Source organism: Micromonospora sp. CPCC 206061 (genome assembly GCF_036906915.1).
Taxonomy (GTDB): domain Bacteria; phylum Actinomycetota; class Actinomycetes; order Mycobacteriales; family Micromonosporaceae; genus Phytohabitans.
Genome location: NZ_JBAKHX010000001.1, coordinates 172,010 through 229,126 on the forward strand (window position 1 = coordinate 172,010; position 57,117 = coordinate 229,126).

The window sequence follows — 57,117 nt, forward strand, 5'->3', positions numbered from 1 at the left end:
GTCGTCGAGGCCGCCAAGCAGGTCCGGAAAGGGTGAAGAAAATGAAGGCGATCGTCTACAACGAATACGGAAACGCGGACGTGCTGCGATACGCAGATGTGGACACCCCTTCGATCGGCCCCGAAGACGTACTCGTACGAGTACACGCCTCGTCCATCAACTTCGCCGACCACACCGTCATGCTGCACGGCTTCCCGAAGGTCGCACGCCTCGCCACCGGCATCCGGCGGCCCAGGGTAAACATCCTCGGGCGCGACATCGCCGGCACCGTGGCCGCGGTCGGCGCCCAGGTCACCGAGCTGGCGGTGGGCGACCGGGTGTTCGGCGAGGTCAACCAGCGTGGCTTCGCCGAGTACGCCGCGGCGCGGGCGGCGCACCTGGGCCGGATACCGGACGGGGTGAGCTTCGAGCAGGCGGCCACGCTGCCGGTCGCCGCCACCACCGCCCTCCAAGCGCTGCGCCTCGGCGGCGCCGGGCCGGAGCGCACCGTGCTCGTCAACGGGGCGTCCGGCGGGGTCGGGACGTTCACGGTACAGCTCGCCAAGGCTCTCGGCGCGCACGTCACCGGCGTGTGCAGCACCCGCAACGCCGACCTGGTGCGCTCCATCGGCGCCGACGAGGTCGTCGACTACACCCGCGACGACATCACCAAGGGCGCGGCCCGCTTCGACGTCATCGTCGACCTGGCCGGCGGGTACTCGCTCGGAGGGATGCGCCGGCTGCTCAACCCCGGTGGCGTCTTCGTGGCGTCCAGCGGCACCGGCGGGCGCGTGCTCGGCTCGCTGCCCCGACTGGCGGCCATCGCCGCGATCGCGCCGTTCCACCGGCAGCGCAAGGTGCGGGTCGCCGTCACCAAGCGCAGCATCGCCGACCTGGAGCACCTCGCGGGGCTGGTCGCGGACGGCACGCTGGCACCAGTCATCGAGCGCACGTACCCCCTGACCGAGACCGCCGACGCCATCCGCCACCTAGAAGCCAACCACGCAAAGGGCAAACTAGTCCTAACCATCTAACCCCACCGCCCCGCGCGCCGCGGCCGCCTTGGCTGCCGCCTTGGCTGCCGCCTTGGCCCGCCGCCCTGGCCGCCCCCTCGCCGCCCGCCGGCCGCCCCTCTCCCCGCCGATCAAGGGCAAACGCACGTGGTTCGATCTCTTTTCCACGTGCGTTTGCCCTTGATCAACGCAATCTTCCCTGATCGGCGCCCGCCGCGAGCGGGTGCCGACGCACGTGGTTCGATCTCCCTCCACCCGCGGCCCTGGACGCCTCCCCGCCGCCGATTGGCGTCACGGTCGCTCGCCGAGCTGTGCCCACAGACGACGCTCCACCGGCGTCGGTGGCACGTGCCGGGCCAGACGCTCGGGCGAGGCGGGCGGCGGCTCGTCGACTCGCGGCAGGTCGGGGTCGGGGTTGGGCACGGGCCTTCTGGGCAGCTCGTGGCCGACTCCGAAGTAAGCCGCACCCACGTGCGAGCAGCCCGCGACGAACTCTCGGGCGATCATCCGCAACCACCGCATCCACATACCGTGCCGCCTCACTATCGCGTGGCGCTTGAGTGCGGCTGAAGTCAGGTGGCGCGGCGCGCCAGCACGATCTCCCGGACCTCCAGCGCGGGCACCCCTCCGCGCTGCTGCGCCAGGTCCGTGCGGCCGGCCAGGATCGCTCGGCGGGCGGTGGCCGAGCGGAGGACAGCCTGGTGACGCACCACGTCGCCGGGTTGGGCAGCGGCGCCGAAACGGGCGCCGCGTACGGCGGCAAGCAGCACCTCGGCCGGGCCGTCGGCCTCGAGGTCGGCCAACCAGAGCAGGGCCGCCGTCTGGATCAGGGCTTCCAGCAAGAGCACCGCCGGGTACGGGCCAATGCCGGCGGCGTAGCACGGCTCACGGGCGCTGATCACGGACACCGCCTCCAGCTCGATACCGGGTCGCACGCTCACCACCCGATCCACCAACCGCATCGGGTACCCGTGGGGCAGCAACCGGAGCAGGTCATCCATCGTGGACCGCCCGCACGTCCACGACGCAGTGCCCGACCCGCGCGCCGATGCTGTCCAGCGCCACCACGCGCGCCCTGATCACACCCGGGGATGGGGACTGCTCAGGCACCCGTTTCACGTCGAGGAGCGCCACGTCGCCCGGCCGCAGTGGCGCCGCGAACCGGGCCTCCACGACCGCCACCAGCGTGACGGGCCCACCCAGCAGCCCCGCGACCGCCTGCCTGGCCGACTCCACCAGAAACACCCCCGGATAGATGGGTTCGCCCGGAAAGTGTCCAACAAGGTACGGATCGTCGGCCACGATCCGCTTGACGGCGGTCGCCGCGGCCCCGCCGTCGCGCACCGCCAACGAGTCGACCGCCCGCAGAAACGTCGTCACCAGCGCACCGGGATCTCCTCGTAGCCAGCCAGCCGCATCCCCTGCTGCCACCGCAGCTCTCCGGCGGGCACGGCGAGCCGCAACGACGGGAAGCGGGCGCACAGCGCCCAGAACACGATCTGCAGCTCGGCTCGGGCGAGCGCCGCCGCGAGGCAGAAGTGGATGCCATGGCCGAACGTCAGGTGCTGGTTGGCCGCGCGGGCCGGATCGAACGCGTCCGGGTCGGCGAACACGTCGCCGTCCCGGTTGGCCGCCCCGATCGCCACCAGCACGGTGCTACCGGCCGGCACCAGTACACCGCCGAGCCGCACGTCGGCGACGGCGATCCGTAGCTGCGCACCGTCACCCGGCGGCGCGTACCGCAGCAGCTCCTCCACCACCGGGTCCACCGTGGACGGGTCCTGGCACAGCGCGGCGTACCGGGACGGCGAGCTGAGCAGCGCCACGGCGCCGTTGCCGATCTGATTGCCGGTGCTTTCGTGCCCGGCGAACAGCAGCAGCAGCGCCTGCGACACCAGCTCGGAGTCGCTGAGCCGGCCGCCCTCGTCGCGCGCGGCGATGAGCGCGCTGAGCAGGTCGTCACCGGGCCGCGCCCGCTTGACGGTGATCAGCCCGCCCAGGTATCCGCGAAACTCGTCGCGGGCCGCGCGGATCTGCTCCGGCGGGTACGCGGTGAGCCCCGACATCCGCGTGGACCAGTCGGCCAGCCGGTCCCGGTCCACATCGGGCACGCCGAGCAGCTCGGCGATGACGAGGATCGGCAGCGGCTTGGCGAGGGCGGCCCGCAGGTCAGCCGGCGGCCCGGCGTCCGCCATCGCGTCGAGAAGCTCGGTGGTCAGCTCGGCGATGCGCGGCCGCAGCCCTTCGACGCGGCGTGCGGTGAACGCCTTGCTCACCAGCCGCCGCAGCCGGGTGTGCTCGGGCGGGTCGGCGCTCATCATGCTGTCGTCACGGGCCATCGGCACCGGGGCCGCGGCGCCGGGCCGGTTGCGGTTGGCGGAAAAGCGCTCGTCCGACAGCACCAGCCTGGCCTGTTCGTGCCGGGTCACCAGGTATGCCTGGCCGCCGGTCGGCATGGTCACCAGCGCGGGAGACGCGGTGGACCGCAGCATCGTGAACTCGTCCGGCGGCTGTACCGGGTCCACCCGGTCGAACGGATACCGCAACACACTCACTGGTACGCCGCCTTCACCTCGAAGACCCCGTAATGTGGACGCTCGCCACTGCGATCCTGGTACGGGCGGAGCGGCGAGGTCCGGCCCCGATGGTTGGGGCCGGACTCCCACGCCTGAAACGCGGCCAGGCTCTCCCACTCGCTCCAGACCACATAGGACCGGGGGTCGGCGACGTCCTGGAGAAGCTCGTTGCGTGTCAGGCCGGGCGTGCCCTTCATCTGCGGGCTGACCTCGTGATAGCCGCGCTCGACCGCGTCCGGGTCGCCGTCGGGAGCGCGGTAGAAGATGAGCACCCGGGCGGCGCTCATTCCGCTACCGCCAGCGGCTTGGCGAGGTCGACGGCCATCGTCATGGTGGTCATCGAGCCGCCAGTGCGATACGGGTGCAACCGCCGGCGGTGCTCCAGGTGCTGGTCGCTGCGCTCGAACACCCGAAAGCTCGGCTCGTCGACCCAGTCGCTGATGATGTAGTACACGGACTCTTCGTCGTTGCTGCGCAGCAGCCACTGCCCGAGGTTGGCCGGGTCACCCGTCACGGCGTTCCCCACGCCGCGCCAGGCCTCCTCGAAGGCCGCCTCCTGGCCGGGGGCGATCTGCGCGCGCAGCAGCACCCGGAAGACGGGCTTGGTGTCGCTCACGTCTTACTCCTTCCGATGTCAGACCACGGTGGACACCAGCGCGGCGTTGCACAGCAGGGCGAGCACGGCCAGCGCGGTGCGGACGAGGTTCCAGTTGCGCCAGCGCATCCGAGGGTCGACCGCCGCCCAGTCGGCGGGCGGGCGCTGCGGGTCGAGCCGGCTGACCCACTTGTTGATGGGCACGTTCTTGGTGATGGAGACCGCGACGGCGGCAACCAGCAGTGCCGCGCCAGCGGCGGCGAGGCCACGCGCCGCCGCATTGGGTGCGGTGGCGGCTAGCGCCACGTCGGCGGCCAGCCCGGTCAGCAGCGCGATCGGCATGAACGGATCGAACCGCGTGACGAGGAACTGGTGTACCGGGATATAGTCCTTTGTAGACAGGGCGAGCAGCAGTGGCGCGCCGCCCAGCGCGGAGATCATCAGACCGCCGGCGGCCAGCCCGCTGCCCATGAGGGCCAGCGGCAGCAGTACCCGGATCATGCCGCCTCCGCCTCCAGCACCCGCTTGATGTTCGCCATCTCGACGGCGGTCTGCTGGTTGAGGAAGCGCTCCGCGCCCCGGTCGTCGACCGGGGCGGCCGGCGTCACCGCGAACTCCTGCACCCAGCGCAGCTCGACTCCGTCGGCCACCTCGCGGTAGGTCCACGTCAGGTTCATGTACTCAAGCAGCGGCCCCGCTTCGACCCGCCGGGCGCGCACGGTGCGGCTGTCCGCGTCGGGCGTGCGCTCGGAGACCCAGGTGTGCTGCTCGCCGTGCTCGTCCGGGTGCGTGGTGAGCCGGAACCGCACGGTGCCGCCGTCGTCGCGCAGGATCTCCGCTTTGGCGTACTCGGTGAACAGGCTCGGCCAGTTGGCGACGTCGTTGGTGCGCCGCCAGACCAGGTCCATGGGCGCGGCGATGACCACCGCGTTGTCGGTGCGGCCGGGCATGTCAGGCCGCCGCGGCGAGCTGCTGGTTGATGTAGTCAACGACGTCACGCGGGGTCTTCATCCTCTCCACGGCCTCGTCCGGCACCGGGATCCGGTAGGTCTCCTGGAGGCGGGCCGCGACCTCCAGCACCGCCAGCGAGTCGAAGGCCAGGTCGCTGAACGTACGGTCGAAGATCTCGCCCTCCAGTTCGGCGGTCTGCTCGTTTCCGACGCAGGCCCGCATGATGTCGCGCAGCTCCTCGTTGGTCAGCAGGTTCATCGGGTTGCTCCCTCCATGGTGGATACCGAGTGCAGGACGACGGCCGCGTTGAACCCGCCGTAGCCGCGGGCGACCACCAGCGCGCAGCGCACCGGTGCTCGCCGCGGCTGATCCAGGACCAGGTCCAGTGGATGGCCGTCGGGGGGTCGCACGTTGACGGTCGGCGGGATGAGGCTGTCACGCATCGCCAGCACGGCGCTGACGGTGTCCAGGGCGCCGGCACCCGCGTACAGGCGGCCGGTCATCGTCTTGGGGGCGGTCACCGGCACCGCGTGCGCGCCGAACACGGCCGACAGCGCCTCGGTTTCGTGCCGGTCCAGCGCTGGGACGCCGTACGCGTCGGCGAAGACCGCGTCCACCTCGCCCGGCTCGATGCCGGCGTCAGCGAGCGCGAACTCGATTGCCCGCCGCAGGGTCGGCGGGCGGCGGGTGTGCGGTGGCGGGTCGAAGGTGGCCGCGTACCCGCTGATCCGAGCGTAGACGCGAGGGGCGCCCCGGGCGCGCGCGGCCTCCGCGTCCTCGACGACAAGGATCGCGCCGCCCTCCCCCGGCACGTACCCGCGGGCGCGGGCGTCGAAGGGCAGGTACGCGTCGTGTGGGCGGGTGCCGCCGCTCATCCGCTGGTTGGCCATCTGCGCCACGAGCCCGGCCGGGGAAAGGGAGGCGTCTGTGCCGCCGCTCAGCACCAGCCGGGCGCCGCCGCGGCGAAGCTGCCGCCGTGCGCTACCGAGCGCGTCCAGGCCGCCCGCCTGCTCGGTGGCCACCACGCCGCAGGCGCCTCGCAGACCGTACCGGATGGACAGTTGCCCAGTCGTGGCCGCGTAGAACCACGCCACCGACATGAACGCGCCGACGCTGCGCGGGCCTTCGCGCCACAGCTTCTCCAGCTCGCGCTGCCCGAACTCGGCGCCGCCGGACGAGTCCGCGGTCACCACCGCCAGCTCGTACTCGGGCAGCGCCGCCAGGTCATCAGCGGTGAGTCCGGCGTCCGCCAGGGCGTCGTCCGCGGCGGCGAGCGCGAAGTGCGTCATCCGGTCGGTCTGCGCCCGCACCCGCGGCGGCACGCCGGCCGCGTCGAAGCCGCGCACCTCGCCGGCCAGCTTCACGGTGTATCCGCTAGGGTCGAAGCGGCTGATCCGGTCGATGCCGAGCCGGCCCGCGAGCGTGGCTTCCCAGTACGCGGGCACGCCCACGCCCACGGGGCTGACGACCCCGATCCCGGTGATGACGGCCTCGCTCATGGGCGCCCGCCGTCACGGTCGAGCATCACGGCCGTCTGGAAGCCGCCGAAGCCGCTGCCCACGCTCAGCACCGTGTCGACCCGCATCTCCCGTGCCTCGTTGGGCACGTAATCCAGGTCGCACTCGGGGTCGGCGGAGGTGTAGTTGGCGGTCGGCGGCACCACACCGTGCTCGATGGACAGCGCACAGGTGAGTAGCTCGATCGCACCGATCCCGCCGAGCGAGTGGCCGATCATCGACTTGATGCTGCTCATCGGTACCCGATAGGCGTGGTCGCCCAGCGCCGACTTGACCGCGGCGGTCTCGTGCCGGTCGTTCTGCCGCGTGCCGGAGCCGTGCGCGTTGACGTAGTCGATGCGTTCGGGCGCGAGCCGGCTCTGCCGCAGCGCCACCCGGATCGCCTCGCCCAGCTCACGCCCGTCCGGCTTGAGCCCGGTCATGTGGAACGCGTTGGCGCGGCTGCCGTACCCGGCGATTCCACAGTAGACGTGGGCGCCGCGGCGGCGGGCCCGCTCGCGCTCCTCCAGGATCAGCACCGCGGCGCCCTCGCCGAGCACGAGGCCGTCGCGGTCGGCGGAGAACGGCCGGCAGGCGTGCTCCGGGTCGTCGTTGCGGGTGGACGTGGCGTGCAACGCGTCGAAGCAGGCCACGGTGATCGGCGAGATCGGCGCGTCGGTGGCGCCGGCCACCACGATGTCGGCCGAGCCTTCCTCGATGAGCTGGCTGGCGTACCCGACCGCGTCCAGTCCGGACGTGCAGCCGGTGGACACGACCGCGACCGGTCCTTCGGCGCCGCAGTCGAGCGCGACCTCCTGCGCCATCGTGCTCGGCACCATCGTCTGATACAGGTAGGGCACCGCGTAGCTCTCGTCGCACAGCCACCGCTGCCCGCCGTCGCTCGTCACGACGTACTCCTGCTCCATGAGGATCGTGTTGCCGACCGCGTTGCCGATGCTGACGGCGGTGCGGCTGACCGGCAGATCAGCCACCTCAAGGCCGCTGTCGGCCAGCGCCTCCCGGGCGGCGACGACGGCGAACTGGGCCGCCCGGTCCATCCGCCGGATCTCCTGTGGCGTCAGGCCGGCCGCGCGGGCGTCGAAGTCACACTCGGCCGCGACCCGGCAGCGGAAGGCTGACGCGTCGAACAGCGAGATGGTGCGGCTGGCCGGCTTTCCCGCGACGAGGAACTCCCAGTACGGCTTGACGCCGACGCCACCGGGCGCGACCACGCCGAGCCCGGTGACGACCGCGCTACGCGGCGCCATTGAGGCCGCCGACCTTGGGATCCTCGCCCGGACCGGTGGTGGGCTCGGTGTCGACGTGCCCGAGCGCCGGGTCCGGTGCGAGCGGGCTGGAGTGGAACACCACGAACGCCGGCTCGGTGCCGCGGTTCTCGATGCGGTGCCGCGTGTTCATGGGCACCATCACCGCCTCACCGGCCACGACGTCGAGATGCTGGTCGCCGCTCGTGACAAGCCGCACGCTGCCGCTGACGACGTAGAGGAACTCCTCGGAGTATGGGTGGTAATGCTCGGAGACGCGCTCCCCGGGCGCAAGCGTGCCCACGCCCATGAAGCCCGACTTCGCGCCGACCGTGAGTGGGCTGAGTACCACACGCAGGTCGCCGCCGCGCTTGCGATTGGCCGCCACCTCGCCGGCCTTGATCTTCCTCACCGTGGCGTCCATAGTGCTCAGTCCGCCGTCCATGAGTAGAAGGGCGTGGCCATCGAGTCCTTCGGCTCGCGCCACGAGGGGTGGTAGGGGCGCATGTAGGCCGCCAGCTTCGTGTTGACGTCCTGGAACAGCGGGTGGCTGCGGTTGCGGTACAGCGGCTCTGTGATCTGCTCGCCGGACTCGATGAGATGGAAGTACAGCTCGTGGAAGTGGAACAGGGTGCGGCGGCGTACACCGATGAGGTGCGGCAGTTCGGTCGCGTCGGACTCGGCGAAGAGACCGCCGACCGCTTCGGCGTCCTCGGGACGCATGCGAGCGACGATGAGCGTACGGGACATGCCGGAATACTGTGCGTACGCGTTCAAGGACCGCTGGAGTACCAGTGGTCGGTGCCGGCTCCACCGGTTCTGGACGGGACGGCCGGACACTGAGTAAACCCACTACGTCCTGTCCCGGAGGCAACATTGCGTGTCCTCATTTCGCCGCACGCCGTCATGACCCACCTGATGCCGATGGTGCCCCTCGGCTGGGCGCTGCGCGCCGCCGGCCACGACGTGCTCGTGGCCCTTCCCCAGAACATGTGCGCGGACGCCGGCAAGGTCGGCCTCAACACCGTCGCCATCGGACCCGACTACGACGACGTCCAGTTCCTGCGCGACCGGCTGCCCGGCGACGCGCTGCCGATCGAAGTGTGGGGCCGACCGGACGAGGAGTTCTGGGGCATCGCCGGGGTCAGCCACACCCGCATGATGCGGGGGATGCTGGATGAGTACCTGGCTTTCGCCCGGCAGTGGCAGCCCGACCTGATCGTGACCGACCCGATGTTGCTGGCCGGGCGGATGGTGGGTGCCGCGCTCGGCATCCCGGTCGCGGTGCACCGCTGGGGCATCGACCCGCTGACCCGCGGCTTCGAGCAGTGGGCGCGCCGGCAGTCCCGGTCTGACTGCCGGCAGCTCGGCCTCCCGGAGCTGCCCGGCCCCGACCTGATCCTCGACCCGTGCCCGCCCAGCCTCCAGATACCCGGCATCCCGCCGGGCCGGCCACTGCGCTACGAGCCCTACAACGGGCTCGGCTCGATTCCGAAATGGGCCCTGACCCCGCCCACCAGGTCGCGCGTGGTGATCTCGATGGGCACGCACATGCCGGCGCTCAACGGCCAGACGCTGATCGACCGATTGGTCAGGGCGGTCGCCGGGCTGGATGACGTGGAGGTCGTACTCGCGGTGCCGAGCTGCGCGCCGGAGCTGCTCGACCTGCTCGGCGACAAGCTGGTGCACGTGGGCACGATCCCGCTCAACCTGATCCTGCCCGGCAGCGCCGCGGTGGCGTTCCACGGCGGCACGGGCACGGCCCTGACGGCGTCCCGGCTCGGCGTCCCGCAACTGGTCGTTCCCCAGTACGCCGACCAGTTCCCGTACGCCGAGCGGGTGACCGCGGTCGGCAACGGCGCTGCGATCGACACCGCCGAGGGGCAGCGCGACATCGGCGTGATCCGGGAGGCGTTCCGCACCCTGGTCGAGTCGCCGGCGCCGAAGGCGGCCGCGCGACGGGTAGCCGAGGAGGTCGCCGGGATGATCCCGGCCAGCCAGATCGTCACCGAGCTGGAGCGGATGGTCCGCGTCCGGGAGAGGAGCGCGGCGTGAACGTCACCGAACCGTCCACATTCGCCTTCGATGGCGTGCGCCAGGTCAACGCGTTCGTGGTGTCCGGCAGCGTGCGTGTCGTCGGAACGGAGGAGCGCCGCGCCAAGGTGGAGGTCGCCGAGATCGCACACGGGCCGATGCACGTGGAGCGGCACCGCAATGGCTTGCTCGACATCCGGCATCGCCGGCGCACCTGGAAGCAGGTCGTCGGCGGCGTGCTCCGCCCCCGCCGCCAGCCCCGCGTCGAGCTGTCCATCGCGGTACCCCGGGACGTCCCCGTGAACCTCTGGGTGGTGTCCGCCGCCGTCGTCGTGTCAGGCCTGCGCGGGTCGCTGGAGGTCCACGGTGGACACGGCGAGATCTCGCTGGCCGACGTCTCCGGCTTCATCGACGCGAGGACCGTATCGGGCGCCATCGAGGCCGTCTGGAACTCCGGCAACGTGCGGATCAAGTCGCACTCCGGCGATGTGACCCTCGCCGAGTGCGCGGGGCACTCGGTGCAGGTGACCACGCACTCCGGCGGCGTCACCGTCGACAACCGGCCGCCCTCGCGCGGTGACGTGTCGGTCACCACACACAGCGGCGACGTCCTGCTGGCCCTGCCCGAGCCCGCCGACGTGATGGTCAACGTCAGGTCGACCAGTGGCCGCATCGAGAGCCAGTTCCCCGAGATCGAGCCGATGGGCCCGCGCGGGGCGCGCGCGGCGCGGGGCACCCTTGGCACCGGGGCGTCCTCGATTGCCGCCACGACGGTCACCGGTGACGTTTCGCTCGTGCGGCGGGGCGCCACGGTCGCCCGGACCCCCTCATGACCTCTTCCGTGCTGTTGCTGGGGTTGCTCGGCGAGCGGCCCCAGCACGAGTACGAGCTGATGCAGTCGCTGGAGAACCGGTTCGGCGGCCGGTACAGCCCGTCGCCCGGCACCGTGTATCCGCGGCTGCGCAGGATGGTCGACGACGGGCTGGTCGTCGTGCGCCAGGCGTGCGGCCGCGCCGTGTACGAGCTGACCGACGCCGGCCGCGCGGAGCTGGACCGGCGGCGTGCCGAGCTGGACCGGGTCGAAGCCAGCGCCGGCGGCTCGCTGCGCGGCCTGACCGACGTGATCCGCGACGACGTGCGGGCGGCCGTGGCCGCCCTGCACCGTGAACTCCGTGCCGGTGGCGAAGCTCAGCCCGGCTCGTAGATCCGATCTTCCTCAAGAGATGAACGGTCGGCGCACCCGGGGTGGTCGAGCACGGACGCGGCGTCCAGGTCGGCCGCCCCGGCGCGCATCGTCGCCGCGAAGGACTCCGCCGCGGTCGCCGTCACCGGCAGGCCCACGCCCAGGCGCGCCGCATCGTCGACGGCGAAGCGCAGATCCTTGTGCATCAACCGGGTGCGAAACGCGGGCGGGTCGTAGGCGCGGCGGCGCATCAGGTCGGCGCGGAACGCCATCGGCAGCGAGCTGAACCCGCTCTCCGCGATCGCCTCCAGCAGCTGGTCGCGGTCGAGCCCGGCCGCCACGCCGTAGCGCACCGCCTCGGCCAGCGTCGCCACCTGGGCGCCGAGCAGCAGGTTGAAGGCCAGCTTCATCGTCGCCGCCATGCCGGCCGGGCCGACGTGCAGGACCTGTTGGCCGAGCACGTCGAGCAGCGGGCGCACGGCATCGACGTCGTTGGCGTCGCCCGCCGCTAGTACGCGCAGGTTCCCGGCCCGCGCGAGCGCGGCGTTGCCGAGCACGCAGGCCTCGACGCGGCGCGCGCCGGTGGCGGCGACCCGTTCGGCGCACTCCCGAGCGAACGCCGGGGACACAGTGGACGTGTCCACCACGATTACGCCGTCGCCGAGCCACCCGCCGAGCTGCTCGAACAACACCTGGCGTACCGCTGGCTCGTCACTCAGGCTGAGCAGCAGCGTCCGCGCGCCGGTCGCGGCGTCCGTGGGTGAGACCGCGCCGCGGGCGCCGGCCACGACGAGCGGCTCGGCCTTGGCTGCGGTCCGGTTGTATACGGACACGTGGTACCCGGCGCGCAGCAGCCGGCTGGCCATGGCGGCTCCCATGCCGCCGAGTCCCAGCACGGCCACGGTCTCGGTCGGTCCCATCAGATTCCCCCGTCGACGGTGACGACGCTGCCGGTGACGTAGCCGGCCAGCGGGCTGGCGAGGAAGAGCACCACGCCGGCGATCTCGGCGGGCGTGGCGAGCCTGTCGAACGCGGTCGCGGCGCGCAGCCGGTCGTAGATCTGCTCCGGAAGTCCGGCAAGTGGCTCGGTCTCCACGACGCCGGGCGCGACCGCGTTGACGCGTACACCCATCGGGCCGAGCTCCTTGGCGAGCGCCCGGGTGAACCCGACGACACCGGCCTTGGCGGCGCCGTAGTGCGTGCGGGTCGCGAGGCCGCGCAGCGCTACGGCCGCGCCGACGTTGACGACACTGGCGCCTCTGCCGAGCAGCGGCAGCACGGCCTGGGTGACCCGGTACGCCGCGGCGAGGTTGGTGTCGAGCACATCCTGCCACTCCGATGTGGTCACCTCGTCGAAGAGGGCCGCCGCGTCGATGCCGGCATTGTTGACGAGGATGTCAACCCGGCCGAGCGCTTGGCACTCCTCGCCGAAGCCAACGGCGGACGAGGGGTCGGCGAGGTCGGCGCGCACCGTGCGGTGCCCCTCGCCGTGCTCCTTGAGCAGCCGCTCGGTCTCGGCGGCCGCCGCCTCGTCCGCCCGGTACCCGGCGAGCACGGTCGCGCCCGCGCCGGCCAGGGTGAGCGAGACGGCCCGCCCGATGCCGCGCGTCCCGCCCGTGACGACGGCTGTGCGCCCGGCGAGAGTTCTCACGACAGGACCCGTCGCTCGAACAGGCGCAGTCCGCCGAACAGCAGCGCGGCCAGGACCGCCACGCCGGCGCCCAGGTGGGCCCACGCGGGCATGTGCGGCAGTTGCGGCGTCAGCGCGTGTCGCAGCCCTTCGGAGGCGTACACGAGCGGGTTGACGAGCACACCGACCTGTAGCCAGGGCACCGCCTGCAGGCTCTGCCACGGGTAGTACACGCAGCCGAGGAAGCTGAGCGGCACGACCAGCACCCCGTACATCATGCCGATCTGTCCGGGCCGGACGATCGAGCCGAGCAGCAGCCCGAGCGCGCCGGAGGTGAGGCAGATGACGAGCGTGACCGCCGCCAGCAGCGCCCAGTTGTCGACGTGGACGCTGACCGGGGTGGCCGGTACGAAGTACACCAACGGGTAGACCACCAGCGCGGCGATGAGGCTCTGCACGGCGCCGAAGAGCACCTTTTCGAACCCGACCGCCCACACGGGAAGTGGCGCGGTCACCCGGTCCTCGATCTCTCGCGTCGCTCCGAAATCGACGGACAGCGGCATCGCCACCGAGGAGACACCGGTGAAGAACGCGCAGGTGGCGACCACACCCGGGATCATGACGGTGGCGAAGCTGCCGCCGTCCGGACCGCTGAACGCCTGGTTGATCTTCGGGAAGACGTACGCGAACACGAAGACGAACAGCAGCGGCTGCATGATGGTCTGCATGACGAACCCGACGAAGTCGCGGGTCAGCACGCGCACGTCGCGGATCAGCAGGCCGCGGAAGGAGCCGAGGTAGCTGGCCAGTCCGATCCGCGGCAGCGTCACGGGCGCCGCCGTCTCGGCGGCACGCCGGGTGATGACGTCACTCACGAAGATCCCTCCCAGTCAGCTGGATGAAGACGTTTTCCAGGGACGGCGCGGTGATGGACACGTCCCGCAGGCCGTGGCGCATGGCGGCCTCCACCAGGCGGCCGACGGTGTCGCCGCCGCGGGCCAGCACGCGCACCTTGCCGTCGACCGGTTCGGCGCTGTGCACGCCGGGCAGAGCGCGGAGCGCGGTCGCCAGCCCTTCGGCGTCGCGCTCGACGGCGACGGCGACGATGGTGTCGGCGTGCAGGCCGCTCTTGAGCGCCTCGGGTGAGTCGACGACGAGCACGCGGCCGTGGTCGATGATGGCCACCCGGTCGCAGAGCTCGTCGGCCTCCTCCATGTAGTGCGTGGTGAGCAGCACGGTCACGCCTGTGGCCCGCAGGTCGCGGATGAGCTGCCACAGCGCCAGTCGGCTCTGCGGGTCTAGGCCGGCGGTCGGCTCGTCGAGGAAGAGCACCGCCGGACGGTGCGCCACCGCTCGGGCGAGCTGCACCCGCTGGGCGAGGCCTCCGGAGAGCGTGCGCGGCAGGGCCTTCGCCCGCTCGGTGAGGGTGAACTGTGCGAGCAGTTCGTCGGTGCGCCGCCGCGCGTCCGAGGCGCGCATGTTGAAGAACCGGCAGTGCAGGTACACGTTCTCGTACACCGAGCAGCTGCGGTCGAGCGTGTTGAACTGGTTCACCACGCCGATCGCGCGCTTGACGCGCACCGGCTCCGCGGCCACATCGACGCCCGCGACGGTGATCCGGCCCGACGTCGGCCGGATGCGGGTGGTGCACATACCCATCGTGGTGGTCTTTCCCGCACCGTTCGGGCCCAGTAGCCCGAACACCTCGCCGGGCACGACCGTCAGGTCGATGGCGTCGGCGGCGGTGACCTCCGGCGTACGGGGACGCGGCCCCGGATAGACCTTCGTTGCCTTCTCTATGGTGACGACCGGGGTCACACGGGCCTCCTGCTCAGGTCGCCGGCGCCCGGTCGGCTGACGACCGGAGCGTCGAGATACGAGTCGATCGCGCGCTGGTAGTAGGTCGGCCCGAAGCCGAACTGGTTGATCCGCGGCACGAGCCGCCGCAGCTTGTCCACTGAGATCGGATAGTCGGTCGCGACCAGCACGTACCGCCACCGGGCGGCCACGTCGAGCCGGTGCTCCAGGTAGGCGACGATCTGCTCGACCGGCACCGAGACGCCGGTGGCCACGTTGACGACGTCGCGCCGCGCGGCCGTGCCGAGCAGGGTGTCGACGATCTCCACCGCGTCGGTGACAGCGATGAGGTCGCGGTGGGCGCCGCGGTGCAGCCGCGCCTCGCCGAAGCCGATCTGGCTGGCCAGCGTGGGCACGAGCTGGTGCGGCGGCTGGCCCGGACCGACCAGGTGCGCCATGCGCACCACGAGATAGTCCAGGCCCGGGGTCGCTTCGAGTTGGGCTTCCACAGTGGCCTTGTGCCGCCCGTAGGGCGAGCGCATGGCGGGCCGGTCGTCCTCCCGGCCCTGGCAGTGCGAGGCGCCGTACATCTCCGCGGACGCGGTCGAGAAGTACAGCAGTCGGCGGCCGGTGCGCAGGCACTGCGTCACGGTGGTCCGCAACAGCGCCAGCTCCCGCGCGTACTCCTCGGGGGCGACGCACTGGGTACTGGAGACACCGGCCGCGAACGCGACGGTGTCATGGTGGCGGTCGGCGATCGCCTCCAGGTGTGAGGCGATGAAGCCGCTACCGACGATGTCCATGCCATGCACGGTGTCAGCCGCCGCTCGAAGGGCGCTGGTGCCGCCCTTGAACCCCGCTCAGCCCAGGTGGACGCGCAGGTGCTCGGCCACCCGTGGTGCCTCGTCGAGGGCGCCCGCATACCCGGTGTGCCCGTCGGGGCGTACCAGGATCAGGTGGCCCTCACCGGCGGCGAGCCCCAGGCGTTGCCGGACCGGCGCGGCGGCCGGGACGACGAGCGTGGTGGCGCCGATCCGCCCGCCGGCCACGGCCGCCGCGGCGGCCGCCGCGGCCGGGCCCGAGCCGTCAGCGAACGCCAGCGCGACCCAAGATCCGCGCCGCAAGGCCGCGAACAGGCCGGGCCCCGTCTCATCAGGACGGACATTTGGTATCCGCTCGCCGCGCGCCCGTCCCCCGGACAGCGGGGAGTCGGGGTAGGCCAGGTCGAGCTGGCTGCGCTTGTTGCGGCGGATGCCGGCCACCACCAGGTCCGGGTCGGGCGGCTCGTGCTGGCCGCCCCAGTACGAGCGTTCGGTGTGCGCCAGCAGCCGGTGGGACACCGGCATCCGTTCCGCCTCATACGTGTCGAGCAGCCGTTCCGGTGCCTTGTCGCGTACCACGGCCGCGAGCTTCCAGCCGAGGTTGACCGCGTCTTGGATGCCGGTGTTCATGCCCTGGGCGCTGACCGGCATGACCGTGCGGGCGGCGTCACCGGCGAGCAGGAACCGGCCCGAGCGCAGCCGGTCGGCGACGCTGTTGTGCAGGCGGATCCGCCAGTTGAAGCAGGCGTCGAGCAGGTCCAGGGCCGGTTCGCCGCTGCCGGCGCGGAACAGCGCCCGCAGTTCGTCGACCGTGGGGGCGTCCACGTGGGACGGATCGGGGTCGGTGGTGCTCATGAACAGGCGGCGCCGGCCGTCGGGCAGCGGCAGGCTGCCGAGCGTGCCCAGCGGCCCGAACCACAGGTGGCCGGTGGTGGGGCCGCCCAGCTCCGGGGCGCACCGGGCGTCGACCTGGACGAGCTGGGTGCCGGGGAACCGCTTGGTGTGCCAGCCGAACCCGAACGGCTCGCGGAGGTTGGCGTGCGAGCCCTGCGCCAGCACCACCCACTGGGCGCGCACCTCGCGGGTGCCGCCGGTGCCGGCCAGCGTGACTGCGGCGGTGTCCGGTGCCGGGTGGCGGGCCGCCGTGGCCGCCCACCCGCGCTCGACCCGCACGCCGAGCCCGGCGAGCGCCTGTGTGAGCAGTCGCTCGGTCTCGGGCTGACCGATCAGCAGCGGCAGCGGGTACGGCGAGTCGGGTTCGCTGACGTCCAGCTCGACCGTCTCCCGGCCGAAGACGTGGTAGACGCGGTGGCGGAACGAGACGCCGGCCCGCTGGTATTCCGCCACCGGCAAGCCCATCGTGTCGAAGAGCTCCAGCGTGCGCTGCCACACCGTGCACGCGCGGCTGCCGGGGCGCGGCTCGGGGCGGCGGTCGACGACCCGGCAGGTCACGCCGCGGCGAGCCAGCTCGACCGCGCAGGCCAGCCCGACCGGCCCGGCGCCGACCACGAGGACGTCGGTCTCTTCGACGGCGGCGCTCACAACGCCACCCCGGTCCGCAGTGGACGCAGGCCGGCCAGCTTGGGGAAGAGCCGGTCCCAGGCCGCGCCGTCGCCCTGCCAGTGCACGGTGCGCGGCTGCGGCACCGGCAGGCCCGCCATGTAGAGCCCGTCGGCGAGCAGGGCCACCTCCCCGCCGAGCGCCGCGACGTCCGGCAGTGCGGCGTCGCGGGCCCACAGCAGCGCGAACCGGTGCCCGGGGTTACGGTCGCGCAGCACGTCACGCAGCTCCACGAGCTGCTCGTGGGTGAACGTGTCGTAGGGATCGCGCCGCACGTACAGCACCGCCCGCGCGGATCGGGTCGTGGTGCGCCAACGCCCCAGCAGGTGGTCGGCGCGGGCGCGCAGCTGCGGGTAATCCTCCGCTACCAGTTCGGGGCGCATGAGACCGTCCGGACCGGACCTGAAGATGTGCCGCACCCGAAGCCCGCTGGGCTCGTCCCGCACATACCTGCGGTCCTCGGTCACCACGAGGCCGTCGCGCTGGAAGAAGTCGGCGAAGTCGGTGCGCAACACGTGCGCCAGGGCGGCGTGGTCGCTGATGTACCAGTCGAACACGTGCGCCTGCTGCCGCCCGGTGAGCCGGCGCAGCTGGGCTGTCACCTCACAGTCGAATCCCAGCCCGATGTAGTTGTCGAACACGACGCCTCCCCACGGCCCTGACGGACGGGCACCGTCACCGTGCGCCGCGCCACTGTGGACTCGCTCGAATGCCGATGGAGGCGGCACCAGCGATCCTCGACCCCGGTGCCGGAGCATTCGCCGCCATGGGCAGCACACTCTTTCGCCGCGTCCGCGTCTTCGACGGAACCCAGCGCCTGGACGCCACTGACGTGCTGGTGCGTGACGGCCGGATCGCCGAGGTCGGCGGTCGCGCGGTCCGGGCCGCCGGCCAGCGGTCCGAAGTGGTCGACGGGCAGGGGCGGCAGACGCTGCTGCCCGGCCTCATCGACGCGCACACGCACATCGTCGAGGGCGCGCTGGCTCGCGCGCTGCGGTTCGGCGTGACCACCGAGCTGGACATGGCGAACCCGCCGGTGCTGATTCGCGCCGCCAAGACGGAGTACGAGGACCCCTCCACGCCGCCGACGGCCGACGTGCGCTCCGCGGGGGCGGCGGCGACGGTACCCGGAGGGCACGGCACCCAGTTCTTCCCGGGCGTGCCGACGCTGCGCTCCCCCGGCGAGGCGGCCGGTTTCGTGGCTGACCGGGTCGCCGAGGGCTCGGACTACCTGAAAATCCACTACGCGGACGGCGTGCCACGCGGCCGCGGCCCGGTGCCGGTGCTCGACCCGCCCACCGTGGCGGCACTCGCCACCGCCGCCCACGAGCGTGGTCTGCTGGCGGTGGCACACGTCGGCACCCTCGCCGCGGCCGTCGAGGCGCTGACCGCTGGCGTGGACGGTCTGGCGCACGTGTTCGCCGACGCGCAGCCCGCCGACCCCGACACCGGGCCGATCGCCGAGTTCGCGGCGCTGGCCGCCGAGCGGCAGGCGTTCCTCGTCCCCACGCTCACGATGATCGACATGTACGCCGGCGGCACCGGGATCTGCGATCTGGCCGACGATCCGGCGCTTGCTCCCCTGCTGTCCGACGAGGACAGGCAGCTGCTGGGCCGGCAGCGTTCCGGCGCCAACCCGGCCCTGCCCCTGTACCCGGAGAGCGCCGCGACAGGGGTACGCGCCGCGGTCGCGGCCGGCGTGCCGATCCTCGCCGGCACCGACATGGTCTTCGCCCTGCACGGGGCCGCGCTGCACCGGGAACTCGAACTGCTCGTCGCCGCCGGCCTCAGCACCGCGCAGGCCCTGACCGCCGCGACCGCCACCCCGGCGCGGGCGTTCGGGCTCGACGACCGGGGCCGCATCGCGCCAGGGCTGCGCGCCGACCTGCTGCTCGTCGACGGCGACCCGCTCGCCGACATCCGGTGCACCCGGGCGATCGCCGGCGTGTGGCAGCGCGGCGCGCAGGTGTCCGCCCGACCGGTACTCGCACGGTGAAGGAGGCCCTGATGATCCGAGTACTGATCGCGACCAGCGCCGGCACCTCGCACGTCGGCAAGGTCGCGCCCGTCGCCACCGAGCTCGTGCGGCGCGGCGCCGAGGTGGCCTGGTACGCCGGCGACCGGTACCGCGACGCGGTGCTCGCCACCGGTGCCCGGTACCTGCCCGGCTCCGGCGAGGCGCTGCCCGAGATGGACGCCATCGAGGAGCGCCACCCCGAGTTGGTGGGGATGCCCGAGCACAAGCGCGGGTCGTGGTGGCTGGAGCATGTGATGGTCGGCCCAGCCGGCGCACAGTACACCGAATTGTCCAAGGCCCTGCGGGAGTTCCCCGCCGACGTCGTGCTCGCCGACTCCACAGTGCTCGGTGCCGGGCTGCTGCACGAGATCGAGCAGCCGTTGTGGGCCACGCTGAGCGTCGCGCCGATGGCCATCCCTGACCCGGACGTGCCGCCGTACGGGCCTGGCTGGCAGCCCGGCTCCGGCCCGCTGTACCGGCTGCGCAACGCGCTCGCGAGCCGGATCGGTGAGGGCCTGATGATGCGCGACCCGCTGCGTCGGATGAACGCGATCCGGGCGGAGCTCGGCCTCGTGCCGGTGCGCTCGCCGTTCGCCGCCAACGCCACCCCGTACCTGTACCTCCAGGCCACCACGCCCAGCTTCGAGTACCCGCGCCGGGAGCTGCCGCCCCAGGTGCGCTTCGTCGGCCCGCTGCTGCCCGACCCGCCTCCCGACTTCACCCCGCCCGCCTGGTGGTCCGAACTGGACCGACGCCGCGCTGTGCTGGTCAGCCAGGGCACGGTCGCCACGTCGACCGGGGGCATGGTGGAGCCGGCGGTGCGGGCGCTGGCCGGCACCGACCTGCTGGTCGTGGTCACCGGCCGGGGCACCGCACACCTCGGCGCGCTCGGCGACAACGTGCGCACCGCCGAGTACCTGCCGCACGACGCGCTGATGCCGAAGATGGCCGCGGTCGTCACCAGCGGCGGGTACGGCACCGTGCAGCTCGCGCTGAAGCACGGGATACCGCTGGTGACCGCCGGCGCCACCGAGGACAAACCCGAGGTGTGCGCCCGGGTCGCGTGGTCCGGCGCCGGGGTGTTCCTGCGCGGCGGGCGCCCGAGTCCACAGCGGATCGCGGCGGCGGTGCGGCAGGTCCTCGACGACCCCTCGTACCGGCGGCGGGCCCGCGCGCTGGCCGACGACTTCGCGCGACACGACGCGCCCGCCGAGATCGCCCGGCTGCTGGCGGACCTGGTCGCGGAGCACCGGCAAAACTCGCCCGCGGCAGGGTGAGGGATGCGCCTCTACCTGCTGCGCACCGGGACGATCCGTGCGATCGAAGCTCCGGTGCCCGCGTACCTGCTCGTGGACGGCGACGGCGCGACCCTTGTGGACACCGGCTACCCGATCGACCTCGGAGCGGACCCGGACGGCTTCGTGACGGTCTCGCCAGCCGAAAACCTGCTGACGCAGCTCGAACGGCTCGACGTCCGGCCCGCCGACGTGCACCGCGTCATCTGCACCCACCTCGACCCCGACCACGCCGGCAACCATGACCGCTTCCCCGACGCCGAGTTCGTCGTGCAGCGGCGGCACCTCGACGCCGCCCGGGCCGGCGACGTCGACCGGATCGAGCTGATCCGGGACCGCTGGGACGCGCCCGGCCTGCGATACCGCCTCGTCGACGGTGACGTCGAGCTGTCACCGTGCCTGCGCCTGTTGGCCACCGACGGCCACGTCCCCGGCCACCAGTCCGTGCTGGTGCGGCTGCCGAACACCGGCGCGGTGCTGCTGGCCGGCGACGCCGTGCCGATGGCTGGCTGCGCCGACGCCGAGCGCCGTCCTATCACACCATTCGATGTGGACGGGCCGGCGGTGCGGCGCAGCACGGCCAGGCTGGCGGCGATCGCGGCGGAGACCGGCGCGCTCGTGGTGTACGGGCACGACGCCGCACAGTGGGCCACCCTGCGCACGTTCCCCAACTGCTACGACTAGCGACTGATACGACTAGGAGCGCCGATGCGGTTTCCCTTCGACACCAGCAGGCTGTACGAGCCGCCCACCGAGTTCGCCTGGCTGGTGCGGCACCGCCCGGTCGCGCCCATCGTGCTGCCCACGGGCGACCCGGCCTGGCTGGTCTGCGGGTACGAGGAGGTACGGGTGGCGCTGAGCGACCCGCGCTTCAGCCGCGCCGCCGCGACCGCCCCGGACGCGCCGCGGATGCGGCCGCTGCCGCCGGACCGCCGTGGCATCCTGGCCATGGACCCGCCCGCGCACACCCGGCTGCGCCGGCTGGTGGCGCGGGCGTTCGCGGCGCGCCGCGTGCGGGAGATGCGCGGCGACCTCGAGCACGTCGCCGCGGACCTGCTCGACCGGCTCAGCGCCGCCGGGCCGCCAGCAGATCTGGTACCGGGATTCGCGCTCCCCCTACCCATCACGGTGATCTGCGCGCTGCTGGGCGTGCCGCCGGCCGACCGGGCAACGTTCAGCGGCTGGACCGACACCATGCTCACGCTGACCGGGTCCACAGCCGACGAGGTGGGCGCCGCCCGCGCGGCGATGAACGGGTACCTCGCCGACCTGGTCGCCAAGAAGCGCCGCAACCCGCCGGCCGCCAACCCCGACCTGATGGACGAGCTGATCGCCGCCCGCGACGAGGAGGACCGGCTCAGCGAGGAAGAGCTCATCATCTTCGCCAGCACGCTGCTGATCGCCGGCTACCACACCACGTCAGCGGCGATCGTCAACAGCGTCGTGGTGCTGATGCGGCACCCGGAGCAGTACCGCAGGCTGGTGCGGGAACCCGCGCGCGTCCCGTCCACGGTGGACGAGCTGCTGCGGTACTCGGCCGCGGCCACCAACGGCGGCAACCTGCGCGTTGCCGTCGAGCCGGTGACGCTTGGCGGAGTCGACATCAAGCCGGGTGAGGCCGTGCTGCCGGCGATCATCGCGGCCAACCGCGACCCCGCCGTGTTCGCCGACCCCGACCGCTTCGACCCGGACCGCGCCGACAACCCGCACCTGGCGTTCGGCGGCGGCGTCCACTACTGCCTGGGCGCCAACCTGGCCCGCCTGGAGCTGGAGGTCGCCCTGACCGCCCTGACGACCCGGTTCTCCGCCCTACGCCTGGCGGTGGACGAGGCGGAGCTGTCCTGGGACGACCGAGCCGTGATCAAACGCCTCGACCGCCTCCCGGTAGCCTGGTGACTAGGGCTGTCCCCTCCTCTCGCCGATCAAGGCCAAACGCACGTGGTTCGATCTCTTTTCCACGTGCATATGGCCGCGATCGACGCGCTTCTCCTTGATCGCCGCACGGCCCGGGCTTGAACCGACGCCCGCCCCGGCGCATCGCGCCCGCTGGCCACGCCGCGCACCCGCCCGCTCAAAGTCGCCGAGTTGAGGTCGCTATTCGTCCCAACTCGGCAACATCTCGCCGTCAAGGGCCCGGCGTCAGATCAACCGTCCCGGCCGAAGCCGCGTCACGGCCGGGCGTTTCGACCCGCGCGTCGTCGTCCTCGTGACCGCCGCGCCGCTGTCCCGGAAATCGCAGTGTCCGCCCGCTCGAAGACGGCACATTCCGCGAATCGCGTGCTCGGCCACGCGCAATCGCCGGCGCCAAGGGTCGACGGCGCTCCAGGACCTACCCAAGGCGCTCAACGCCAGCCACCCACGCCTAGACCTGCGAGCGCACACCCTCCTGCGTGTTCAAGGACGGGTGCGTGCGCCCACCGACCACGGGATCGGCCCAACGCCGCGCGCGGCGGACCCCAGCTGACGGCTCGATCAAGGAAACCCGCAGGGATCAAGGGCAAACGCACGTGGAAAAGAGATCGAACCACGTGCGTTTGGCCTTGATCGACGGAAGGGGGCGGGCGCGGACGGGCCTGGGGGCGGAGCGGGGGCGGAGCGGGGACGGAGCGGGGGTTAGATGCCGCCGTCCACGTCCAGGGTTTCGCCGGTCAGGTATGCGGAGAGGTCGCTGGCCAGGAAGACGACCGCGCCGGCCACCTCGTCGGGGGTGCCGAGGCGGCCGAGCGCGGTCAGCTGGCGGTACCGTGCCTCGATCTGGGCACGCTGCTCGGCCGGCATCCGGCGCTCCACGTCGGTGTCGATGACGCCGGGCGCCACCACGTTGACACGGATCCCACGCGGTCCCAGTTCCTTGGCCAGCGACCGGGTCAACCCCACGAGGCCCGCCTTCGCTGCCGTGTAGTGACTGCGCAACGGCACGCCTGCCCGCGCACCCCGCGATCCGATGTGGACGATCGAGGCGCCCGGGCCGAGCAGCGGCAGGCACTTCTGGGTGACCAGGAATGCGCCGGTGAGGTTGGTGTCGAGCACCCGGTGCCACTCCTCCAGCGGCAGCTCCGCGAACGACACGTGGCTGATGACCCCGGCGTTGTTGACTACCGTGTGCAGCGTCCCGACGCGTTCCCGGCACTCGTGCACGAGCTGGTCGACCTCCACCGGGTCGGCGACGTCGGCGCGGATCAGGTGGTGCTCGCCGCCGATCTCCTTCAACTCTGTCGCCAGCGTGTCCACAGCCTCACCGGGCGTGCGATAGCAGGCGACGACCGTGGCGCCGGCGCGCGCCAGGCCAAGCGTGATGGCCCGTCCGATGCCGCGGGCACCGCCGGTGACGAGCGCGTTCTTGCCATTCAGCAGAGCGTCCATACCGGACACCGTCACACCGCCGGGTCTAGGAGGCATCCAGGACCGATCGTGCTTGTGTGGACCGGACTACCAGCGAGGTCCTACCGGGCGGGCGCACCCTCGATGCATGACCGTACTAGCTGGCACTCGCCGCTCGCGCGGGTCACACGCCCCGAAGCCTCCCTGTAGCCACCAGTCGCTACGGTCGCTGCAATGCTGGCCCGCGCTGCGCGCGGGCGGCTCGGGCGCTGAAATCCGCCCTGTAGCCGCCAGTCGCTGCGGTCGCTTCGCTCCCTGCGCTTGGTGGCGGCTGCGGGCGGCGCGCCCTCACGGCTCCCTCCACTTGGTGGCGGCTGCGGGAGGCGGCGCATGACCCTGCGCACCGCTGTCGTCACCGGGGCCTCTGCCGGCATCGGGGAGGCGTTCGCGGAGGCGCTCGCCCGCAACGGCGTGGGGCTGGTGCTGGTGGCGCGGCGCCAGGAGCTACTGGAACGGGTCGCCAACCGGCTGCGTGACCGCTATGGCGTACACGTCGAAGTGCTTGCCGCGGACCTGAGCGAACCGGCGGGCCGCGCCGTGGTCACAGCACGATTGTCCGATTCGGATCATCCGGTCGATCTTCTGGTCAACAACGCCGGTGCGGGCTCCGGACGGCCGAACCTGCTGGCCGATCAGCCACCGGACCACCTCGACGACACCATCGCGTTGAACGTGACCGCGCTCGTGCAGCTCACCAGGGCGGCCGTTTCCGCCATGCGGGAGCGGCGGTCCGGCGCCGTGCTCAACGTCGCGTCGGTCGCGGCGTTCCTGCCGCAGCCGCAGGGCGCCGTGTACGCCGCGACGAAGGCGTTCGTCACGTCGTTCACCGAGACCGTGCACTGCGAGATGCGCCAGTTCGGGGTGCGGGTGGTCGCGGTGTGCCCGGGGTTCACGCGGCGCGGCGACGCCGCGGAGCGGGGTGGGATGCGGTCGTCGCCGATGCCGGCCTTCCTGTGGCTGGACCGGGAAGCGGTGGTGCGGGACGCCCTGGCGGCGCTGGCGGCTGGCCGGGTGGTCAGCGTGCCGAGCGCGCGGTACCGGCTGCTGCTGGGCGCGGCCCGGCTGCTGCCCCGCCGGGCGCTGCGCCGCGGCTTCGAAAGGCTCTGGGCGGCGCCCCGCTGAGCGTAGGCTGGCTCGCGTGGATCAAGAAGATCGCATCGCCCTGTTCCTGGACTACGAGAATCTCGCGTTGGGGGCTCGCGACCGCGGCGGCATGACCTTCGATTTCCGGCCCATCGCCGACGCCCTGGCGGAGCGGGGGCGGGTGGTGGTGCGCCGGGCGTACGCCGACTGGTCGTTCTTCGACGAGGACCGCCGGATGCTCACCCGGTCGCACGTCGAGCTGATCGAGATGCCCCAGCGGATGGGCGCCTCGCGCAAGAACGCGGCCGACATCAAGATGGCCGTCGACGCGGTGGAGTTGGCCTTCGAGCGCGAATACATCTCGACGTTCGTCATCTGTACGGGTGACAGCGACTTCACCCCGCTGGTCCACAAGCTGCGCGAGCTCAACAAGCGCGTCATCGGGGTCGGTGTCGAGAACTCCACGTCCGCGCTGCTTCCGCCCGCGTGTGACGAGTTTCTCTATTACGACCGGCTGGAGGGCGTCGACATTCCGGCCGCGCGTGGCCGGCGCGCCCGGCCGGCACGGCCGCCCGAGCCAGACCCGCGGCGGGTGGAGCAGGAGCCAGAGCCGCAGCCGGACGCTGCAGAGCCGGCCCGCGACGTCGATTCCCTGGCCGTCCTGGTCGCCCAGACGGTGGCGGGCCTGCAGGGCAGCTCCAGCGGTGCGGTGACCGCCTCGACGCTTAAGCGGACCCTGCTCCGGAAGGACCCGACGTTCAGCGAGTCCGACTACGGGTTTCGGACCTTCGGGGAGCTGCTGCGGCACCTCGCCGAGCACAACGTGATCGAGTTGGCTGAGGGGCCCGCCAAGGGCGACCCAGAGGCGTCACTGCCCGAACACGGCGATCGGGAGGCGGCGTTCGCGCTGTTACGCTCCGTGGTGCTCGACCTGACCAGCGGAAAGGGCGCACTGGCGCTGTCCGGTCTCAAGAACCAGGTACGCAGGGCGCGGCCGGACTTCAGCGAGAAGAAGCTCGGCTACCGCAGCTTCCTCCAGTTCTGCAAGGCGGCCGCCACGAGCGGGTCGGTCCGCCTGGAGTGGAGCCCCGAGGCCGACGACTATCTGGTCACGGCATAAGCTGGCCGCTGACCCAAGGAGTTCCGATGCCGCTTACCCCGGCCGATGTGCACAACGTCGCCTTCAAGAAGCCTCCGATTGGCAAGCGGGGGTTCGACGAGGAAGAGGTCGACGCCTTCCTCGACGAGGTCGAGCGCGAGCTCGCCCGCCTGATCGAGGAGAACAACCAGCTGCGCGCGCAGGTCGAGCGCGGCGGCTCCTACGGCGGCCTGTCCGCCGGCTCAGACGACGAGCCGCGTATGGTCGCGGAGCTCAGCCGGATGAAGTCGCAGCTCGACCGGCTCCAGCGCGACGCGGCAGCGGCCGACCAGGCCGCGCGGGCCATGCAGGCCGAGCTCGACCAGGTGCGCGGCATGGGCGGCCCGGCCGGCGGTGCCGGCGGCGACAGTGACCAGGCCGTACGCGTGCTGATGATGGCCCAGCGCACGGCCGACGACCACGTCGTCGACGCACGGCGCGAGGCCGAAGGGCTGCTGTCCGACGCCCGGGCCAGGGCCGCCGAGGTCACCGGCGACGCGCGCGCCAAGGCCGACGCGCTGGAGCGCGACGCGCGCCAACGGCACCAGGAGGCGATGGGCGGCCTCGACGCGAAGCGCACCGCGACGCTGAAGCACATCGAGGAGCTCGAAAACTTCGAGCGCGAGTACCGCACCCGGCTGATGGCCTACCTGGAGAGCCAGTTGCGCGACCACGGCGCCCCCGGCCAGGCGGCCCAGGAGCAGCTCACCTCTTAGGGCAGGTGGGCCACCTGAGCGGCATACACCAATCCGGAACCGAAGCCGATCAGCAGCGCGCTCGCGCCGTGCGCCACCTCGCCCGACTCCATCAGCGCGTCGATCGCGAGCGGTATCGACGCGGCTGAGGTGTTTCCGCTGTATCGGATGTCGCGGGCGACCGCGACCTCGGGCGGCAGAGCCAGCTTGGCCGCGATGGCGTCGGTGATGAGCTCGTTGGCCTGGTGCGGCACGAACGCGCCGAGCTGATCGATCCGCAGCCCGGCCCGCTCGACCGCGGTGCGCGCCACCTCGCCGAGCTGACCGGTGGCCCAGCGAAACACCCGCCACCCCGACATGCCCAGCACCGGCCATGGGGTGGCCGGATCGCGCAGGTCCCGCGTCCAGTACCCGGTCATGCCGACGGCGGTGCGGCGGGACCCGTCACTGCCCCAGACGACCGGGCCGATCCGCGGCGTGTCGGACGGGCCCACCACCACGGCGCCCGCACCGTCGGCGAACAGGAACGCGGTCGCCGGGTCGCCGTGGTCGAGGATGTCGGTCACCCGCTCCGCGCCCAGCAGCAGCACGTACTCCGCGGAGCCGGCGCGGACCAGGTCGCTGGCCAGCGCAAGGCCGTAGCAGAAGCCCGCGCACGCGGCGCTGATGTCGAGCGCGCCGGCCGGCTCGACGCCGAGCTGGTGTGCCACCTCGGTGGCCAGCGCCGGCATCTGAGTCAGGTGCGTCGTGGTGGCGGCGATGACGCAACCGACGTCGCCCGCGCTCACGCCCGCGGCGGCAAGGGCCTTGCCGGCCGCTTCCAGCGACATCGCGGTCAGCGTCTCGTCCGGTCCCGCGTACCGTCGACTGTGGATGCCCGAGCGGCGCTCGATCCACTCCGCCGTTACGCCGATCCGCGCGGCGATCTCGTCGTTGCCGACCACGCGCCGCGGGCGGTACGCGCCGACACCCAGTATCCGGCTACCCCTGCTCGTCACCTCTCGACCGTCGCAGCGCGGGCTCGGGTGCGGGTCGAAGACCGGTCCACCGGCGGCTCGATCCGGGTTCGAGCGGCGCGTGTGAACCTGCGATCAGCGACCGTCGACAGTGGGAGGTGGGCCGATGCTGGCCAGCATCGCTGGTGCCGTCGCGGTGATCTGCACCGGCGTGGTGTGTGGCGTCTTCGTGGCTGTCGCGGTCAGCGTGGTGCCGACGCTGGCCAGCCTGCCGCCGGAGCGCTACGTGGAGATACACCAGCGGCTCGGCCAGGGCTACCACCCGCTGATGCCGATCGTCGTGCTCGGCGGGCTCGTCGCCAACCTGGCGGCGATCCCGCTGGCCGCCGGAGCGGCGCCGCGCACCGCGTACGCCACGGCCGTCGTGGCGCTGCTCGGCGTGCAGGTCGTCTCGCACCTGCGAAACGAGCGCATCAACCGGCGTGTACGTGCCGTGCGGCCACTGGCGGTACCGGTCGGGTGGCCGGACCCGCGCCCGGCGTGGCGCGGCTGGCACCTGGTGCGCACCCTGTTCGCCGTCCTGGCACTGGCCGCCGACGCGGTCGGCCTGGCTCTGCTCACCACGCACGGCTAGTTCCTGGGAGGATCCGATGACCTTCGCGGCAATCACGTATCCGGTGGCCTTCGGCCACGAGGAGGAGATCGCGGACATCTTCTCCCGGCGCAACTTCAAGCGCGCCAACTCGCCGATCCTGCGCAACGCGGCCGGCGAGCGGGTGGGCATGCTGATGGGCACCGGGCTGTTCATCCGGCACGACCGGATGGCGCGCCTCATCCAGTTCCGCGGCGACGTCGACGACGTGGCCCGGCACATGGCGATGCAGGAGGGCGTGCAGGAGGCGGAACGGCGGCTGGCGCCGCTGCTGCGGGAGCCCCGCGACACCACGACGGTGGAGGGGTTCCTGGCGTACTTCTCGCGCAGCCTCATGCGCTGTGTCACCCAGTCCATCGTGGACGACCAGCCGATCGCCGGCCTGTACGCCACGTCGGCCACGCTGGCCGAGCACGACGGCGGGGACGACGTCGACGTGCTGCTCAAGGAGCTGGTCGGCGAGCAGTGGGCGGCCGCCGGCGGCCCGATCGTGGCCACCGCCGCCTTCCGCCACAGCCGCACCGTGCTGCGGATCGTCCAGTACGAGGACGGCGCGTGGGAGCAGGCGCTCGCCACGCTCGCCGCCGACCCCGACGTGGTGGCCGGCGAACGGCGGCTCGCCGCGCACCTCGTGTCGACGCCCGCACCGGCCGACGGTGCGACCTTCGCGGCGGCGCTGCGCACCAGCGGCATGCGCTGCCTGTCTCAGCTCTCGATCGCGGGGATGCGGTTCGCCAAATGAACGGAACGCTCCCAGCACGGCTCCACCCGGACACCAGCACGCACCGTGAAGGTGGGTGCACACCCAATACGGAGGTGACAAGCATGACCAGCGTGGTCAACGAGCGCTTCGAGCAGATCCGGAAGACGGTCGACTCGACGCCGGCGAAGAAGCTTACCGAGACGCTGATCGGCCAGGGTCTCACCAGCGCGGAGATCCTGGAGGCCATGTTCGCGATGTACCGCGAGAGCTTCTCGCCGGAACGCGCGCTGGGCGAGCACGGCAAGTTCGAGTTCTGCATCAGCACACCCGACGGGCCGATCAGCTACGCCCTCTCGGTCGACGACGGCACGTGCGCCATCGGGCCCGGCACGTCGCCGGACGCGACGTCGGTCATCAGCATGTCACTGTCGGACTTCCTGCGCCTGTCGCTGGGCAAGGCCAACGGCGCGATGCTGGCGATGACCGGACGCATCAAGGTGAAGGGTGACACGGTCGCGGCGATGTCCATCCGGGACTGGTTCCCGACCGAGTAGCACGCGGTAGTGATACGTCGGCGACACTGTGCGGAGGCGGGCGGCGTGGGACGCCCGCCTCCTTCGTGTCTACCGGTCGAGCAGGCTCGCCAGGGCGGCCGCGGCGCCGTCGGCGCTCTCGCCCTGCCAGGCGACGAACCCGTCGGGGCGCACGAGAATCGCCCCTCCCAGCGGGCTTCCGTGGTGCACGCGCACGCCGTCCACCGAGGGCGCCGCGGCGCCCTCGACCAGAAGCGTGAAGCCGTTGGGGTCGACGAGGTCCAACGTGGACCGCCCGTCCTCCAGCCACGCGTGCGGTAGTCGCGTACCCGGACCGCCGTCGCCGGTCACGTCGAACACCCCAGCGTCCGTCCCGGCGCCGTACCGGTAACCGAACATCACCACCGGGTCGGGGACGATGCCGGCGGCGATCCGCGAGTCGACCGCCCGCACCAGCCGGGGCCTGTCCTGCGACCGCCGCACCGCCTGCTCGACCGTGCGGCGGGCCACCGGCAGCCGCTCGGACTCGTAGCTGTCGAGCAGTGCCGGCCCGGCGTCGCCGCGCAGCACGGCGGCGAGCTTCCAGCACAGGTTGTGCGCGTCCTGGATGCCGGTATTGGAGCCGAACGCGCCGGTCGGCGGCATCACGTGCGCCGCGTCGCCAGCCAGGAACGCCCGGCCCACCCGCATCCGCTCGGCCACCGTGCCGGACGCCTCCCACGGCAGCACCGCGATCACCTCCGGGTCAAGGTCGGGCACGCCCGCGGCCGCCCGGATCAGCTCGACGTGCCGCTCACGCGGCCAGTCGAGCACGTCCTCGTCTTCCGGGTCGACCGGCACGTGCAGCAGCCACCGCTCGGCGTTGTCTACCGGCACGAGCGCGCCCATCACGTCGTCGTTCACCACGTATCCGAGCACGAACCGCCGCCCGCGCAACGGCTCGCGCAGGTCAGCGCGGAAGTACATGCTCAGGTAGTGCGCGAGCGTGCCGTGGCCGGTCCTGCCGATGCCGAGCGTGGTGCGGATCGGGCTGGCGACGCCGTCGGCGGCGATGAGGTACCGGGCGCGCACCGCGCGGTCGGCACCGTCGACGCGGAGGGTGGCGTACACCGCGTCGTCGTCCTGGTCCCATGAGGACAGTGCGGTGCCGAAGCGCACGTCGGCGCCGTGCCGCCGGGCCGCGTCGCGCAGGATCGGCTCCAGCTCGTCCTGGTCGCACAGGCACCACCGGGCCGGACTGAGCGCGCTCCAGTCGGCGCGCAGGCCGAGCAGGTACGGCTGGTCCAGCTCGGCGATCTGCTCACCGGCCAGGCTGGTCATCGCGAGCACGCCGTCGTTGTCGACCAGCGCCCGCGCCGACGGCGTGTCCCGCATCGCCTCCTCGATCGCCGGGTCGCAGCCGCGCAGGATCTCCACGGTGCGCGGGTTGACGCCGCGGGCGCGCGGATGCACCGACGTCGCCGGGTGGCGCTCGACGAGCGTGACGTCGACACCGGCCCGGGCCAGGAACAGCGCGCTCGACAGGCCTACCAGGCCGCCGCCGACCACGAGCACATCGGTCTTTTCCACAGCCGACACCCCTTTCACGCGGCCCCGCCGCTACGCGATGAGACCGCCTGAGCCGGCGGGAGCATGCTCAGCAGGCGCTGCGCCCGCTGGGCTGCCGCGTCGAGGCGGCGGTATGCCTGTTCCAGCGCGGCGGCCATCTCCAGGTCGGCCACCCGCAGCTCGTCGAGGCGGTGGTCTTCGTCGGCCAGCCGCGCGGCGAACCGGCCGATAGGCCAGTGCGGCACGGCGTTGAGGCGGGCGCCCGCGGTGCGTACCGCCAGCGGCACCCGCCCGCACTGCTCCACGATGGCGTACGCCGCTGCCGGGTCGGCCATCACCCGGGCCGGCTCGACGATGCTGGCCAGCAGCGCCACCGCCTCGCCGTCGCGCAGCTCCACCAGCCGCACGGCACGGGCACCGGCCACGCCGGACAGTTCCTGCCGGCTGGTGACGATCGCACCCGACTCCGCGCCGACCGGCAGCAGCGGCGCCACCTGCGCGATGCTGGCGGCATCGTCCACGACGACCAGTACCCGCCGGCCCGCGCACCAGGCTCGGAAGAGCTCGCTGCGGCCCGCCAGGTCGGTGGGCTGCTCCGCCGCCGGCACACCGATGCAGGCCAGCATCCGCGCCAGCGCGTCGCTCGCGGAGGCCGGCTCGGCCTCGCTGCCGGACAGCGGCACGAAGAACTGCCCGTCCGGGAAGCGGGCCCGCAGCCGGTGGGCGGCGCGCACCGCGAGCGTGGTCTTGCCCATCCCGGCAGCGCCGTCGATCGCCACCACGCTGGCCTCGGCGCCGCCGGAGACCTCGAAGTGCGCCTGGATGCGCGCCAGCTCGTCGACCCGTCCCGCGAACGCGGCCGCGTCGGCCGGCAACTGTGTGGGCACCGCCTCGGGAGCCGGGCCGCTGGCCCTCAGCGACTCGGCGGCCGGCGCGACGTCGAGCGGCAGGTCGAGCGACGCGTCACCGGCCAGGATCGCCTGGTGCAGGCGCATCAGCTCGCTGGACGGCTCCAGTCCCAGCTCCTCCACAAGGGACCGGCGCAGCTGCTGGTACACCTCCATCGCCTCGAATCGCCGGCCGGACCGGTACAGCGCGAGCATCAGCTGGGAGTACAGGCCCTCGTGCAGCGGGTGCGCCGAAACGAGTCCCTTGAGCTCGCTGACCAGCTCGCGGTGCCGGCCGAGGCACAGGTCTGCCTTGACCCGCATCTCCAGCGCACGCAGCCTGTTTTCCTCCAGGCGGATCGCCTGCGCGCTCAACACCGAGCCAGTCACCACGTCGGCGAGCGCCTCGCCGCGCCACAGCCCGAGCGCCTGGCTCAGCTCGCGGGACGCCACCATGGGCTGGCCCCGCTCCAGCGCGGCCTGGCCACGGCCCATGTACTGGTCGAACTGGTAGGCGTCGACCGCGTCCGGCTGGATCGACGCCACGTACCCGAACGGCTTGGTCAACACCAGGTCGTCGCGGCCGCGGCCGGCCTTGGCCAGCAGCTTTCGAAGCTGGTACACGTACGTCTGAAGGGTCGTGCGCGCGCTCGCCGGCGGCTCGTCGTCCCACAACTCCTCGATGAGCCGGTCGATGTGCGCGATCTGGTTGGACTGGAGTATCAGCTGGGCCAGTAGCTGGCGTAGTTTCGGCGCACTCGGCGTCAGCACAAGTTCGCCGCTGGTCACCTCGAATGGCCCCAGGACCGCGAAACGCAAATTGGCCTCCCCCTCCGGTCGCGGCGAGCAATCGCCGAGCGTGACCCCAGCCTGACCAGCACGGCTGGATTCCCGCTGGACCCCGGCTGGATTACGCTCACACCGCGACGCGGCGAAGGTGACGGTGCCGGGCACCGGCGAGGGCGGCGAGCTTCGCGCGCACCGTCTCGGCCTCCTGATGGTCCACATCGGCGAGGATCGCCAGCGCCTCGCGCCAGACCTCGCGCGCCTTGTCGTGCGCGCCGAGCGCCTCATGCGTCTCGCCGAGGCTCGACTGCACGATCGCGACCAGGTGCTGGTCGCCGATCCTGCGGTAGAGGGCGATCGCGTGCTCGTAGCAGGTGACCGCCCGAGCATGCTCGCCGAGACCGTGGTGGGCGTGCGCGAGGCTGTCCCAGGTGCCCGCCTGCCCGTTGACGTCGTCGAGCGCCTGGAGCTGCGTCAGGGCCTGCCGGCAGTACGTCAGCGCCTGGCGATGGTCGCCGAGCAGCTCGTGGTACCAGCCGGTGGCGTTGAGCGCGCGGGCCCGGCCGTGCTTGTCTCCGGCCGCCTCGAAGACCGCCAGCGCCTTCTGCGCGTGGTGCAGCGCGTCGTGGCGCCGCTGGAGTCGGTCCCACAACAGCGCCAGATTGAGATGCGTGTGGCCCTGACCGATGCGGTCACCGGCCTGGCCGTACAGGTCGAGGGCGCGGCGCAGCTCGGCGTGGGCGTCCTCGAAGCGCCGCCGCCGGGTGTGCGCGCGGGCGAGGAAACGGCGGGCGGCGGCCTCCGCGGCCACCTCACCGTCGCGTCGCGCGGCCGCCACGCCCGCGCGCTGCGTCGCCGCCAGGTCGTCCCAGTGCCCGTCGCGGTCCATGAACGTGTACAGAGTGGAGGCGAGCTGCCATTCGTGTGTACTGGACACAGTGGACGCCCGCTCCAGGGCGCCGAGGAGAACGGCTCGCTCCGCGGAGAACCAGGCCCGCGCCTCCGCGAGGTCTGCGGGGTGCTCCGGAACGACCCCGGACGTAGGGGCCCGCAGGATGGTCCGCGCCCGGCCGTGGTCGAGCTGCTGATCAGCGGCGTACGCCGAGTGCAGGTAGTGCTCGACCATCCGCCGGATGGCGGCGCGGCGCGGTCGCTCCTTGTCGAGCCGCTCGGCCAGGTCACTGGCGTAGGCGCGCAACAGATCGTGGGACGTGTACCGGCCGGGCGTGTGCTCGGTGAGCAGGTTGGCGCCGACCAGCTCGGCGATGAGCTGGCGGACCTGGGGCGCCGGGCGCGCGGCGAGGCTGGCGGCGGCCGGCACCGAGACGTCTGGGCCGGGGTGCAGCCCGAGCAGCCGGAACAGCCGCGCCGCCTCCGGGACCAGGGCACGGTATGACCAGGACAGCACGGCCCGAAGGTCGGTGCTCGGGTCACCGGTGGTCAGCGCGTCGAGGCAGTCACCGTCGCCCCGGAACTGCTCGGCGAGCGCCGCGAACGGCAGGTGCCGGCTGACCGCGGCACGCGCCGCCACGACCGCCACCGCCAGGGGCAATCCCGAGCACCGGGCGAGGATCTCGGCCACGGCGCTTGGCTCACCGGCCACCCGGCGGGCACCGACGCGGCGGGCGAGCAGGTCGTGTGCCTCGCTGGCGGTCAACAGGTCGAGCGGCAGATGCTGGGCTCCCTCGGCGGCCACCAAACTGGACAGTTGATGGCGGCTGGTGACCACGACCGCGCAGCCGGGCGCGCCGGGCAGCAGCGGCCGCACCTGCGCTGGGTCGCGGGCGTTGTCGAGCACCACGAGCAGGCGGCGGCCGGCGAGCTGGCTGCGGTACAGGGCGGAGCGGCTGTCCAGATCGGACGGTATGCGTTCGGGCGGCACGTCGAGCGCGTCGAGCAGGCGCCGCACGGCCTCGGACGGGTCCATCGCCACGCCTCCGGGATCGAAGCCGCGCAGGTTCACGTACAGCTGTCCATCGGGGAATCTGTGCGCGACGTCGTGTGCCCACCGTACGGCGAGAGCGGTCTTGCCGACCCCGGCCGTGCCGGACACCACGCAGATCCGGACGGCGGACGCCTCCAGCAGCTCGCCGAGCTGCGCCAGCTCGGCCGCGCGCCCGACGAAACCCGGCACGTCGGTCGGCAGCTGGGCCGGCACGGGGCGGAGCGGCCGGGCGGCGGCGCGCCGCGCCGGTCCCGCGGACGCGGCGACCGGGGCGTCGTCGCGCAGCAGCAGCGTGTGGGCCGCCGACAGCTCCGCGCCGGGTGCCACGCCGAGCTCGTCGGCGAGGCGCCGGCGAGCTTCGTGGTACGCGGTGAACGCCTGTCCCCGCCGCCCGGCCGCGTGGTAGGCCCGAATCAGCCGGGCCTGCCCCGCCTCATCCAGCGGCTGCTCCGCTGCGGCCTCCTCCAGCGCCGGCAGCACCTCGGCGGCCCGCCCGGCGGCGATCTTCACCTCGCCGTACCGGTCGAGCGCCGCCTGCCGCTCCCCCGCCAGCGCGACCACCTTCGGATGGCTGGCCAGCGCCGGCACATCGGCGAACGGCGGCCCCTGCCACAACCCGAGCGCCTCGTCGAGCAGCTCAGCCGCCCGGTCGAGCTGACCCTCCCGCTGCGCGACCGCCGCCGACGCGGTCAGGGCCCGGAATCGCGAGACGTCGACCGCCGCGGCCGGCACCTGCAGCGCGTACCCGTCGCCGACCTGCCGCAGCAGCGCGCTCGGCGCGTGCGGCCGGCGACCCGGCTCCAGGAGCCTGCGCAGGTGTTTGACGTGTGTCTGGATGACGTTGGCGGCCGTCGAGGGCGGCTCCCGGTCGTACCAGACGCCGCTGACGAGCTGGGCACGGGTCAGGGGCTGGCCGCAGGCGAGGGCCAGCAGCCCGAGGACCGCTCGCTGGGCCGCGGGTCCCAGCTCCAATTCCAGCTCGTCGTCTCCCCGCCAGGCGCGCACCGGACCGAGCACCTGAATGCGCATGCGCCACAGTCTTGACGAACACGCACGGTGACGACATCCGTGGAATTACGCAACACTGGCGCCATATGGACGATTAACAATCCCTCAATGGCCGATGCACCGGCCGCGCTTTTGGTGGTCGTGAATGAGACTCGCGTCCAGCCGGTCATCGGGATCAACGGCGCCGAGGGCGGGACAGGCGCGGACCGGAGTGCCCCGGCATCAGCGCGCCGGCAACGCCCATGAGACCGACCATGATCACGGCCCCGCCAACCAGGACCATCACCCCACTCGGTCAGGAAGACGCGCGGCTGCGAGGCGTCGACCATGATGCGAGTCTGGTCACCCTTCGGCGGGCAGGTTCGCATGCATGCCACCGTTGCCCGGTATGCCTCGACGACCTCGGCCACCACGGACTCACCCCGGTCACCCAGAGCCTTCGCGTTCGCATCCTGACGGCTCCGCTGGGCGCCCGCCAACAGCACGCCCAGAACGACCACGCGGGCGTGCGCGTCACCGTCGTGGAGGTGCCGCGGCCAGCGGAGAATGCGCATCGGAATCCACCATACGGGCGAGCACGCCGTCGAGCAGCGGGTCTTCGGTGGGCGTGGACGAGCGGACCAGGACAGCCACACCATCCTGGTCGAGCTCGATGCGCTCCGCGAGGTACAGCTCGCCGAGGACGGCGGCCCCGACCAATTGCTCCACAGTAGACCACATTGGGTCACGCCGGCCGGATGGGGAATGAGCGAGAACAAAGACGGCCTCGGGCAACGTCAGGTCGGGCACAACTTCACGATGGGGCATGTTGTCAAGGCAGAACGCCACCGACAACAGTCATCTCGTCGCCGGTGAACTCTCCGGTCAGCATCGGCATCGCCCGCCCGATGGCGTCTTTGGTCTCCGGCAGTTGGAGCGACACGGCATGGTGCTGCTTGCTGTGCCAGAGCTCGGTGACCAGGATCAGGTCGGGATCGGTCTCGGAGACGCCGACGGCGTACAGCACGCACCCGGCCGCGCGCAGGCCCTCCTCGCCTTCGAGCAGAATCGCCACGACGGCGTCGCGGTGGCCGGGCTTGGCCTTCATGGTGCCGAAACGGCCGTACGCCACGGCGCCTCCTCAGGTCAGGACGAAACCAACACGTCCGACCCTACGGAACGATCGAGACCTGGAACTCGTGGACCCACTTGCTCGGATCATCCGGGTCGAACTCCAGGCACACCTCACGCGCGTACCCCTCCATCTTGTACCCGTTGTCGTCGATCCACTGGGCCAGCGTATGCATGCTGCGGTCGGCCTCGTCCATCGAACCGTGGTGCACGATCGTCGCCGCGTTCGGCAGCTCCGGCAGGTCGAGCACGGCGAAGTCGTACCCCGGATCGGGCTCGACCGCGACCGTCACCGCCGCGTGCACGGTCACCGCCTCCGGCGACTCGGCGGGCGCCGATTCGTAGTACGCGATAGACGGTCCCGCCATCTGCACGCCCGCGGCCCCGAGCCGCTGGAAAAGCTGCTGATACAGCGGTTGGATCACCGGGCCGATGTCACTGCCCTCATAGCTCGCCGCGACGGCGCTCAGCTCCGCGACCCGCACCCGCGGCACCTGCTTGACCACGACGTCGTCCGTACTCATGCGTCCCTCCCTCTCGATGGTCCGGAGCCTCGCCTCGACGCTGGTCAACCGGGCCACGTCAGCCGCCATCTGCTCCTGGAGCTGGGCCCGGCGCATCCGCAGCATGCCGCGCAGCTCCTCCGCGCCGAGCTTCTCGTCGAGGATCGACTGGACCTGCTGGAGCGTGAACCCGAGGTCCTTCAGCGCGAGGATCCGGTTGAGCCGGCGCAACTGCTCGGCCCGGTAGGACCGGTATCCGGTGCCCGCGTCGACCTGCGCCGGCACGAGCAGCCCCAGCGAGTCGTAGTGACGCAGCATCCGGACGGACACCCGGCCCAGCTTGGCGAAGTCTCCGATGCTGAACATGGGCTACACCCTCCCCCCTGGGTCTAGGTGGGGCGGTCGGACTTGACCAGGTCTCTGGTGGCGGGGGCTACTTCGGCGGCGTAGCGCTCTATGGTGGCGGGGTCGTCGGTGGCGAGGATGAACGCGGAGATTCCGTATTCGAGGGTCAGCTCGGCCAGTTCCTCGGCCCACTGCTCGGGTGGGCCGTCGAGCAGGCCACGGCCGGTCGGGGCGAAGCGGCCGCCGATGTTGAGCAGGCGGCGTACCGCGGACGGGTCGCGGCCGGCGGACACCGCCGCCTCGTCGATGCGGGCGTTGAGGTCGCGCAGCTCGGCCGGGCCGCCCTTCAGGTATCCCAGTGACGGCAGCCAGCCGTCCGCGACGCGCCCGGTCAAGCGGAGCATCTTCGGCTTGTACGCGCCAACCCACACGCCGATGTCGTGTGCCGGGGCGGGGCCGCGCTTGGCGCCGTTGACCTTGTAGTACCGGCCGTCGACGCGTACGCCGCCGGGTTTACCGGCCGCCCAGATCTCCCGGATGACCGTGATGGCCTCTTCCAGGGCGTCGACCGCCTGGCCAGGAGTGAGCCGCCGCCCGCCCATCGCCTCGATCGCGTCCCAGAAGCCGCCCGCGCCGATGCCCAGCTCAAAACGCCCGCCGGAGAGCAGGTCGAGGCTCGCCGCCGCGCGGGCCAGCACGGCCGGCTGCCGCAGCGGCAGGTTGAGGACGTTGCCGCTGACCCGGACCCGCTCGGTGCGGGACGCCACGTACGACAGGAGCGTCCAGGTGTCGTGCAATCGCGGTTGGTACGGGTGGTCCTGGAAGGTGACCAGGTCGAGGCCGGCCCGGTCGGCCACGATCGCGAGGTCGACGGCGTGCGTGACCGGTTGCACGGACGGCGTGACGAACGTGCCGAACAGCAGGTCGTGTCCGTAGTCGGTCATGCGCCACCTCCCGCAGCCGCCACCAAGCGGAGGGAGCCGTGAGGGCGCGCCGCCCGCAGCCGCCACCAAGCAAAGGGAGCGCAGCGACCGAAGCGACTGGCGGCTACAGGGCGGATTTCAGCGCCCGAGCCGCCCGCGCGCAGCGCGGGCCAGGATCGCAGCGGCCGGAGCGACTGGCGGCTACCGGGTGGCAGGAGAGGCGCATGACCCGCGGGAGCGGAGCGAGCGCCAGTTAGCACAGTCATGATGTCCCCACAGGAATGTTGAAGTTGTCGCGGAAGACGTTGTCGGGGTCGTAGCGCGCCTTGAGCTCCCGCAGCCGGGCCAGCGTCCGCGGCGGGAAGGCGTCCGCGAGCCGCTCGGGCCGCCGGTCGGTTTCGAAGCTGAGGTACAGGCCGTCGAAGTGCCCGCGTACGGAGTCCCACAGCGCGTCCATGCGCCGCTGGTCGGTACCCATCGCAGTGAGCTGGAAACCGGCGTCGCGGTGGGCGTATGCGGTGGCGTCGGGGTCGACATCGGCGATCGCCCCGCCGACGGTGCGCAGCTGGTACCAGTACACGACGCCGCCGCGCAGCAGGTCAGCGGAGATGGCGGCGAACGCGGGGGTGATCTCGCGGACGAACGCGGACCGCGCGATCGGCTCTCCCTGGCCCTGGTGGTCGCCGTCCGGCGCCATGCCCATCACGGCGGCGTAGGGCGCGATCACCACCTGCTGCTGGTACATGGGCGCGAGCTCGGCGAACGGCTGGAGCTGGGCGATCACCGTCTCCGGGTCGGCGGCGTCGACCATCGCCATCAGCTGCGCGAGGGCCGGCTGGCCCCGGCGCGGCGGGCTGACGAGCAGGAAAGGCGTGGTGTCGCGGGGCGTGGCCGCCACGGCGTCGCCGAAGCGGCGCAGGAAGTCGGCCACGTCGGAGACGGCGAATCCCAGGTGCGCCCAGCCGACCTCGCGGACCTCGTCGACCTCGAACTCGAACGAGGTGACGATGCCGAAGTTGGCACCGGCGCCGCGCAGCGCCCAGAACAGGTCGGGGTGCTCGCCGGCGCTGGCGTGGACGACCGTGCCGTCGGCGAGCACCACCTCGGCGGCGCGCAGGTGGTCGATGGTCAGCCCGTACTTGCGGCCGAGGAACCCGATGCCGCCTGCCGTGGCGAGCCCACCGACGCCCACCCCGCCGTAGTCGCCGGAGCTGAGTGCCCAGTCGTACTCGTCGAGGGCTGCGGCGACGTGCTTCCACCGCGCGCCGGGCCCGATCCGCACCCGCCGCGTGGACTCGTCGAGCACCTCGATTCCGGCCAGTGTGGACAGGTCGATGACGATGCCACCGTCGTTGGTGGACCGTCCACTCACACCGTGGCCACCGCTGCGGATTCCCAACGGCAGCGCCGGATGGGCCCGGGCGTACGCGAGCGCCTCCACCACTTGTGCGGTGTCACGCGGACGCAGTACCAGGCCTGGCGACCCACCACGCAGATAGGTCGACCGCACGCGCGCGTACCCGATGTCTCCCGGCTCGATGGCCGTGAGCGACGGTGGCACGCCGTCGTAGTCGATGCCCTGACGCCTCTTGGCGCGCACGCGCGCGCTGCGGCCGGTGGCCGTGGTGTCGGGTGTGGCCGCGCGCAGCGCGGGCGCGACCTCCCGGGCGAACCGTTCGAGCGTGCTCGCGTCGTCGGTCATGAGGATGAACGTGCCGACGCGGTCCTCGATGGCCAGCGGAAGCAGGTCCTCGACCCACTGCTCGGGTGGGCCGTCGAGGAAGCCGCCGCGGCGGTCGGCGAAGCGTCCGGAGATGTTGACCAGCCGGCGGATCTCGACCGGGTCGCGGCCTGCCTCGACGGCTGCCTCGTCAATGATCTTGTTGCCGGCGCGCAGCTCGCCCGGATCCAGGTAGCCGAGGGTCGGCAGCCAGCCGTCCGCCTTTTGGCCGATCAACCGGAGCATGCGCCGGCGGCGGGCGCCGAGCCAGATCGGGATGTCGTGCGCGGGCGCCGAGCCGGCCTCGAACACGCCCCGGATGACGTCGATGGCCTCGCTGAGCGCGTCGACGGCCTGACCGGGCGCGAGCCGCCGGCCGCCCATCGCCTCGATCGCGTCCCAGAAGGCGCCGGCGCCCAGGGCCAGTTCCAGGCGGCCGCCGGAGAGCAGGTCGAGGCTCGTGGCGGCGCGGGCGAGCACGGCGGGGTTGCGGAGCGGGATGTTGAGGACGTTGCCGGCGAGGCGGACCCGCTCGGTCTGGCCGGCGACCCAGGACATCAGCGTCCAGGTGTCGAGGAAGGCCGGCTGGTACGGGTGGTCCTGGAACGTGACGAGGTCGAGGCCGAGCTCGTCGGCGCGGCGTGCGAGCGCCACCGGCACCTGCGGCGCCGCGCTGGTGGGGGTGATGAACGCCCCGAACTCGACCATCGCGCACCTCCGAAATATGTTGTCGAACAGATCATATGCCAGACAGATGATCGGAACGATATGATGCATGTCATGGACGAGGGCATAGGCTGGGCGCTGGGCGTGCTGCTGCGCGCGTACCAGAGCTCGGTAGTGACCGTCCTCGGCGACCTGCCGCACGGACCGCGCGGCTACCACACCCTCGCCGCGGTCGTGGAGGGAGACCGGCCCAGCCAGCTCGCCCTCGCCGCGCACCTGGGCATCGACCGCACCGTGATGACCTACCTGATCGACGACTTGGTCGACGCCGGGCTGGTCGAGCGGCAGCTCAACCCCGCCGACCGCCGCCAGCGCCGGATCGTCGCGACCGACCTGGGCCAGCGCACGCTCACCGATCTCGAACGCCGCGTCCGCGCCGCCGAAGACCGCGTGCTGAGTGCGCTGGCCCCCGGCGAGCGGGAGGCGTTCCGCGACCTGCTCCACCGCGTGGCCTGCGAGGCCCGCCACATCGACCCGGCCACCGACCCGTGCGACGTGGCCGACGAGATGCAGGGCGAGAAATTGCTTGCCAGTCGCCGCGGCCGTCCCTGAGCCGCGTTCTTGGACCTGCCACGAATCTTCAGTGGACACCGGTGCCTAGACTCACCGCGTGTCCGAATTGCCGCAGCCGCAGCAGCCGCCGTCGGTCAACAGCCGAAACCTTCTCATCGTGCTCGGCGCGCTGGGCGTGGTCGTCCTGGTCACGGCCGTGACGTGCGGCGTCGTGGGGTTCCTGTTCCGCGACCGGATCTTCGACCTGGGCGATCCGGGCACCACCACGCTCACCGTCGAGGCGGTGACCGCCGGCGGCGGCACGCCCGACCGGAAGGCGCTGGAGCGCACCCGCGACGTCCTGGCCGACCGGATCGAGGCGGCCGAGTTCGACCGGCGGTCGGTGGAGATCGACGGTGACCGCCGGCTGGTGCTCAAGGTCGACGGCGTGGGCAAGGAAGACGTGCTGCGGTCCCTGGCCGGCACCGGTGAACTGCGGATGCGCCGGGTTCTCGGCTCGGTGCCCGACCAGTCGACGGCCAGCACTCCGGCGCTACCCCCGGACGCCGGCCCGGTGCCCAGCCGCGCCGAGGTTGCCACGCGGCTCGGCGGCGCATACCAGATCGCCGTAGGCATCACGGCGCCCGGCGCGCCCGACCCAGCGACCACGGCGGCGCTCGCGCCGTTCGCGTCGCTGACGCCGGCGCAGGTCGCGGCCCTGCCGTCGGCGATGCAGTACGCGGTGCCGACCGTTACCTGTCCGCAACTGGCCGCGCGGCCCGCCGGCGCGACCGCCGCCACCGACCAGCTCGTCGCCTGCGCCCGCGCGGACCTGCCGACCAAGTACCTCATGGACGTCGCCAAGGTCAGCGCCGCGGACATCGACACCGCGGAGGCGTCGCTCGAACAGTCCGTCGGCGAATGGATAGTCGCGATCAACTTCACCAGCACCGGCCAGCAGCGGTGGACCGACCTGACCCGGGAGGCGTTCACCGCCGGCGAGGGCAACAACCAGGTGGCGATCGTGCTCGACGATGTCGTGATCTCCGCCCCCGCCGTGCTGGACGTGCTCACCGGCGGTGCCCACATCAGTGGCGACTTCACCCGCGACAGCGCGATGGTGCTCGCCGCCCAGCTCAACTCCGAACCCCTGCCGCTGGTGCTGCGCGCCGTGAACTGACGGCTTGCAACAGTTCGCCGGGTCGGTGCGTCCAGTGTTCGTGGAGGTGGCCATGAACGGGGCGGACGGTCGGTTCGAGGACTTCGTCCGGCGCGTTGGGCGGCGCTGGTGCGGTACGGGTACGTGCTGAGCGGCAACCCGCACGACGCGGCCGATCTCGCGCAGGAGGCGCTGGCCCGGCTGGGCTCGGCGTGGACGCGCGTGCAACGGCGGGACGATCCGGAGCGGTACGTCCGCACGACCATGGCCCGGCTGCACATCAGCTGGTGGCGGCGGCGCCGCCGGGAACGGCTGGTCGGTGACGTGCCGGAGCACGGGTACGCCGACGACGCGTTCACGGCGGTCGAAGGCGACACCGGGCTGTGGCAGGCGCTCGCCACGCTGCCGAGACGGCAGCGGGCGGTGCTGGTGCTGCGGTACTACGAGAACCGCACCGACGACTAGATAGCCGCGCTACTCGGCATCTCGCGCGGCACGGTGCGCAGCCAAGCCTCCCGTGGACTGGACAAACTTCGTGCGAGCTGGTCAGGCCGCACGGAGCACGCGATCGGGAGGCAACCATGAGTACGCATCTGGAGGACCGGCTGACCAGCGTCCTCGCCGACGCGGCCGACGCGGCCGACGCGGCCGACGCGGCGCCGGTGCCCGGGTACGACCTAGCTGTGGGTGGGTGGGCCGCCGGTCAGGCGGCCCACCGCCACACCCAGCTGAAACCGGTTGCCGACGCCTAGCCGGTCCATCAACGAACGCAGGATCGACGAGACGGTGCGCGGGCTCACGCCGAGCCCGCGCGCCGCGCCGGCGTCGGAGTGCCCGGCTGTGAGGAGCGTGATCAGGGCCCGCTCCCGCGGCGTGAACCTCGGCGCCCCGGCGTCCGACGGAGCCGGGCGCCGGGCGGGGTGCTGCCCCTCACGATCATTCAGCAGGGCCAGCAGCCTGTCCGGCGGCTCAGCCCGCCAGCCGGGCAGGCCGGTCTCCGGCGGCGCGACCGCGCCCCGGTAGGCCAGCTCCGCCAGCGCCTCGCCGACCTGCGCGGCCGGCATCCCCAGGTCTGCCGCGACCGCTGCGACGCGCCCCCGTCCGCGCCGCAACAGACCGCGATACACCCGGTCGGCCTCTACCGAAAACCCGTACCTGACCAGCGAGACCGTCACCGGAGCCCGCGTCATGATCGCCACTCGCACCCCCATGCGCCGAAGCTGACCAGAGGATGGCAGAGGCCCCTTACAGATTCCTTTCATCAACCTCTCACGAACCTCACAGGCGGGCGCGGACGTACCCCTGGAGTCCTTCGTTGCGGATGCCGTCGCCTTCGCAGTCGTTCATCACGGACGGGAAGTGCTCGCCTGTCCTGAGGATCAGGCAGCGGTAGATGGCCCGGGACGGCACGCCCGCCGGGGGCTGCGTCCAGATCCACCCGAGCGGCCGGAGCACCTGCTGGCCCTCGCAGTTCGGGTCCAACGACAGGAACTCGTCCCAGTTCAGCTGGCAGCTCATGAGGATGCGGGTGTTCGGCTCGTTGGTGAACGACAGGTACCCGAACACTCCTTCCATCCGGTATCCGGAGGGCAGCGCTCCGCTGCTGCCGCGGTGGTCCATGCCGCGCACGGTGCGGGCCAGCGGAGCACGAGACAGGACATATCCGACGGGACCGCCGTCGACAGCCTCCTGGCCGTCGCAGTGATGCCCGGTGTACCGGTCGCCGGTGGAGGTGAACCGGCACCGGTAGACGGCGACGGTGACGAGACCCTCGGGTTGGGTCTGCCAGATCCAGCCGAGCTGGGCCACCCGCTGCTTGCCCTCGCACCCGGCGTCCGGCGAGCTGAACTCGTCGGTGCCGTCGAGGCACGAGTACAGCGGCACGGTGCCGGGCTGCTCGACGAGCGACAGCTGCCCGAGCGGCCACTGTGGACGGTACCCGGACGGCGGCGAAAGCGTCGTGGTCCAGCTCTCCCCGGTTCCGTACGCCTTCTGGTACCAGGTCAGGCTGGCATACGGCTGCACGTGGCCAAGGAGCAGTTCCACGGCCTTGCCCTCGCAGCCCGCGTCGAGTGAGTCGAAGTGCTCACCCGAGGCCTCCTTGCACCGGTACAGCGGCGCGCTCGCCTGCCCGGCCGGTGCGGCCTTGTATATCCAGCCGATTGAGGTCAGCTTCGTCTTACCCTCGCAGTCGGCCGCGGTAGAGCTGAACGTGTCGCTGCCGGCCATGCACAGGTACAGCGCCGTCGTGCCCGACTCGAATGCCATCGGCAGGTGGCCGAGCGGCTGCTGCGGCCGGTACCCGGACCACACCGTCCCGTTGGTGGTCAGATGCTCGCCGGCCCCGTTGACGAACCGGGTCAGCTGCCCGTACGTCGGCCCGCGGTTGCTGACCGGGGTGGCCAGCGGCTCCACCGAGGCCTGGTGGACATCGATCGCCCGGTCGCACCCGTCCGTGCCGGGGCACGGCCCACGGTTGTCGATCTGCCCGTTCACCACCTCGTACAGGTTCTCGTTGGCGTACTCGCGGGCCTTGAGCAAGGTGCCGTTGCGCGGTGCCTTGGGCGCGGCGTCGACCGATGACTGGTACGTGGCGGTGGGAGCGCCGCACAGCCCGAGAGAGCAGGGGCCGAGCGGCAGCGGGGCGCCACCGGCCATCTTGTACACGACCCGGCTGTCGGTGGCCCACACGGTGGCGCCGTCGGCGAGGGTGGTCAGGTCGGTGACGCGCACCGAACCGGCGCCCGCCTCGACGAACGTGGTGCCGATCGACTGGTGCACGCGCATCTGCGCACCCGCGTCCGGCGCATCGTAGAAGTGGTAGACGTCGGCGCGACTGTCCATGTTGGTGTCCGCGGCGAACAGCCGCATCCTGCCCTGATCGGCCCAGCCGCCGGCCTTGTACCACCACATCTGTGGGGCACCGAACGACGGCCCGGTGGACGGGAACACCCACAGCCGGTACTCGCCGCCGCCGTACACGTGCAGGTTGGCCACGTCGTCCTTGCCGTCGCCGGTGAAGTCGCCGCTGACGAAATCTCCGGCGTGCGAGCACCAGTTCCACTTGCCGCTGTCGAAGCGTTCCTGGAAGTCACCGATGAGGTTGCCGTCCGACATGGCGACCCACATCCGCGTCTGGCAGTCGCCGTAGTCGTAGAAGTGGGCCACGTCCTCCCTGTTGTCGCCGTTGAAGTCGCCCATCACCATCTTGACCTTGTTGGCGTCCGCCCAGCCCGCTGGGTGGTCGTGGGTGAGGTTCGCGCTGGTCATAGTGATCTTGCTGGGGTCGGAGATCGTGGTGCCATTGCGGCTCACCGCCTGGCAATGCGGTGCGGGGATGCCCGTGCCGGCGCCGGTCGTATTCGAGAACCACGTGAAGATGTTGTACTTCGCGCCGCCGTAGTCGTAGATGGCGGTCAGGTCGTCCTTGCCGTCGCCGTTGACGTCGGCGCCGTGCAGGCTCAGGCTCCGCGCCACGTCCCAGTTGCCGGCACCGCTGTCCCAACGCGGGGTATTGATGGTGCAGTACCCGGTGCCGTAGGACGGGAAAATCCACAATGTCGCGCGGGCGTCGCCGTCGTTTCGCAGCACGGCGATGTCGTCGAGCCCGTCGCCGTTGAAGTCGCCGCGAGCGGATCGGATCCTGCTGACCGCCCAAGCGCTGTTCTGCCCTGTGCGGTGGGTCAGCGACGAGCGGTAGAACACGCCGTTGCCGCGTGCCTGGCTGATGTAGAAGCCGGTCTCGCCATACCCGAGGTCCTCCACACTGACCGCGTCCGCCCGCCCGTCGCCGTCGACGTCGCCACGCACCTTCTTCGGCGTGATGGTCGAGCGGCTGGTGCCGAACGAGCGCGACGTGGGCGTGCCCGTGTACCGGTTGCCGGCCCGGTCGACGCTGCGCACGAAGAGCCGGTTGCTCTCGGCGGGCCCGTCCTGCCACACGGTGATGGGCACGGTGGCCTTGCCGTCCGAAGCGGCCTTGACGTAGTTGGTGGTGTTGGCGTCCCAGCCCCAGTAGTACCCGGTGACGCCGGGCTCGCCGTTGGGCTCGAACGTCACGTCCACCTTGGTGCCCACCGGCACGCAGCAGTCCGCTTCCCCGGGCAGGCCGGCGCCGGTGATCACCGGGGCGGTCGCCGGTGGCACGGTGTCCACTTCGAACTCGCAGAACTCGCTCCACGGCCCGGTGTTCGTGCCGTCGTCGGCGAGCACTCGCCACTTGTACGCGCCGTCGCCGATGCCCCACGTCTTGACGGACGCCTGAGTGCCGTTGGGGCCCCAACCGGTCTCATGATGGACGATCGGGCCGCTGCCGCTCTGCGCCCACCACTCGAACCGGCCGAACACGTTGGTGCCGTCCGGGTCCGACAGGTTGGCGCGCAGCGTGGGCGTGCGGGTGTTGATGACCGGCCGGCCAGCGCCGCGCACGCACGCCATGTTGGGCTCGGCGGCCAGGTTGTAGGCCGCGTTCGGGTAGCTGTTGTACTCGGTGATGAGCACCGGGTTGGGATCGAACCGCTTCCACGAGTATGTCGTGTCGCCCTCGTTGCCGGCCTTGATGCCGAAGTGTGTGTTCGGCCAGCCACCCGCGGCGGCCGCCTGCGCGGCGGACAGCGCGTTGAACTCGATGGTGCCGGCCGGACAGTTCGCGTTGTACCCCTTGGCCCAGTTGCGCCGGTCGGTGTAGCCGCCGTCGAACCAGGTGTGCGAGTTCCCCCACGTGGTGCCGGCGTCGAAGGGCGGGATCACGCGCAGCTCGACGGCACCGCGGTCGCCGCTGGTGTCACAGGACGAGGCCCGCGTCTCCCAGATCTGGAAGGTTGCCCTGGTGACGTTCTTGCCGTGCAGGGCGTGGGTGTCGAGGCGGAACATGGACCGGTACTTGACGTACTTGCCGAGGTACGAGTCGTAGACGTGGCCCGACTTCGCGCCGTCCTCGCGGCCGTAGGCCCAGTAGGACTGGCCGGGCCAGTGGTTGCCCTCGATCATCGTCCAGGCGAGGTTGCCGCCGGTCCACGGCGGGTCGATGTAGACCGGGTACCGGGTGTCGGCCGCGGCGAGCAGCTTGCGGTCGGGCTTCAGCGTGAGCTTCCCCTTGGCGACGGTCATCGGCACCGCGACGCGCTTGCGCCCGGGCCCGCTCTGGGCGTGTGAGTCCCACATGTAGGGAGTTCCGCCCGTGAAGACCACCCGACCGGCCGCGTCGGTGGCGCGGGTGACGCCGCTCCTGTCGGTCGCGAACGTGACCCCGGTGCCGCTCAGTCCAAAGGAGATGGTGCGCAGTGCCGGGTTGGCGCCGGCCTCCCGGGTCTTGACGATTAGCGCCTGGTACACGCTGTCGGCCTCGGCCTTGACCTGGAGGTCGACGCCGGGCAGCACGTCAGGGTACGTGGCGGTGTGGCCGTCGAGCACCGGCGCGGGCAGCTGGCCGGGCCAGGCCAGCGACAGCGAGTCGCCGCCCTGACGCAGGGTGAGCAGCGGGACGTCCCCACCCCCGGCCGAGAACGTGACCGCCAACGGCGACGCGATGGGCGCGACCGTGCCGCCGGCGGTGCGGCGCAGCGTGGTGTCGACCGGCACCCAGCCGGCGCCGCGACGCATCCGCACCGGCACGGTGTGCTGCTCCATCGTGAACGTCCCGTTGGGGTTCGCGCGCACCCGGCGGGTCTCGGTGGTCAATGTGGACACGTCGACCGGGCGCCGCTCGGCGCGCGCCTTCGCCGCGGCGGCGGGCTCGTCGAGCATGGCGACCGTCGGCGCCACCGGCTTGGCCGGCGGCGCCTCTCTTATCTCCGGCCCGCCGAGACCGGTCACCACGAGCGCGAGAGCCAGCGCCGCGCGTAGCTTCATTGGGTACCCCCCGGATGCGCGCCGCCGGAGTGCACACCGCCTCCGGCCAGCGCGCGGACGGTATGAGCCGGCGATCCAGCGGTGCAACCGGCGCTCGCGGCCTTTGCCACACGTGTCCGCATTTTCTGCGTGTTACCGCAGCGTGAATCCGCAACGACGACCCGTTTCGAGAGCGCGCGTGGCTACCGTACCGACGCCCGCGCCAGCGGGTTCGAGTGTTCGCGAGGGGGACACGGTGGGCGGCAGACGTCTTGGAATACAACTTCTCTGCGCGGTGGTGGCGGCGGGCCTCCTGAACGCGGGACCCGCGTCGGCTGAGCCGTCGGACCGGCAGTACCGGCCAGACGGGGTCAAGGCGGAGAAGTCGATCTCGGTCAAGGCGCACACCGGCAGCACCCGGCCGGCCGGCACCACCGACGTGGTGACCGCCGCGCCCTCGGTCACCTGGCCGGCACCGGCCACTGTGGAGACCGCACCCGGGACCGCCGCCACCAAGGCAGTGCGGCTCGCGGCTGCCCGCGCGGCGCGTTCCACACCGGCCAAGGTGCGCGTGCAGGTGTACGACCGCGCCACCACCGCCAAAGCCAAGGTGGACGGTGCGCTGATGCGCCTCGCCCGCGCCGACGGCAGCGTCGCAGGCGCAAAGGTGGCCGTCGACCTCGACTACGCGGGCTTCCGGCACGCGTACGGCGGGGACTGGGCGTCCCGGCTGCACCTGGCGGTACTGCCGGAGTGCGCGCTGACCACCCCGCGCGCCGCGGCGTGCGCGCCAAAGCCGTTGAAGACCCGCAACGACGCGCGCACCGGCCGGCTGAGCGCGGAGGTCGACCTGCCCGGCGCCCCCAAGGGCGCCTTCGCCCGCAGCGCCGCCAGCGGCAGCACGCTCGTCGCGGCGCTCGCCGGCCCGTCGGGCCCGAACGGCAGCTTCGCCGCCACCACGCTCTCCCCGTCGGCCACGTGGAGCGCCGGCGGCTCGTCCGGCGACTTCTCCTGGTCGTACCCGCTGCGGCTGCCGCCGGCCGTTGGCGGCACCACGCCGTCGCTCGGGCTGGGCTACTCCTCCGGCAGCGTCGACGGGCGCACCGCCTCGACCAACAACCAGCCGTCCTGGGTCGGCGAAGGGTTCGACCTGGCGTCCGGCTACATCGAACGCCGCTACAAGAGCTGCGTGGACGACATCCCAGGTGCGAACAACCCGAAGACCGGCGACCAGTGCTGGGGTACCGAGAACGCCACCATGTCGCTGTTCGGCTCCGGCAGCGAGCTCATCAAGGACGACGCCACCGGCGTATGGCGGCCGAAGAACGACGACGGCTCCCGGATCGAGCTGCTGCCCGGCGCGCCCAACGGTGACGACAACGGCGAGCACTGGAAGGTGACCACCACCAACGGCGCGCAGTTCTTCTTCGGGCTCAACCGGCTGCCGGGCTGGGTCTCGGGCCAGCCGGAGACGAAGTCGACGTGGACGGTACCCGTGTACGGCAACCACGCTGGCGAACCGTGCCACAAGGCCACGTTCGCGACGTCGTGGTGCCAGCAGGCGTACCGGTGGAACCTGGACTACGCCGTCGACCCGGCCGGCAACGTGGTGACCTACTACTACGACACCCAGCAGAACCACTACGGGCGCAACCTCAACGAGGCGGCCAGCCCGTACGTGCGCGCCGGCCACCTGGTCCGTGTGGAGTACGGCCTGCGTGCGGGCGCCGCCTACGCGCCGGCACCGGCTCGGGTGCTGTTCACGCTCGCCGACCGCTGCATCCCCGGCACCGTGTGCGACCCGGCCGTGCCTGCGCGCTGGCCGGACGTGCCGTGGGACAAGCGCTGCGACGGCACCACCTGCGCCGACCGCACCTCCCCCACGTTCTGGACCACCAAGCGCCTCTCCCGCATCGCCACCCAGACGTGGAACGGCAGCACCCACACCGACCTGGACTCGTGGACGCTCAACCACACCTTCCCCAACCCCGGTGACAGCTCGTCGGCGGCGCTGTGGCTGGAGTCCATCGTGCACACCGGACACGCGGGCGGCACGCTCAGCATGCCGGAGATCAACTTCGACCCGATCGGCCTGTCGAACCGTGTGGACGGCATCGAAGGCCTGGACCCCCTGTACCGGCAGCGGATCGCGGCCATCCACAACGAGACCGGGGCCGGGATCGCGGTCACCTACTCAGCCCGCGACTGCGAGCGCGACGGGCCGATGCCCGCGTCGCCAGACACCAACACGCGACGCTGCCAGCCGGTGCGGTGGGCCTCCGAGGGCGTGCCGGAGATGCTCGACTGGTTCCACAAGTACGTCGTCACCCAGGTCACCCAGCGCGACTACGTGACCGGCGCGCCCGACGCGGTCACCTCGTACGAGTACATGGGCGACCCGGCGTGGCACTACGACGACGAAGACGGCCTCGTCAACGCCGAGCAGAAGTCCTGGGGCCAGTGGCGCGGCTACTCCCGGGTGCGCACCCGAGCCGGCTGGGCGCCGGACAACCGGGTGCTCAGCGAGACCCTCTACTTCCGGGGCATGGACGACGACAAGCTCGCGGGCGGCGCCCGGCGCGACGTCTGGGTCACCGACTCGCAGGGCGGCCGGGTCGAAGACCACGACCGGCTCGCCGGCGTGGTCCGGGAGACCATCGGGTACGCCAGCGACGGCGGCGAGGCGCTGTCGCGCACCATCAACGAACCGTGGATGAGCGCGCCCACCGCGACCCGGGTGCGGCCGTGGGGCACCCACCACGCCACCATGCTCGACACCGGTGCCGTCAACACGTACGCCCAGGTGTCGGGCGGCTGGCGGCGGCAGCGGGTGGAGAAGGCGTTCGACAGACACGGCATCGTCACCCGGGTCAACGACCTCGGCGACATGTCCACGGCGGACGACGACCAGTGCTCCACGTTCCAGTACGCCCGGGACGAGGGTCGCTGGGTGCTCAACCTCGCCAGCGAGGTGAAGACCGTCGCCAAGGCGTGCGGCGCGCCCGTGACACTCCCCGATGACCTGCTCTCGCAGGCCCGCACCTACTACGACGGCAGCCCGACCCTCGGTGCGGTGCCCGGCCCCGGCAACCCGACGAAGGTCGAGGAGCTGGCCGAGCACACCGCCACCGGCGCCCGGTACGCCACCGTGAGCCGCGTGGTACACGACGAGTACGGCCGCGCCACCGAAACCTACGACGCCGACGGCAACAAGACGACCATCGAATTCACCCCCCGTACTGGCGGACCACTGTCCAAGGTGGTCACCACCAACCCGCTCGGCCACGTCAGCATCGTCGAGGTCAACCCGAGCGGCCAGCCCACCCGCACCATCGACTCCAACGGCCAGGAGGCCGCGTTCGCGTACGACCCGCTCGGCCGCCAGCTCAAGGTGTGGCACCCCGGCCGGTCCACGACTTCGACACCGACCGCCGAATACGCGTACCTGGTGCGCAACAACGCCCCGACGGTGGTCACCACCAAGGCGGTCAACGCCAAGGGCCTCTACACCACCAGCCACGCCATCTACGACGGCTCGCTGCGACTGCGCCAGACACAGGTGCCCTCGCCCGGCGGTGGACGCATCCTCGCGGACGTCTTCTACAACACCCGCGGCGAGCCGTGGAAGCGCAACGGCGCCTACTACAACCAGTTCCCGCCGGACACCACGCTCGTCGCGCCGACCAGCGACGCGGACGTGCCCGGCCAGACCCGGTCCTATTTCGACGGCGCCGGTCGGCTGACCGCCGAGGTGCTCTACACGTTCGGCCAGGAGCGCCGCCGCACCAGCACCTCCTACGAGGGCGACCGGGTGCATGTCACTCCCCCGGCCGGCGGCACCGCGACGACCACGATCTCCGACGCCAAGAGCCGCACGGTCGAGCTGCGCGAGTACGCCAGCGGAAAGCCGACCGGCGCGTACGACGCCACCCGCTACACGTACGACAAGCGCGGCGCGCTGGCCTCCGTCACCGACCCGGCCGGCAACACCTGGCGGTACGAGTACGACCTGCGCGGGCGCGCGGTGCGGGTCGAGGACCCCGATCGCGGTCCCAGCACGGCCGTGTACGACGACGCCGGCCAGCTCACGTCCACAACGGACTCCCGCGGCGCGACGCTCGCCTTCGCATACGACGCGCTGGGGCGCACCACAGCGGTGCACGAGGGCTCCATGACCGGCACGAAGCGCGCCGAGTACAAGTACGACACGGTCGCCAAGGGCGAGTTGAGCTGGGCCACCCGGTGGGAAGCGAACAACGCCTACACCACTGAGGTCACCGGGTACACCTCCGACTACCAACCCACCGCCAGCAAGGTGACGATCCCGGCGAGCGAAGGCGCGCTCGGCAAGTCCTACCTGTTCTCCTACACCTACAACCCCGACGGCTCACCGGCCACGGTGAAGATGCCGGCCGCCGGAGGGCTGGCCGAGGAGACCATCACCTACGGATACAACGACCTCGGCCTGCCGACCACGCTGACCGGGCTCAGCGGGTATGTCGAGTCCACCGTGTACACCAAGTTTTCGGAGGTCGAGCAGCTCGCCCTGTCGACCGGTGGCCCGCGCCTCTGGCAGACGTACCGGTACGAGGACGGCACCCGACGGCTCACCGAGTCGGTCACCCAGCGGGAGGCGTCCGGCCAGACCCAGGCACGAGTGAAGTACGGGTACGACGCGGCCGGCAACATCACGCGGATCGCCGACGTGCCCGAGCACGCCACCGCCGACGTGCAGTGCTTCGCGTACGACCACCTGCGCCGGCTCAAGGACGCGTGGACCACGACGTCCACAGCGGACACGAGCTGCGCGGCCGGCCCGTCGTCCGCCACCGTGGGTGGCACCCAGGCGTACTGGCACACCTACAGCTACGACAAGGGCGGCAACCGCACCAGCGAGGTCCGGCACGCCACCACGGCCGGCGGCGTCGACACCACCAGCCGGTACACGAATCCCGCCGCCGGCGACGCGCGGCCGCACACGCTGAGCTCCATGACCCGCAGCGGCGGTTCCGGGGCGCGGCTCGACGAGTACCGCTACGACGCGGCCGGCAACACCATCACCCGGAAGATCGGTGGCAACAGCCAGACGCTCGCGTGGGATCCGGAGGGGCACCTCGCCTCGGTGACCGCCGAGGGTGCAGGCACCACGTCGTTCCTGTACGACGCGGACGGCAACCGGATGATCCGGCGCGAGCCGGCGTCCACCACGCTGTACCTGGGCGCGATGGAGCTGACCCTCAAGTCAGGGTCGGTACAGGCCACCCGGTACTACAGCTTCGCCGGGCAGACCATCGCGGTCCGCGCCGGGGGCACGCTGCGCTGGCTGGTCGGCGACCACAACGGCACCGCGCAGCTCTCCGTCGACCCGGCCAGTCTCGCGGTCACGCGCCGGCGGTTCCTGCCGTTCGGCGAGGAGCGCTCGACCGTCTCGTGGGTGGGCGACAAGGGGTTCGTCGGCGGCACCAAGGACCCGACCACCGGGCTCACGCATCTCGGCGCCCGCGAGTACGACCCGGTCACCGGCCGATTCCTGTCCGTGGACCCGATGATGGACAAGGCCACCCCGCAGCAGCTGCACGGGTACGCCTACGCCAGCAACAACCCGATCACCTTCAACGACCCCACCGGCCTGTGTAACTCGGACCTGTCCTGCGCGTACGAGATGTACCGCAAGAACCCGGCCGCGTGGGACTGCTCGCTGGACCCGCGGCCCTGCCCGAAGCAGTCACCCGGCGCTCCCCCGCCGCCGAAGAAGCCGACCGGTCCCGACACCCGGGACGTCGAGGAGGCCAAGAAGACCCAGAAGAAGTCGAAGGCCCAGGTGTTCTTCGAGGCGGCCGGCGACGTCGTCAAGGAGCTCATCCAGTACGACGACATCCGGGACTGCATAGGCAACCTGAGCCTCGGCTCGTGCTTCTCGGTCCTGGTCAACATCATCCCTTGGACGAAGATCTTCAAGCTCAAGAAGATCTGGAACGCGGTCGAACGCGGCATCAACGCGATCCAGGAGTTCGGCCGCAAGCTCGACTGGGCCAAGGGCGTCCTGAAGCGGGCCGACGAGTTCGCCGACGCGATGCGCAAGTACGAGGACGACTTCGCCGACTGGACCGAACGCATGAAGCGGTTCGAGGAGAACGTCGCCAAGGTTGACAACGCGCTGGAGAAGGCCGACGCCGCGGCCACCACCGCGGCCGCCGTCAGCAGCTGCCTGGGTAACAGCTTCACCGCGGACACCCGCGTGGTCCTGGCCGACGGGTCCACCAAACCCATCGGGGAGGTGAAGCTCGGCGACGTCGTACTGGCGACCGACCCGGAGAGCGGCCGCACCGCGGCACGGAAGGTGACCCGCCTGATCGTCGGCGAGGGCTACAAGGACCTCGTGGACGTCACGCTGGACGCCGGCGACGGGCAGGTGTCCACTGTGACCGCCACCGACGGCCATCCGTTCTGGGTCGCGGACCTCTCGCAGTGGGTCGACGCGGGCGACCTGGCGGTCGGCGCGATGCTGCGCACCTCCGCCGGCACGTACGTCCAGGTCTCCGCGGTCCACGCGTACACCCAGCCGCAGCGGGTGCACAACCTCACCGTCGAGGACCTGCACACCTACTACGTGCTGGCTGGGAACACGCCCGTTCTCGTCCATAACAACAGCGCGTCGTGCCCGATCCACAGCATCACTGGAAACCCGTACGGCGACCCGGACCGGTGCACCTGCCCCAAGGGCGGCGCGGGTGGAAAGGGCGGCGCCGGACGCAACGTGGAGGAGTCGCAGACCGCCGACCGGAACATCGAGTTCAAGACGATGGACGGCTACCGGCGCGAGCGGGAGAAACTCAGCTCCGCCGCCGTCGAAAAGGTCACGAAGGTCATCAAGGGCAAATCGCAACCCGGTCACGAGACGACCGACGCGGTCACCGGAGCCGCCATCGGCGTCGGCGTCGTCTGGGCCGGCATCCGCGACTGGCGAAAGCGGCGCAAGGGCAGAGGCTGACCCGAAACGCGGCTGCCGCACGGCCTCTGTCCGTCGATCAAGGGCGAACACACGTGGTTCGATCTCAAAACCACGTGCGTTCGCCCTTGATCCATGCAATCTCCTTGGTCGACGAGGGCTTCGCGCAGAGCCAACCGGACCACGCCAGCCCAGCACCGACAACAAGCACGCACGCAAACCTTGCCGCAACCTCTACCACCGGCGAACGTAGAGGCGCGGGGCTCAGGTTTCGAGGCAGAGGCAGAAGGGGTGGCCGGCGGGGTCGGCGAAGACTCTGAAGACGTCGGCGCCGCCCGGAAGTCGGCGTGCGCCGAGTGCCACTGCCGCTCGCTCGGCCTCGTCAAGGTCGGGAACCATCACGTCGAAGTGCATTTGTTGCTGGACGTCAGGCGCGGGCCAGGTCGGTGCCGTGAAGTCGGCGGCGCGCGCGAAGGCGAGGCCGGGCTGGTCTGCGGAGATCCCGATGACGACCCAGTCGCCCTCGTCCTGGACCCGCACCATGCCGAGCAGCTTCTCGTAGAACGCGGCCAGGGCCGACGGATCCGGGCAGTCGATCACTATGCCGTGAAGTCTTCCGATCATAACGGGCATCATGCCCGTCAGGTTTGACACCGCACGTCAGGTATACAGCACCCGGTCCCGCCGCTGGGCAGTCGACGGGACCGGGTGGACATGGGGCGGAGTCGATCCGCTGAAACATTGCGTAGTATCCATGGAAACAGATCAGTAGACAAGCGTCGTGGTACGCGGGGTACCGGCCCGGCCGGACGAGTGCCGGCACGCGTGCGGTTGGGATCTTGAGCGCCTGGGTGGAGCGCTGCCATGGGCGATCGGGCTGGCGGTGCTACAGCCTCGCCTGGTGTTCGGAGTGCTCTTCACGATGCGGGCCGTGCTCGCACCGGCACCGGCCTACTCGGCACCGCGCCGTGACAGCCGTTCGGGACGCCCACGGGCTCTGGCGCACCGCCTCGTCCGATCACCGCCAGACGATGTCGGTGTGGCGCCGCATGATGTTCGGGTGTTCGACTTCGAGACGGCCTACCGGGCAATGGCGAGCCGCGACGCCCGCTTCGACGGCCGTTTTGTCGTCGCGGTGACCAGCACCCGCGTGTACTGCCGTCCCAGCTGTCCATCCCGCACACCCAAGCCCGAAAACACGCGCTTCTTCGGGCTGCCCGCCGCGGCGGAGTCCGCCGGTTTCCGGGCGTGCCGCCGGTGCCGGCCGGACGCGGCCCCGGCCTCCCCGGAGTGGAATGTGCGCGGTGACCTGGCCGCGCGGGCACTCCGGTTGATCGCCGGCGGCGCCGTCGACAAGGATGGCGTCGCGGGGTTGGCCCGCCGGCTCGCGGTCAGCGGGCGCCATCTGCACCGCCAGCTGATGGCCGAGGTGGGCGCCGGCCCACAGGCGCTGGCCCTCCACCGCCGCGCCCGCACCGCGCGGCTGCTGATCGAGTCGAGCGACCTGCCGCTGGCCGACGTGGCGTTCGCCGCCGGGTACGCCAGCGTGCGTCAGTTCAACGAGGGGATTCGCGCGGCGTTCGGCTGCCCACCCGGCGGCCTGCGGCGCGGCCGCACGACGGCAGCGCCCTCCGAAGGCGGAGAGCTGGTGCTCCACGTGCCCTACCGCGCGCCGTTGGCGGTGGGAGCGCTGCTGGACCTGCTGGCGGCCGACGCGCTGCCGGGCGTAGAAGAGGTCACCGACCGCATGTATCGACGAACCCTCCGCGCGGGTGAGGCTGTGGTCTCGTTTCCCGACCCACTGGACACGCCCGCGGCCACCCTCCGGCTGTCG

53 protein-coding genes and 1 pseudogene (2 of these 54 only partly in view) are annotated in these 57,117 nt (G+C 71.7%); 21 read left to right on the forward strand and 33 right to left on the reverse strand.

Annotated elements, in window-relative coordinates; all coding sequences use genetic code 11:
• Together V6V89_RS00790 and V6V89_RS00795 are read left to right on the forward strand one after the other, a co-directional pair.
• Positions 1-36, forward strand: partial view of a permease prefix domain 1-containing protein gene (locus V6V89_RS00790; RefSeq protein ID WP_334616879.1) — the final stretch only. 900 nt of this gene lie to the left of the window's left edge; the window shows 36 of its 936 coding nt (coding positions 901-936); its start codon lies off the left edge, out of view; it ends in the stop codon at positions 34-36.
• A gap of 5 nt (positions 37-41) precedes the next feature.
• Complete coding sequence (locus V6V89_RS00795; protein ID WP_334616880.1) at positions 42-1,013, forward strand: NAD(P)-dependent alcohol dehydrogenase; 972 nt, start codon at positions 42-44, stop codon at positions 1,011-1,013.
• A gap of 270 nt (positions 1,014-1,283) precedes the next feature.
• Here V6V89_RS00795 and V6V89_RS00800 read toward each other — a convergent pair whose 3' ends face one another.
• The 13 genes from V6V89_RS00800 to V6V89_RS00860 are packed head-to-tail and all read right to left on the reverse strand — an operon-like array spanning position 1,284 to position 8,625.
• Positions 1,284-1,514 carry a DUF6059 family protein gene (locus V6V89_RS00800; RefSeq protein ID WP_334616881.1) on the reverse strand — a complete coding sequence of 77 codons (231 nt, stop codon included), beginning with the start codon at positions 1,512-1,514 and terminating at the stop codon, positions 1,284-1,286.
• A gap of 50 nt (positions 1,515-1,564) precedes the next feature.
• Positions 1,565-1,993 carry a 3-hydroxyacyl-ACP dehydratase FabZ family protein gene (locus V6V89_RS00805; RefSeq protein WP_334616883.1) on the reverse strand — a complete coding sequence of 143 codons (429 nt, stop codon included), beginning with the start codon at positions 1,991-1,993 and terminating at the stop codon, positions 1,565-1,567.
• A complete protein-coding gene (locus V6V89_RS00810; protein ID WP_334616884.1) occupies positions 1,986-2,372 on the reverse strand; it encodes a 3-hydroxyacyl-ACP dehydratase FabZ family protein in 387 nt (128 codons plus the stop codon). The genes V6V89_RS00805 and V6V89_RS00810 overlap by 8 nt, the downstream gene beginning before the upstream one ends.
• Entirely contained in the window at positions 2,369-3,547 is a 1,179-nt protein-coding gene (locus V6V89_RS00815; protein WP_334616885.1) for a cytochrome P450, read from the reverse strand. Before V6V89_RS00815 ends, V6V89_RS00810 begins: the two co-directional genes overlap by 4 nt.
• Positions 3,544-3,855, reverse strand: a complete 312-nt coding sequence (locus V6V89_RS00820; RefSeq protein ID WP_334616886.1) for an antibiotic biosynthesis monooxygenase family protein — start codon at positions 3,853-3,855, stop codon at positions 3,544-3,546. Before V6V89_RS00820 ends, V6V89_RS00815 begins: the two co-directional genes overlap by 4 nt.
• Complete coding sequence (locus tag V6V89_RS00825; protein WP_334616887.1) at positions 3,852-4,184, reverse strand: antibiotic biosynthesis monooxygenase family protein; 333 nt, start codon at positions 4,182-4,184, stop codon at positions 3,852-3,854. The genes V6V89_RS00820 and V6V89_RS00825 overlap by 4 nt, the downstream gene beginning before the upstream one ends.
• A gap of 18 nt (positions 4,185-4,202) precedes the next feature.
• Complete coding sequence (locus V6V89_RS00830; protein WP_334616888.1) at positions 4,203-4,664, reverse strand: DUF1772 domain-containing protein; 462 nt, start codon at positions 4,662-4,664, stop codon at positions 4,203-4,205.
• Complete coding sequence (locus V6V89_RS00835) at positions 4,661-5,113, reverse strand: SRPBCC family protein (protein ID WP_334616889.1); 453 nt, start codon at positions 5,111-5,113, stop codon at positions 4,661-4,663. The genes V6V89_RS00830 and V6V89_RS00835 overlap by 4 nt, the downstream gene beginning before the upstream one ends.
• 1 nt (position 5,114) lies before the next feature.
• On the reverse strand, positions 5,115-5,372 hold the full coding sequence (locus tag V6V89_RS00840; protein ID WP_334616890.1) for an acyl carrier protein: 258 nt from the start codon (positions 5,370-5,372) through the stop codon (positions 5,115-5,117).
• A complete protein-coding gene (locus V6V89_RS00845) occupies positions 5,369-6,613 on the reverse strand; it encodes a beta-ketoacyl synthase N-terminal-like domain-containing protein (protein WP_334616891.1) in 1,245 nt (414 codons plus the stop codon). Before V6V89_RS00845 ends, V6V89_RS00840 begins: the two co-directional genes overlap by 4 nt.
• Complete coding sequence (locus tag V6V89_RS00850; RefSeq protein WP_334616892.1) at positions 6,610-7,878, reverse strand: beta-ketoacyl-[acyl-carrier-protein] synthase family protein; 1,269 nt, start codon at positions 7,876-7,878, stop codon at positions 6,610-6,612. The genes V6V89_RS00845 and V6V89_RS00850 overlap by 4 nt, the downstream gene beginning before the upstream one ends.
• Positions 7,865-8,299: a cupin domain-containing protein gene (locus V6V89_RS00855; protein WP_442935050.1), complete on the reverse strand. Its 435-nt coding sequence runs from the start codon at positions 8,297-8,299 to the stop codon at positions 7,865-7,867. The genes V6V89_RS00850 and V6V89_RS00855 overlap by 14 nt, the downstream gene beginning before the upstream one ends.
• Before the next feature lie 5 nt (positions 8,300-8,304).
• Complete coding sequence (locus V6V89_RS00860) at positions 8,305-8,625, reverse strand: TcmI family type II polyketide cyclase (RefSeq protein WP_265253813.1); 321 nt, start codon at positions 8,623-8,625, stop codon at positions 8,305-8,307.
• 126 nt (positions 8,626-8,751) lie between these two features.
• Between V6V89_RS00860 and V6V89_RS00865 the strand changes: the two genes are divergently transcribed.
• Genes V6V89_RS00865 through V6V89_RS00875 form a run of 3 tightly spaced genes read left to right on the forward strand, consistent with a single transcriptional unit; the run spans position 8,752 to position 11,113 of the window.
• The gene (locus tag V6V89_RS00865) at positions 8,752-9,930 is read left to right on the forward strand and encodes a nucleotide disphospho-sugar-binding domain-containing protein (protein WP_334616894.1); all 1,179 of its coding nucleotides are present in this window, start codon (positions 8,752-8,754) and stop codon (positions 9,928-9,930) included.
• Entirely contained in the window at positions 9,927-10,742 is an 816-nt protein-coding gene (locus V6V89_RS00870) for a DUF4097 family beta strand repeat-containing protein (protein WP_334616895.1), read from the forward strand. The genes V6V89_RS00865 and V6V89_RS00870 overlap by 4 nt, the downstream gene beginning before the upstream one ends.
• The gene (locus V6V89_RS00875) at positions 10,739-11,113 is read left to right on the forward strand and encodes a PadR family transcriptional regulator (protein WP_334616896.1); all 375 of its coding nucleotides are present in this window, start codon (positions 10,739-10,741) and stop codon (positions 11,111-11,113) included. The genes V6V89_RS00870 and V6V89_RS00875 overlap by 4 nt, the downstream gene beginning before the upstream one ends.
• Here the strand turns inward: V6V89_RS00875 and V6V89_RS00880 are convergent.
• Genes V6V89_RS00880 through V6V89_RS00910 form a run of 7 tightly spaced genes read right to left on the reverse strand, consistent with a single transcriptional unit; the run spans position 11,098 to position 17,541 of the window.
• A complete protein-coding gene (locus tag V6V89_RS00880) occupies positions 11,098-12,012 on the reverse strand; it encodes an NAD(P)-dependent oxidoreductase (protein WP_334616898.1) in 915 nt (304 codons plus the stop codon). The genes V6V89_RS00875 and V6V89_RS00880 overlap by 16 nt on opposite strands.
• Positions 12,012-12,743, reverse strand: a complete 732-nt coding sequence (locus tag V6V89_RS00885) for an SDR family NAD(P)-dependent oxidoreductase (RefSeq protein ID WP_334616899.1) — start codon at positions 12,741-12,743, stop codon at positions 12,012-12,014. The genes V6V89_RS00880 and V6V89_RS00885 overlap by 1 nt, the downstream gene beginning before the upstream one ends.
• A complete protein-coding gene (locus tag V6V89_RS00890; protein WP_334616900.1) occupies positions 12,740-13,597 on the reverse strand; it encodes an ABC transporter permease in 858 nt (285 codons plus the stop codon). Before V6V89_RS00890 ends, V6V89_RS00885 begins: the two co-directional genes overlap by 4 nt.
• Entirely contained in the window at positions 13,590-14,540 is a 951-nt protein-coding gene (locus V6V89_RS00895) for an ABC transporter ATP-binding protein (RefSeq protein WP_334616901.1), read from the reverse strand. Before V6V89_RS00895 ends, V6V89_RS00890 begins: the two co-directional genes overlap by 8 nt.
• Entirely contained in the window at positions 14,537-15,322 is a 786-nt protein-coding gene (locus tag V6V89_RS00900; protein ID WP_334616902.1) for an NAD-dependent epimerase/dehydratase family protein, read from the reverse strand. The genes V6V89_RS00895 and V6V89_RS00900 overlap by 4 nt, the downstream gene beginning before the upstream one ends.
• A gap of 57 nt (positions 15,323-15,379) precedes the next feature.
• Positions 15,380-16,882 carry an FAD-dependent oxidoreductase gene (locus V6V89_RS00905; protein WP_334616904.1) on the reverse strand — a complete coding sequence of 501 codons (1,503 nt, stop codon included), beginning with the start codon at positions 16,880-16,882 and terminating at the stop codon, positions 15,380-15,382.
• A complete protein-coding gene (locus tag V6V89_RS00910) occupies positions 16,879-17,541 on the reverse strand; it encodes a DUF1796 family putative cysteine peptidase (RefSeq protein WP_334616905.1) in 663 nt (220 codons plus the stop codon). Before V6V89_RS00910 ends, V6V89_RS00905 begins: the two co-directional genes overlap by 4 nt.
• Before the next feature lie 68 nt (positions 17,542-17,609).
• Between V6V89_RS00910 and V6V89_RS00915 the strand changes: the two genes are divergently transcribed.
• Genes V6V89_RS00915 through V6V89_RS00930 form a run of 4 tightly spaced genes read left to right on the forward strand, consistent with a single transcriptional unit; the run spans position 17,610 to position 22,108 of the window.
• Positions 17,610-18,896, forward strand: coding sequence for an amidohydrolase family protein (locus tag V6V89_RS00915; protein ID WP_334616906.1), 1,287 nt, complete (start codon positions 17,610-17,612; stop codon positions 18,894-18,896).
• Positions 18,897-18,907: 11 nt separating this feature from the next.
• Complete coding sequence (locus V6V89_RS00920; RefSeq protein ID WP_334616907.1) at positions 18,908-20,194, forward strand: glycosyltransferase; 1,287 nt, start codon at positions 18,908-18,910, stop codon at positions 20,192-20,194.
• Between the two features lie 3 nt (positions 20,195-20,197).
• On the forward strand, positions 20,198-20,896 hold the full coding sequence (locus tag V6V89_RS00925) for an N-acyl homoserine lactonase family protein (protein ID WP_334616909.1): 699 nt from the start codon (positions 20,198-20,200) through the stop codon (positions 20,894-20,896).
• A 24-nt stretch (positions 20,897-20,920) separates the two neighbouring features.
• Positions 20,921-22,108: a cytochrome P450 gene (locus tag V6V89_RS00930; RefSeq protein WP_334616910.1), complete on the forward strand. Its 1,188-nt coding sequence runs from the start codon at positions 20,921-20,923 to the stop codon at positions 22,106-22,108.
• Between the two features lie 717 nt (positions 22,109-22,825).
• Here the strand turns inward: V6V89_RS00930 and V6V89_RS00935 are convergent.
• A complete protein-coding gene (locus V6V89_RS00935) occupies positions 22,826-23,575 on the reverse strand; it encodes an SDR family NAD(P)-dependent oxidoreductase (protein ID WP_334616911.1) in 750 nt (249 codons plus the stop codon).
• Positions 23,576-23,923: 348 nt separating this feature from the next.
• On the opposite strand from V6V89_RS00935, the gene V6V89_RS00940 reads away from it, so the two are divergent.
• From V6V89_RS00940 to V6V89_RS00950, 3 genes and pseudogenes are all read left to right on the forward strand, one after another.
• A complete protein-coding gene (locus tag V6V89_RS00940; RefSeq protein WP_334616912.1) occupies positions 23,924-24,715 on the forward strand; it encodes an SDR family NAD(P)-dependent oxidoreductase in 792 nt (263 codons plus the stop codon).
• Between the two features lie 16 nt (positions 24,716-24,731).
• Positions 24,732-25,796: a PIN domain-containing protein gene (locus V6V89_RS00945; RefSeq protein WP_334616913.1), complete on the forward strand. Its 1,065-nt coding sequence runs from the start codon at positions 24,732-24,734 to the stop codon at positions 25,794-25,796.
• Positions 25,797-25,822: 26 nt separating this feature from the next.
• Positions 25,823-26,521: pseudogene (locus V6V89_RS00950) on the forward strand (DivIVA domain-containing protein); the annotation flags it as partial.
• A gap of 5 nt (positions 26,522-26,526) precedes the next feature.
• Here the strand turns inward: V6V89_RS00950 and V6V89_RS00955 are convergent.
• Positions 26,527-27,507 (reverse strand): beta-ketoacyl-ACP synthase 3, encoded by a 981-nt coding sequence (locus V6V89_RS00955; protein WP_334616914.1) that lies wholly within the window; start codon positions 27,505-27,507, stop codon positions 26,527-26,529.
• Positions 27,508-27,631: 124 nt separating this feature from the next.
• Here V6V89_RS00955 and V6V89_RS00960 point away from each other — a divergent pair, with 124 nt between their 5' ends.
• From V6V89_RS00960 to V6V89_RS00970, 3 genes are all read left to right on the forward strand, one after another.
• Entirely contained in the window at positions 27,632-28,099 is a 468-nt protein-coding gene (locus V6V89_RS00960) for a DUF1772 domain-containing protein (RefSeq protein WP_334616917.1), read from the forward strand.
• Positions 28,100-28,115: 16 nt separating this feature from the next.
• On the forward strand, positions 28,116-28,859 hold the full coding sequence (locus V6V89_RS00965; RefSeq protein ID WP_334616918.1) for a SchA/CurD-like domain-containing protein: 744 nt from the start codon (positions 28,116-28,118) through the stop codon (positions 28,857-28,859).
• An 83-nt stretch (positions 28,860-28,942) separates the two neighbouring features.
• Positions 28,943-29,374 carry an SCP2 sterol-binding domain-containing protein gene (locus V6V89_RS00970; RefSeq protein ID WP_334616919.1) on the forward strand — a complete coding sequence of 144 codons (432 nt, stop codon included), beginning with the start codon at positions 28,943-28,945 and terminating at the stop codon, positions 29,372-29,374.
• 69 nt (positions 29,375-29,443) lie between these two features.
• Here V6V89_RS00970 and V6V89_RS00975 read toward each other — a convergent pair whose 3' ends face one another.
• From V6V89_RS00975 to V6V89_RS01010, 8 genes are all read right to left on the reverse strand, one after another.
• Positions 29,444-30,922, reverse strand: coding sequence for an FAD-dependent oxidoreductase (locus tag V6V89_RS00975; protein ID WP_334616920.1), 1,479 nt, complete (start codon positions 30,920-30,922; stop codon positions 29,444-29,446).
• A 14-nt stretch (positions 30,923-30,936) separates the two neighbouring features.
• Positions 30,937-32,607, reverse strand: a complete 1,671-nt coding sequence (locus V6V89_RS00980; RefSeq protein WP_334616921.1) for an AfsR/SARP family transcriptional regulator — start codon at positions 32,605-32,607, stop codon at positions 30,937-30,939.
• 97 nt (positions 32,608-32,704) lie between these two features.
• Complete coding sequence (locus V6V89_RS00985) at positions 32,705-35,548, reverse strand: AfsR/SARP family transcriptional regulator (protein ID WP_334616922.1); 2,844 nt, start codon at positions 35,546-35,548, stop codon at positions 32,705-32,707.
• 492 nt (positions 35,549-36,040) lie between these two features.
• Positions 36,041-36,334, reverse strand: a complete 294-nt coding sequence (locus tag V6V89_RS00990; RefSeq protein ID WP_334616923.1) for a GPP34 family phosphoprotein — start codon at positions 36,332-36,334, stop codon at positions 36,041-36,043.
• A gap of 4 nt (positions 36,335-36,338) precedes the next feature.
• A complete protein-coding gene (locus V6V89_RS00995; RefSeq protein WP_334616924.1) occupies positions 36,339-36,638 on the reverse strand; it encodes a putative quinol monooxygenase in 300 nt (99 codons plus the stop codon).
• Between the two features lie 40 nt (positions 36,639-36,678).
• Positions 36,679-37,506 carry a MerR family transcriptional regulator gene (locus tag V6V89_RS01000; protein ID WP_334616925.1) on the reverse strand — a complete coding sequence of 276 codons (828 nt, stop codon included), beginning with the start codon at positions 37,504-37,506 and terminating at the stop codon, positions 36,679-36,681.
• 23 nt (positions 37,507-37,529) lie between these two features.
• Positions 37,530-38,429 (reverse strand): LLM class flavin-dependent oxidoreductase, encoded by a 900-nt coding sequence (locus V6V89_RS01005; protein ID WP_334616926.1) that lies wholly within the window; start codon positions 38,427-38,429, stop codon positions 37,530-37,532.
• Between the two features lie 241 nt (positions 38,430-38,670).
• Positions 38,671-40,836: an LLM class flavin-dependent oxidoreductase gene (locus V6V89_RS01010; protein ID WP_334616927.1), complete on the reverse strand. Its 2,166-nt coding sequence runs from the start codon at positions 40,834-40,836 to the stop codon at positions 38,671-38,673.
• A gap of 72 nt (positions 40,837-40,908) precedes the next feature.
• On the opposite strand from V6V89_RS01010, the gene V6V89_RS01015 reads away from it, so the two are divergent.
• From V6V89_RS01015 to V6V89_RS01030, 4 genes are all read left to right on the forward strand, one after another.
• Complete coding sequence (locus V6V89_RS01015; RefSeq protein ID WP_334616928.1) at positions 40,909-41,406, forward strand: MarR family winged helix-turn-helix transcriptional regulator; 498 nt, start codon at positions 40,909-40,911, stop codon at positions 41,404-41,406.
• A 58-nt stretch (positions 41,407-41,464) separates the two neighbouring features.
• Positions 41,465-42,526, forward strand: coding sequence for a SecDF P1 head subdomain-containing protein (locus V6V89_RS01020; RefSeq protein ID WP_334616929.1), 1,062 nt, complete (start codon positions 41,465-41,467; stop codon positions 42,524-42,526).
• A gap of 108 nt (positions 42,527-42,634) precedes the next feature.
• Positions 42,635-42,970, forward strand: a complete 336-nt coding sequence (locus tag V6V89_RS01025; protein WP_334616931.1) for a sigma factor — start codon at positions 42,635-42,637, stop codon at positions 42,968-42,970.
• Positions 42,971-43,003: 33 nt separating this feature from the next.
• The gene (locus V6V89_RS01030; RefSeq protein WP_334617201.1) at positions 43,004-43,090 is read left to right on the forward strand and encodes a hypothetical protein; all 87 of its coding nucleotides are present in this window, start codon (positions 43,004-43,006) and stop codon (positions 43,088-43,090) included.
• Positions 43,091-43,182: 92 nt separating this feature from the next.
• Here the strand turns inward: V6V89_RS01030 and V6V89_RS01035 are convergent, their stop codons facing one another.
• Both V6V89_RS01035 and V6V89_RS01040 read right to left on the reverse strand, forming a co-directional pair.
• Positions 43,183-43,716 carry a helix-turn-helix transcriptional regulator gene (locus tag V6V89_RS01035; RefSeq protein ID WP_334616932.1) on the reverse strand — a complete coding sequence of 178 codons (534 nt, stop codon included), beginning with the start codon at positions 43,714-43,716 and terminating at the stop codon, positions 43,183-43,185.
• A 67-nt stretch (positions 43,717-43,783) separates the two neighbouring features.
• Positions 43,784-48,355, reverse strand: coding sequence for a DNRLRE domain-containing protein (locus V6V89_RS01040; protein ID WP_334616933.1), 4,572 nt, complete (start codon positions 48,353-48,355; stop codon positions 43,784-43,786).
• A 277-nt stretch (positions 48,356-48,632) separates the two neighbouring features.
• Here V6V89_RS01040 and V6V89_RS01045 point away from each other — a divergent pair, with 277 nt between their 5' ends.
• Positions 48,633-55,325, forward strand: coding sequence for a polymorphic toxin-type HINT domain-containing protein (locus V6V89_RS01045; protein ID WP_334616934.1), 6,693 nt, complete (start codon positions 48,633-48,635; stop codon positions 55,323-55,325).
• 222 nt (positions 55,326-55,547) lie between these two features.
• On the opposite strand, the gene V6V89_RS01050 is transcribed toward V6V89_RS01045, so the two are convergent.
• Entirely contained in the window at positions 55,548-55,907 is a 360-nt protein-coding gene (locus tag V6V89_RS01050; RefSeq protein WP_334616936.1) for a VOC family protein, read from the reverse strand.
• 466 nt (positions 55,908-56,373) lie between these two features.
• Between V6V89_RS01050 and V6V89_RS01055 the strand changes: the two genes are divergently transcribed.
• Positions 56,374-57,117: the 5' portion of a DNA-3-methyladenine glycosylase 2 family protein gene (locus V6V89_RS01055; protein WP_334617202.1), read on the forward strand. Its footprint extends 561 nt past the window's final position; 744 of the gene's 1,305 nt are visible here — the first part of the coding sequence; it begins with the start codon at positions 56,374-56,376; its stop codon lies off the right edge, out of view.

Bases quoted from the DNA above. Each gene is read 5' to 3' on its own strand.
- V6V89_RS00970 (WP_334616919.1), top strand. From the start codon at position 28,943: ATGACCAGCGTGGTCAACGAGCGCTTCGAGCAGATCCGGAAGACGGTC.
- V6V89_RS01050 (WP_334616936.1), bottom strand. From the start codon at position 55,907: ATGATCGGAAGACTTCACGGCATAGTGATCGACTGCCCGGATCCGTCG.
- V6V89_RS00925 (WP_334616909.1), top strand. From the start codon at position 20,198: ATGCGCCTCTACCTGCTGCGCACCGGGACGATCCGTGCGATCGAAGCT.
- V6V89_RS01010 (WP_334616927.1), bottom strand. From the start codon at position 40,836: ATGGTCGAGTTCGGGGCGTTCATCACCCCCACCAGCGCGGCGCCGCAG.
- V6V89_RS00915 (WP_334616906.1), top strand. From the start codon at position 17,610: ATGCCGATGGAGGCGGCACCAGCGATCCTCGACCCCGGTGCCGGAGCA.
- V6V89_RS00875 (WP_334616896.1), top strand. From the start codon at position 10,739: ATGACCTCTTCCGTGCTGTTGCTGGGGTTGCTCGGCGAGCGGCCCCAG.
- V6V89_RS00965 (WP_334616918.1), top strand. From the start codon at position 28,116: ATGACCTTCGCGGCAATCACGTATCCGGTGGCCTTCGGCCACGAGGAG.
- V6V89_RS01005 (WP_334616926.1), bottom strand. From the start codon at position 38,429: ATGACCGACTACGGACACGACCTGCTGTTCGGCACGTTCGTCACGCCG.
- V6V89_RS00800 (WP_334616881.1), bottom strand. From the start codon at position 1,514: ATGCGGTGGTTGCGGATGATCGCCCGAGAGTTCGTCGCGGGCTGCTCG.
- V6V89_RS00985 (WP_334616922.1), bottom strand. From the start codon at position 35,548: ATGCGCATTCAGGTGCTCGGTCCGGTGCGCGCCTGGCGGGGAGACGAC.
- V6V89_RS00795 (WP_334616880.1), top strand. From the start codon at position 42: ATGAAGGCGATCGTCTACAACGAATACGGAAACGCGGACGTGCTGCGA.
- V6V89_RS00880 (WP_334616898.1), bottom strand. From the start codon at position 12,012: ATGGGACCGACCGAGACCGTGGCCGTGCTGGGACTCGGCGGCATGGGA.
- V6V89_RS00920 (WP_334616907.1), top strand. From the start codon at position 18,908: ATGATCCGAGTACTGATCGCGACCAGCGCCGGCACCTCGCACGTCGGC.
- V6V89_RS00940 (WP_334616912.1), top strand. From the start codon at position 23,924: ATGACCCTGCGCACCGCTGTCGTCACCGGGGCCTCTGCCGGCATCGGG.
- V6V89_RS00960 (WP_334616917.1), top strand. From the start codon at position 27,632: ATGCTGGCCAGCATCGCTGGTGCCGTCGCGGTGATCTGCACCGGCGTG.
- V6V89_RS00805 (WP_334616883.1), bottom strand. From the start codon at position 1,993: ATGGATGACCTGCTCCGGTTGCTGCCCCACGGGTACCCGATGCGGTTG.
- V6V89_RS00860 (WP_265253813.1), bottom strand. From the start codon at position 8,625: ATGTCCCGTACGCTCATCGTCGCTCGCATGCGTCCCGAGGACGCCGAA.
- V6V89_RS00930 (WP_334616910.1), top strand. From the start codon at position 20,921: ATGCGGTTTCCCTTCGACACCAGCAGGCTGTACGAGCCGCCCACCGAG.
- V6V89_RS01015 (WP_334616928.1), top strand. From the start codon at position 40,909: ATGGACGAGGGCATAGGCTGGGCGCTGGGCGTGCTGCTGCGCGCGTAC.
- V6V89_RS01035 (WP_334616932.1), bottom strand. From the start codon at position 43,716: ATGGGGGTGCGAGTGGCGATCATGACGCGGGCTCCGGTGACGGTCTCG.
- V6V89_RS00850 (WP_334616892.1), bottom strand. From the start codon at position 7,878: ATGGCGCCGCGTAGCGCGGTCGTCACCGGGCTCGGCGTGGTCGCGCCC.
- V6V89_RS00820 (WP_334616886.1), bottom strand. From the start codon at position 3,855: ATGAGCGCCGCCCGGGTGCTCATCTTCTACCGCGCTCCCGACGGCGAC.
- V6V89_RS00855 (WP_442935050.1), bottom strand. From the start codon at position 8,299: ATGGACGCCACGGTGAGGAAGATCAAGGCCGGCGAGGTGGCGGCCAAT.
- V6V89_RS00990 (WP_334616923.1), bottom strand. From the start codon at position 36,334: ATGCCCCATCGTGAAGTTGTGCCCGACCTGACGTTGCCCGAGGCCGTC.
- V6V89_RS00840 (WP_334616890.1), bottom strand. From the start codon at position 5,372: ATGAACCTGCTGACCAACGAGGAGCTGCGCGACATCATGCGGGCCTGC.
- V6V89_RS00830 (WP_334616888.1), bottom strand. From the start codon at position 4,664: ATGATCCGGGTACTGCTGCCGCTGGCCCTCATGGGCAGCGGGCTGGCC.
- V6V89_RS01000 (WP_334616925.1), bottom strand. From the start codon at position 37,506: ATGTTCAGCATCGGAGACTTCGCCAAGCTGGGCCGGGTGTCCGTCCGG.
- V6V89_RS00935 (WP_334616911.1), bottom strand. From the start codon at position 23,575: ATGGACGCTCTGCTGAATGGCAAGAACGCGCTCGTCACCGGCGGTGCC.
- V6V89_RS01040 (WP_334616933.1), bottom strand. From the start codon at position 48,355: ATGAAGCTACGCGCGGCGCTGGCTCTCGCGCTCGTGGTGACCGGTCTC.
- V6V89_RS00900 (WP_334616902.1), bottom strand. From the start codon at position 15,322: ATGGACATCGTCGGTAGCGGCTTCATCGCCTCACACCTGGAGGCGATC.
- V6V89_RS00845 (WP_334616891.1), bottom strand. From the start codon at position 6,613: ATGAGCGAGGCCGTCATCACCGGGATCGGGGTCGTCAGCCCCGTGGGC.
- V6V89_RS00835 (WP_334616889.1), bottom strand. From the start codon at position 5,113: ATGCCCGGCCGCACCGACAACGCGGTGGTCATCGCCGCGCCCATGGAC.